Consider the following 57,671-nt stretch of genomic DNA (forward strand, 5'->3'; position numbering starts at 1 on the left):
TATTTAAGACCGCCTGTTCGATAGTCGATGTGAGCGTCATTGTCATTATCCAATATACCCTGATTAAAATGACATGACACTCAGAATCATCGTAAAATCTATCATATAGTTGAATTCAAATAATTTCGATACAAGGAAGCCGAGTGCAAGTGATACATTAGTATGCTTAGCGAGGATGACGATGTAGCGGATTTATATGGACTTGACTATAGCAAACAAACCTCTTAGAGAGTGCTCTATCGAGGTAATACCGACACTTTACATAGGAAGTTAGCGTCATGATGCGTATTGGATTATTTTTATTAACCAACTTAGCAGTGATTGTGGTATTTAGCATTGTGTTCGGTATATTGTCGAGGTTTTTTGGGATTGGTAGTGTGCATACAGCAGGTGGGCTGAACTATGTCAGCCTTGCCATTATGTGTGGTATCTACGGTATGGTTGGCTCGATGGTGTCACTATTTCTGTCAAAGTGGATGGCCAAAAGATCAACGGGTACGGTGGTGATAGAATCTCCACGCAACGCTACTGAGCAATGGCTGGTCGATACGGTAGCCAAACAAGCACGGGCGGTAAATATCGGCATGCCTGAGGTTGGTATTTTTAATAATTCGCAGCCAAACGCCTTTGCGACTGGTTGGAATAAGAATAAAGCGCTAGTGGCAGTATCGTCTGGCCTACTACAGAATATGAATCAAGATGAAGTCGAGGCGGTATTGGCGCATGAGATTGGTCATGTGGCCAATGGCGATATGATCACGCTTGCTCTCATTCAAGGCGTGGTGAATGCTTTTGTGATGTTCTTTGCACGTATTATCGGCAGTTTCGTTGACCGTACTGTGTTCAAAAACACCAGTGGTCGCCCAGGTATTGGTTATTTCATTACCAGTATTGTGATGGACATTTTGCTTGGGTTTTTGGCATCTGCCATCGTCATGTGGTTCTCACGCTTACGTGAATTCCGTGCGGATCAAATGGGCGCAAAACTTGCCAGCCGTGAAAAAATGATCAGTGCGCTTGATGCCTTGCGTCCTTCTGCACAGCGTCCCGACCAAATGCCAGAGAGTATGAAAGCGTTTGCAATCTCGTCTGGGCAAACTCAAGGCTTTAGTATTGCAAACCTATTCCGCTCGCACCCAACGCTTGATGACCGTATTGCGGCATTGAGAGCGTATAATCCTAGTGAAGCGTAATAGAAAAATCTTCAAATACTGCAGACATGATCTTTAGATTGAACCGATTGTCTATAGATTATGCTGCAATGTGCGCTTATCTGACGCAGAAAGTGCACCCTACTAAATTACAATATAATAATGATTAGCTAGAATCATATTAAACAACTTCACATATTGGTTTGGTCAACACACAATCTGTTAGATATATTTTATAGATAACTACTTGAAATATTTTAGTAAAAAGATACATCTTTATCTGGGTCATCACATATTTTTTGTAAATTTATTCTTCCTATTGTTTTCCTGTCTGTGTAATAACTACCTGAAAGTTCATAACTTTTACCTTCCTCTGTTTCTATAACTCTTATGTCAAATAGTGTTGAACCATTATACGAAGACCAGCTCGGATTTTTAGGAGTTGAACGATATACGTAGTATAACTTTTTTTGGCCTTGTTCTATTGTTGGGGTTGTTTCTATAGTAATTGATTTTGTTGTTTCACCATGCATATCAATCTGGGTTGCTAATAGTGATTGACGAATCACAGCTTTAACTACGAGAGCTCTGTTATTCTCAAGGATCACTTCCCCTTCCCATGTTCCATTTAAATCAGGAAACATTGATTTATTAAAATAAGTAAGAAAAGCCCACAACTTTCTAGCAAAGAATGATTTTAATAAAATAATCATTATAAAAGTACTTACAATAGTGGATATAGTGATTACTAATGTCAATGGAACATCTGAAAGAAAATAGGTTCTTATTAAGAAATAAACCCCTATACTCATTACAGTAGTAGCCGAAACTACATATCTAAGAATAAGATCAAACCTTACAATTCTGAACAATTTTTTTGCTCCTCATAGGCCCAGCTTTGCATAATTGTGTAAACAATTTTTTCCATTAGACTTAGCTGACATCAATGCTATATAGGCTTCGCTAAGACTTGTGCCTATCCCAGCAGAAAAAGTCATATTATTGGGTGCTAGAATTTGTATTTCATGATATACAGCTTCCAAGCTAATATCTAACTCTGTGGATGCTACGACTCCATCAGCAGCACAAAATATGATATCAAAACCATAATTTTGGAGTTCAGTGGCTATCTTTTTCGTAAACTCATATAGTGATTGGCTTATATTGATAAGCTCTTGACGATTGTTGCTTAAATAGCAAGAAGTAATTTTTCTACCTATATCATCACCATCAATTGAAATATAATTCAAAATAAATCTCATCCGATAAATCACAAAGGTTAGCATGGATATATTGATAGCAGCATAACAATTTATATTTATATTTATATTTATATTTTATAGTTCAAATTAAGATATTATCATTAGTCTTGATAGTAAGAAACATCACCTCAACTAAGATACACAGCAGAATTGTATTCATGTTAAACGATAAAAAACTAGCCGAAAAAAGCCGACATAACTCAATTAAAGTCAGATAAGCCCTTTCGAACAGTTATTACGACTAACTAGATACCAAACCTCATTCATCATAATCGATGCTTGATGACTATATTAAAATGTAGTTTATCTATGATTTTAATCATGCATGAGGATTTGATTATTTGAAAATATGCCTTAGCTACTTCTCTTTTTTAGACGGAAAAAGCGATATCAAACCATCCCCTATTATTCCTCGCCAAGAAAAATAATCATGCCCTGCACCATATTCTTGATAATGCGCCTCATACCCTTTTGCTAATAACACATCACGCAGATGACGATTGGTTCCCAATATACCGTTGCTACTACTATTACCACGAGCCGTTTCAAACACGCCAGCACTCAAAAAGAAACGAACGGGCACTTTATCCATTTTTATGACTTCAGACGCTACAAAATGTTTATCAGTTTCACTCTGATCTTCTGGTTTCCACCAAAAAGAACCAGACATAGAGATAACATTGCCAAATATATCAGGATGACGTAGCGCAATGGTTGTTGCAGCCAATCCGCCATAGCTCGACCCTGCAATGATAGTTCTATCCTTCGGTATCGTTATTGGCAGTTGTTTATTAATTTGCGGTACCAGCTCATTAGCCAATACATCTGCAAATACAGGGTTGGCAGGTAATTCACGCGCACGAGCATCACCATCAGGATTACTGATAAATACCGCCGTCACAGGTGGAATCTCACCTGCTGCAATTAAATTATCTAATATCGTTGGCAATCCAACCGTATCGATATATGACTCGGCATCAAATATATACAGCAACACCGCATCGTCTCTATTATTCTGGCTGTCATCAATAGCAGGAGAATAGATAGTGATGTCTCGGGTATTATCTAATGTGCTACTGGTGAATTTAAAAGTAGAAAGCTCGCCTTTGGGGGTTTCTTTTTGCACATCTAGCCAAGGATTTTTTGGTGCATCTTTTAACGTAATAGTAGATTTGGTTGTGTATTTGTCGATTGCTGAATGAGGCCATGGATGATGGTTATAAGGATCTGCCTGAGCCACAGCTTTTATGGCAATTCTACGGGCACGCCCAGACAATGGTAGCTGAGGCACATTGGGCGCTATTTGATAAGACAGATGGGTATTTTTTGGCACAATAAAGCTTTTGTACCATGTATCAGAGTCCGCCAATCGTTGCAATGCATCATGATTATTGGACGGGCCACCCATTAGCTTGATATTACGATAGTCGCCTCGCGCCAAAAACGTCATCAAGGTGCCCGAAGGTATCTCTTCTATAAGCGGCGTACCTAATGCTTCTACATCTGCCCAAAAACTATCAGTACTCTCACCCTTTTGCAGTGATTCACGTAATGCAGATACTTTTGGGCTGAGTAACGTATCAGAACTTTCTAAATTACTTTGTAAATGATTTTCTAAAGAGCCTTCTAAATCCTGTTCCGCTAAACTGACACGTTGTTCGAGCACTATCTGATATGCACCTGCGCCCGACAGTCGCCATATCTCTGCGCAGTTTTCGGCCACTGAATAGAACTTTTGCTTGCCGCTTTCATGGTCAATCAAACGGCGCGATATTTCTCCTTTGGCATCGATAATATCCATCGTCATCGTATTATCACCACTGTCAACATATCCGGTCAGATAGTCACCCTTGTCACAGGGAACGTTGATGTCTAATGACTTATGCTGTGGCTTAGACTGTGACTGAGTGTATGGCTTGATATTATTCTCGCTGTTGGAATAACTTAGCTCACCTTTCATAGGACTTCCCACTTTTAACACTGCTGTCTCCGAACCAAATGCCGAAAATGATGTCGAATATATCAAACAAGTAAATCCTGCTATCGCCCATTTATTAGAGAAAAAACGTGTGTATGTCATTCATTGCTCCTTATTCTATTCATTGATAAACATCTAACCTCCACCGTTACAAGATGTTAGGGCGTGTCATCAATTCAAACGAGTGCCCTCTAAATGGGCTAAAAATAGCTAAATTTTGATCATCATTTTTAAAATGAAGACACACCCTAGCAAATGATACAAAGCTGAAATACTACCTTACTTTCCTTATAAATGATATTGAAAATCATTATCATTTAAATATTTGTAAATTGAATGCCTAATAATGGCTTAACATTCTCGTAAACCTTTGAACCTAAAATTCTGTAAAAACAAAAAAAGCCCCTCTGACTCAATAGTGAGTCAGAGGGGCTTTCGAACAGATATTACGACTAACTAGATATCAAACTCAAGTGCTCTATCGCCATTCTCGTCTTTGATACGAGTTGGCAAACCAATCTTATTCAACAGGTTGATAAGTGGCTTGGCATCAAGCTCTTCGACGTTGACCATCTTGCCTGCGTCCCATTCACCGGTAGCAATAAGCATGGCAGCCGCGACAGGTGGCACGCCCGCAGTATAAGAAATACCTTGGCTACCCATGGCTTCAAAGGCCTCTTTGTGATCAGAGACGTTGTAGATAAATACTTCGCTATCCACGCCATCTATCTTGCCTTTAACCTTGTCACCGATACAAGTCTTGCCTGTATATTCTGCTGCTAAAGAGCTTGGATCTGGTAGTACGGCTTTTACCACTTTTAGTGGAATGACTTCTTGCCCTTCAGCGGTCATAACAGGCTGCTCAGACAACAAGCCTAGGCTTTGAAGCACAGTAAAGACATTGATATAGTGCTCACCGAAACCCATCCAAAAGCGAATGTTTGGCACATTCAAGTTGGCTGATAATGAGTGAATCTCATCATGTCCGCTTAGATAGCTGTTTTGCATACCAACCACAGGCAGATCATCCGTACGCTTCACTTCAAACATTTTGTTTGACTGCCACTTACGATCTTGCCAAGAGTAAACCGTACCCGTAAATTCACGGAAATTAATCTCGGGATCAAAGTTAGTGGCGAAATATTTGCCATGGCTACCAGCATTGATATCGATAATATCGATGTCTGTGACCGAGCCTGCATCCATCATGTCATAGCCAAGACGCGCATAAGCGTTGACCATACCAGGATCGAATCCTGCACCTAAGATAGCGGTGATTTTATTGTCCGCACAGCGCTGCTTACGCTTCCACTCATAGTTGTTATACCATGGCGGCGTCTCACAGATCTTACGAGGATCTTCGTGAATAGCCGTATCAATATAAGCAACTTCCGTTTCGATACAAGCTTCTAGCACACTCATATTCAAAAAAGGTGAGCCAACGTTGATGACGATTTGGATGCCTGTGTCTTTTATCAGCTGTATTAGCGCAGGGATATCCATGGCATCGATTTGGTGCGTATGCAAAGTCGCTGGCTGCTTAAAGCTGCCTTTTTCTTGCACACTTTGGGCGATGGCATCACACTTATCTACCGTGCGCGACGCAATATGAATATTGCCAAGCACGTCATTATGCATCGCACATTTATGCGCAACCACTTGAGCGACACCGCCTGCTCCAATGATGAGCACGTCTTTTTTGTTGGTTGTAGCTTGTTGGTTTGTGTTCAATGAACAATCCTCCTTTGTGTCCCTGTCGATACCATTGATAGCGGCTATGCAAAACAGAAACGAGTGAATGATATGCGTGAATTAAAAAGGAAGACCGAGGAAAACCCACGCACCCGTCGGGCAAATGCCATTTTTTACCAATGGATATTTGCCCGAGGCGATTATAACAATTTTTTAATCTCTTTTTGGCAAAAATTCATGAATAAATATGAATCTTATTAACAATGTAAGCATAACGCTAGCCAACACTCAGTTCTGAAGGTTAAGACAAGCTCGCCTTATATTCCTGATAATCAAACTCACGCTGCACATCAATCGAGCCATCAAGACGACGAATGACGATAGCTGGCATGTTGACACCATTGAACCAATTTTTCTTAACCATGGTATAACCTGCGGCATTGCCAAAAGTAATCTGATCGCCTATCTGTAAATTACTTGGCAAATCGTACTCACCAAAAATATCCCCTGCCAAACAAGAACGACCATAAATGAGTGTACTGTTTATCTCACTTTCGAGAATAGGTTCTGACGTCTCAATCACTGAATGGCCAATAGGAGCGATATCCATTGCTGTATTATTGATGGCGGCAATGGGTGCTGACTCGCGGTAAATCAGTAGATCAAGCATGTGTGCCTCGATAGACGAATCAACCACGGCAAGATGCTTTTCATTGTGCATGGTGTCCAATACGGTCGTGACTAATGAGCCAGCACCATGAATGCTCGCTTCACCCGGTTCAAGATAGACTTGCACGCCATATTGTTCGCTAAATCCTTTTAGTCTTCCAGCGAGCTTTTCCAATGGATAATCAGGCGCGATAAAGTGGATACCACCGCCTAAGCTTACCCACTCTAATTGCGCCAGAAGATCGCCAAACCTGTTTTCAATATCTGCCAGACTCTCACTAAACGCTTCAAAGCTGTCATTTTCACAGTTGTTATGAATCATAACGCCAGTGATGTCACCAAGTACTGCGGTGATTTTATCTTTATCGTGCTCGCCTAGACGACTAAAAGGACGGGCCGGATCAGCGATAATAAACGATGAATTACTGGTTTTTGGATTTAAACGCAGGCCGACAGGAATGTCTTGTGCACGTGCCTGCTCGCCAAAAGCATTGAGCTGCGAGATAGAGTTAAAGATGATTTTATCCGCGTATTCTAATACCTCAGGCATCTCATCTGCACTATACGCCACGCTGTAGGCATGCGTTTCTTTTTTGTCTTTGCTACTCGCGTCATCATTATTGCCAAAAGTCTCATAGCCCAGTCTGACTTCATTGAGCGAGGATGAGGTAGTGCCATGCAAATAAGGCTGCATAATATCGAACACACCCCATGTGGCAAAGCATTTCAGTGCTAATAACGCCTTTGCACCGGACAGCTCGCATAACCGTGCAATGATTTGCATATTGGCAACGATGGCAGCTTCATCGAGTAAGTAGTACGGCGTTGGCACGTTGATAGTCTGGCTGGTAGATTTGTTAAAAGTTGGATTGGTAGACGATGTATTCATGATGGTGCACCCGATAGCATTTGATAACAGTAGCGAATAATATTTTTCGCTATAGTAGACTAAATTTATCATGATTAGAATAGTTTATGGCACTTTCAACCGACTACTCCACCTCGTCAAGTCAAGCCAACTCGGCCCAATTGGATCCAAAAAACATTGATTTGACCCATCTAAATCCTAATGCGCGGGCCGTATTGGACTTTTGGTTTGATACAAACAATGAGCAATATTGGTTTGCACAAAATGATAACTTTGATAGACAAATAAAAAATAAATTTGGCGATATCTGGCAAGCAGCCAAACAGGGTGAATGTGCGACTTGGCGACTTTCAGAGTCATCATTAGACAGCAACAGCTCAATCACTGCTTTGGCGGGACGCTTGGCAGAAATTATCGTATTGGATCAGTTTTCACGTAACTTATGCCGCGGGCAAGTCGGCGCTTTTTCTCAAGATGGTATGGCAGTCGCTTTAGCACAAGAAGCCAGTCAGCAACCGTATTTTGATACGCTACCAATGGCATGGCGTAAGTTCATTATCATGCCGTTTATGCACTCTGAATCGGCAGTTATTCACGAGCGTTATCTGCCATTGTTTGAACAATTGGATGATGCCTATACTTTAGACTTTGAACATCGCCATAAAAATATTATTGAGCAGTTTGGCCGCTACCCTCATCGCAATAATATGTTGGATCGTGAATCAACTTATGAAGAAGAAGTGTTCTTGCAGCAGCCTAATTCATCGTTCTAAGTATTTTAAATTATAAAAGCAAAAGCCACCTGCCTATAAATAAGTAGGTGGCTTTCCATATTTCAATGACAGTATATTTTATGCTTAGGCTATTTTATAGGGGCTTTTAAATACAGCTATAGTTGATTCAGTTTAAAAGAGAGACAAGGCAACCAAGTGTAGATGTATGTGTGATACTTCAAGCGAGGTCAACATTGTCACTCTTTTATAAAGAATTGAATATATTAACTTTCTAGCGCCTTTCTAACGGGTGCAAAGCTACGTCTATGCTCAGATAATACGCCATAAGTTTCAATCGCTTCCATATGGGCACGCGTTGGATAGCCTTTATGTTTGGCAATTCCGTATGCTGGATGCTGTGTATCAAGCACATACATGGCTTCATCACGGCTTACTTTTGCTAAGATACTACCCGCGGCAATACTAGTATGACGAGCGTCGCCCTTTACCCATGCTTGGCAATCGATATTAGCCTGTTCGACCCCACACTTAGTAAGCTTACCAAAGTCCAACTCTGGACAACGATTGCCATCGAACAACACCTCAACTTGTAACGGTTTAACAGCATCTGCCTCGATTTCATGAGCTATGGCAAATTGTTGAGCAACCGCCTCTAATAACGTTTCGGTACATAGGCGCATCCCTAGCATGGTCGCTTGCAAGATGTTGACCTGATCAATCACTGCTGCAGGTATATCAGCGATGACATAGCCTACTGCATATTGCTTCACCAACGGATAAAGAATGTCGCGTTTTTTTTCACTCAACTGCTTGGAGTCTGTCAATATAGACAGCGGCGTACCTGTGAGTGGCTGCTCCTCAATCAGTCCTGACCAAGCGGCAGGCAATATCGCAGCGGCAACATTGACGCTCCCGAGCAAAGGCCCACGCCCTGCTTCATCGATGCCAATTTGTAGCATTGGCTGTGTTAAATTTTGCTGTCTATCTACTGAATATTGAGTGAGAAACTCAGAGATATTGAGTCGCCCAGTCAAATGAATGGGGGCTGCCAATTGGATATATTGACCTTTAATATCAATGCTCTCAATACTCACTTTAATTGGTGTCATTGAGCTGTCGGTACTGTGCTGTTTACTCATAGCGTTGCTGTGTCTTTTTATCAAAATAGTGAAAATATAGCGTGCTTCAATCTGCGGTATTATGCTTATGCATTAGTCTTCATGGTCTTTTTGAATAAACCACTGCTCAATCACGCTATTGGCTGGGTCATGATTACTTTGCTGCTCTAATGACCGTTTAGTAGCGACGAGGTCTTTTAACTGCTCAGCATAAGCTCGCGGTTGCAGTAATCGCATGAGCGTACGGCAGATATTATCGCCACTTGCCTGCTCTTGAATCAACTCAGGGACGATAGCAGTACCCGCCAAGATATTAGGCAGCGCCACATACGGCACTTTTACCAAGCGTTTGGCTATCTGATAGGTGAGCTTATTTAATTGATAAACCACGACCATCGGGCGCTCTAATAGCATCGCCTCTAACGTTGCCGTACCAGACGCTAGCATGACGATGTCAGATGCAGCCATGGCCTGCTGACTGAACGTTGGCTGGCTGTCATCATATACCACGACTATCGCGGCGCGCAGCTGCTCTGAGCGTTGATCAATCACATCTTGCACGATATATTGATGATTCTGATCCACTGTTGGAATGATAAAACACAGCTTTGGATCTAATAGTATTAGCCTTTGAATACCGTCTAGCATCAACGGTAAAATAGCGGTTATCTCTCCGCGTCTAGAGCCTGGCATCACACAAATAAGCTGGCTGACGTCATCAAATCGCTCAATAAAGAACTGCTGCAAGCCATCATTGTGCCAAACCAATTCGCTGCGGCGCTGATTAATCGGTGTCTCTAGTAATGTCTGATCAATGGTGCGTAGTAGCGGATGACCGACACATATCGCTGGGTGATTATGGCGCTCGTAAACAGGTAGCTCAAAAGGAAATAAGCACAGCACCAAATTGGTCGCCGCTTTGATATTATGAATACGTGACTCGCGCCATGCCCAAATAGAAGGACTGACATACTGCACACAAAACACGCCTTTTGGCTTTAGCTTTTTAGAGACTCTGAGATTGAAATCAGGAGCATCAATACCGATGAACCAATCAATATTAGCGGCTTTGAATGCGCTCAACAGCTCACGACGGGCTTTGAGCAAATCAGGCAGTTGGCCCATCACCTCTACCAACCCCATGACTGCCAAACGCGACAAAGGAAAAATACTTTGTAGCCCTTGCGCTTCCATCATGCTGCCGCCCACACCTACCCAAACAATATCATCACGCAAATTGTTCATTTGTTGCATAAAATCCGCACCCAAACTGTCACCTGATACTTCACCTGCGACGATACCTATCACTAATGGCGTCGATTTTAACTCAGGTGTCTGCTCTGTGAGTTCAGTATGTTTATCAGGCGTAGAAAAATCTGTCATGACAAGCTCTCGATATTAAAAAACACAATGTTATAAAGAATAAAAAATAATTATTATGAAATAATGCTGGGGAAATCTACACTAAAATATGGTGATTAATGAGTATTCTCAGTGCTCACTATTTTAGCGTCCTCTCATTTATGTTGTCATCATACGTGACGATGATATAAATAGCTAAGTTAGCTGATAAAAGTAGCATGATATACCTATGAAAAATGACTTAAAATTTCGGTCACTATTTCATAATAGCTAGACGTATAAAGCATAAATCTTACCTCTATTACGCCCAATACAAGACTGATAATAAACAAGTATAACTAAGTTTTGTTTTTATCATTCCAGTTATGAGTCAATAAACTCGCCGACTACCCTTGTCAACTGCCCGTTTTGTCCGCATAATGATTATTCCTATAAATTAGCTAGACGATATAATCATGACGACACCAGCTACCCATAATGCAGATATTGATGACGTGAACATTGAACAATTCATCCCCCTAATCACTCCAAACGAGCTCAAAACTGAGCTACCTTTGTCAGAGAAAGCATATGACACGGTTTTGAAAGGCCGTAATACTATCCAAGACATCTTGGATGGCAAAGACAAACGCTTATTTGTGGTCATCGGCCCTTGCTCTATCCATGATATCAAAGCCGCTCACGAATATGCCGATCGCTTAGCCATATTGGCAAAAGAAATCGAAGACAGTATTTTTGTTGTGATGCGTGTCTATTTTGAAAAGCCGCGTACCACTGTCGGCTGGAAAGGTATGATCAATGACCCTGATATGAACGACAGCTTCGATATCGAAAAAGGTCTACGTACGGCCCGTAAGCTGCTGATTGATCTGAACGAAAAAGGCTTGCCTTGTGCGACTGAGGCATTAGATCCAAACACTCCGCAGTACATGCAGGATTTGATTAGCTGGTCAGCGATTGGCGCACGTACAACTGAGAGCCAAACTCACCGCGAGATGAGCTCTGGTTTGTCATGCCCAGTTGGTTTTAAAAATGGTACTGATGGCGGCATGACAGTCGCAGTGAATGCTATGCAAGCTGTAAAAGCCGGTCATAGCTTCTTAGGTCTATCATCAGATGGCAAAGTCTCTATCATCAAATCTAAAGGCAACCCTTATGCGCACGTAGTATTGCGTGGCGGTAATGGCAAGCCTAACTATGATCAAACGGCTGTCTCTGAAGTTGAAGATGCGCTGGCTGCAGGCAAAACCAGTAGCAAGATTATGATTGACTCAAGTCATGCCAACTCAGGTAAAGACCCATATCTACAGCCGATGGTCATCAAAAACGTCGCTGAACAAATTCAGAACGGCAACAAATCTATCATCGGTATGATGATTGAGAGTCACCTAAAAGGTGGCAATCAAAAACTGACTGCTGATTTGAGCCAGCTTGAATATGGCAAATCTATCACTGATGGTTGCTTAGATTGGGACAGTACCGTCGTTGCGCTACACAATTTACGTGACATGGTAAAAGACGTATTGCCTAACCGCTAACCGTCATTGGCTTATAGTCAATTGCTATAAGCCAGGCATAAAAAATCCCGTCCGACATAATAATGTCGGACGGGATTTTTTATGCTTTCAATTCAGTCACAAGGTCATTTAGCCTACTCGCTCGCTGCACCTAACACACTGTTTAAACTCTCAAGCACATGCTTAGATGAGACTTGCTGCTGCAACTCAAGCAACTGATCATGCGCCATCTGACGATGTGATTCGGCCAATGTATTCCAACGTGCCAGCACTTGCAGCAAACGCGAGGCCAAGACAGGATTGGCATCATCTAGCTTTTTGATCACACCTGTATAGAGACTCAACCCTTCTGCTGTCCACAACGCTGTTGGCTGTGACGTAAAGGCACTGATGACCGAACGTACGCGATTGGGCGTATTCCAATCAAAATCAGTATGAGCAATCAACGACTTGATAGCATCAGCCGTGACAGTATCAGCGGACGCTTGCACACTGAACCATAAATCAATGACCAAATCATTGCCGTTAAAGCGCTCATAAAAATCGGCTAAATAAGCATCAGCATTTGCTACCTGATGATTGACCATCACTTTTAGTGCACCGAAACGCTCGGTCATACAGCTGGCATTGTCATACTGCTGCTGCGCCCATACTGCTGCATCTTCAATTTTGGCCGTTAGTGCCATGTCTAACACCACATTACGTAGCGCACGAGTACCACGTGCCTCAGGGCTGTCTTCATAAGACTGCATCGGTAGCTGCTTATAAAGTGCTGCCCACTGATCCTTTAAGGAATCTGCTACCAGTTGGTACAAGCCTTCACGCTGTGATTTCACCAACGCTGGATCGTAATCTTTGTGAATAGCAGACGCTAACTCTTGTGCTGATGGAATATCGAGCAAACGTGCTGCCAACATAGCATCTTCAATTGCCAATTCAGGCAATGTCTGAGCCAATGCGCTTAGATAGACGTCAGGACTGCTCTTCAATCCTTGGCCTTGTAGCAGGATACGATTGACGAGCATCTGTGTTACTTGCCAGCGATTAAAACCATTGGTTTCATGCTTGAGTAAAAACGCCAAGTCTTCATCTTGATAATCATAATTAAGCTGTACTGGCGCACTGAAGTCACGCAGTAGTGACACGACTGGTTCACTAGACACATTCTCAAAGGTGAATGATTGTGTTGCTTGATCGAGCAATAATATACGTTCGGCGATGATATCGCCAGAGTCTTGATCAAACAGTGCCGTCGCTACCGGAATAGGTAATGGTTTTGGTGCATCAAAGCCACTGACACGGCGAGTTTGCTGACTCAAAGTAATGGTTATTGTTTGTGCTGCACTGTCATAGCTTTGATGGCCAGAGACCACTGGTGTGCCTGGCTGACGATACCAATCTATAAAGTTTTCAATCTTGCTATCAGTGATACTCAGCGCAGACAAGAAGTCCTCAACGGTCACAGCTTGCCCATCATAACGGCGGAAATACTCATCAGTGCCCTTGCGGAAATCATCAGGCCCTAACGTATTCGCAATCATACGGACAATTTCAGCGCCTTTTTCATAGACAGTCGTCGTATAAAAGTTATTGATCTCAACGAAACTCTCAGGACGCACAGGGTGTGCAAGCGGCCCTGCATCTTCTGCAAACTGATGCGCGCGCAATGTCGCGACATCGTCGATACGCTGTACAGCACGCGACTGCTGATCTGCTGAAAACGATTGATCACGGTAAACGGTAAAGCCTTCTTTTAGACACAGTTGGAACCAGTCACGACAGGTGATGCGATTGCCTGTCCAGTTATGAAAATACTCATGGGCGATGATGGCTTTGACACTGAAGCTACGTGAGTCAGTCGTTGTCTCTGGGCTAGACAATACACAGGCCGTATTAAAAATATTCAGGCCTTTGTTTTCCATTGCACCCATATTAAATTGGCTGACAGCCACGATCATATAACGATCTAAATCGTATGGCCGGCCATAATTGACCTCATCCCACTCCATAGCATCTTTTAGCGCTTGCATACCGACATCGCATTTATCGATATCGGCAGATTTGGCATATACCTCAAGCTTGACGTCTCGGCCTTCGCTCGTCGTATAAGAGTCTGTCAGTACGTCTAAGTCAGCGACGACACAGGCAAATAGATAGCTTGGTTTATTAGTCGGATCATGCCAGATCGCATAGTGGCGGTCTGGCGCATCGGCCAACTCACCAGACTCAACCAAATTACCATTGGCCAATAGCGTTGGGTAGCGCTTATCTGCCTCCAGACGCGTGGTAAATATCGCTAGCACATCGGGACGGTCTGGATAAAAGGTAATTTTTCGGAAGCCTTCAGGCTCACATTGGGTGACAAACATGGTATCGTCACCACTACCTGCCATATATAAGCCTTCAAGTGCAGTATTGGTCTGCGGGCAGATGCGAACTTGAATCTCTAAAACGACCTCATCAGGTGCATTCGATATTGTCAGTTTGTCAGCGTCTTGCTGATATTGCTCAGCAGTCAGTGTCTCGCCATTCATACTGATAGCAAGCAGCTCTAACGCTTCACCAAATAATACGATATCTCCTGCGGCTTGACGTACCATTTTTAGCGTACTGTCTACCTGCGCAAATCCTTCAAACAACTTGATATTCAAATCAACCGTTTCGACATCAAAGCTTGGTTTTTTATAGTCCTTCAAGTTAATTTTACTCGGTGATTGCGGTGGCACGTCTGGCATATCAGCATTGATGATTTGAGCATCAGTTTCAGCAGTAGACATATAAATTCCTATTATTTTTTATGATATAAATATACAAATGGTATGGGTACAAGAGATTGCTAGACTTATAACTAAATTGACCTGAACGGCCAAATTTCAAGTGCAGGTTTAAAGATTATAGCATCCAGAAGAAATGCAGATACACATGTGATATTTCAAGCGAGGTTAAGACAACTTGTGTTAATCAATCATTGGATAATGATGCTTAAAATGATTTAATAGATTCACTACTGATCACTATTCAATTAACGGCCTATTATATGACAAAGCATGCCTTCCGTCGTTCAGACATTACTTTACCATTACTTATAGATTACGTTGATGCCCTACTACCATCGTTAATGACGCAAGATGACACACCGGAAATGATTGAACAGGTCAACGACATCACTGAATTATTATGGGTAGTACAAGACAAAAATGCACGCACGGCATTAAAGACAGAGCTAAAAGAATATCTCAGTAATAAAGACAGCAATAATGAAATGGAACAGGCTGAAGCGCTACAGATAGTAACGCTGACAGAGCTTACGCAGCAGCAACTGCCTGAACGGTATGAGCTCGCCTGTTTTTGGTTGCCCGCATTATCATCCGAGCTCCTACAGCAATATATTCCACTACTGATGCGCTATCGTGATCTGTATGCTGCGCATCTACTCATCGCACTTGAGAGCAGCATAAGCTTGCAAGCTTATGGCTTTACATCATTTGATATTTTGAACGAGCAGTCTTTAGAGATTAGCTTAACTGATCAAAAAAACTCGCTCGTATCAATAGTAACCACCCTTTGGCAGTTTAATTTATATGACTACAAACAGCTACCGAATTGGCTTAATGCTGACTACTGGGCCAACCCTGAAAACTGGGGCAAGCATCGGTGGTAGTAAGCCTCATATCTATATGTAAATTCTAGAATTATTTACAGTAAAACTAATTACATAAAGTAACATTTAGTATATTATAGATAGCAATTGCCCAAGTATTATCCTAAGCAGTTTACAAAAACAATTTAATTAAAATTTTAGGAGCTCAGCATGTCAAATAACTTTTCTAAGATCGCCGTTCTAACCGTATTAGCAAGCGCAATCGCCATTACTACAGGTTGTGCTACCAAACGTACAAACTCTGAAGTTGTGGTTGCCCCACTAGGTATCCCAGGTGGTCAAGCTGGATATAATGGCTCTGTTTCTATGAACAACTCTAGCGCCGTTATGGCTGGTGCTGAGAACCTACAAGCCGTTGTATACTTCGGCTATGATAGCAGCGAAATCACCGCACAATCAGCCAGTGTTCTGAATCAACATGCAAGCTTGCTTAGCTCAAACCCATCAGCTGGTGTTGTTATCGCTGGTCACACTGATGAGCGCGGTAGCCGTGAATACAACATCGCATTAGGTGAGCGCCGTGCTCAAGCAGCGCGTGACTATCTTGCTGCCCAAGGTGTGTCTACAAATAATATCCGTGTCATCAGCTATGGCGAAGAACGCGCTGCTGCTGCTGGTAACACTGAAGCTGATTATGCACAAAACCGTCGTGCTGAGCTGTCTTACTAAGGGTCGCAAAGCCAATCAGAATCAGACAAGCTTAATTTGATTCATAAAAGCCCAGTGATATTGATATTGCTGGGCTTTTTACGTGTTATTAAGCCAATAAATACAACTCATACCAATCGATATAACTCATGATGCCAACCTTACATCTGACGCAGATTCAATTTACTCAGCTGCAGCCCATGACCTGGTGTGCTACCGCGCAGGTAAGTGAATCTCCATGCCTTACATATCGAGATTTGTGGGGACAATCACCGAGGCGACCAATTGATAACGCTTCGTACTCGTATACTGATGAATGGTACAAACGTAGTTGGCAATACCACATACCACCAGATAATTTATCAGTGCGTGATATCGCTTGTGCCCAACGTCAGCGACAGCGTCTAGGCGTACGCCTGTTATTACAGCAGTTACTGGATAAACTAGCGCTCAGCGATACGTTAGATGAATCCGCATTCCCGTATCGCCTTGTCAAAGGTGGGCACTACGTATGCTTCAGCCATACAGGTGGTAAAAACAAGACAGTCAATACACCTTTAAGTGGCACCGTTGCCGTGGTGATTAGCCCTCATCGTCCTATAGGTGTCGACGTAGAGGTCAATAATATTGCATGGCATGTGGCAAAGCGATTTTACTCAGACAGCGAGATTTCAATCTTGCAATCATTACCCGTGATTCAACGTGACACCATCGCTAAGTTGTTGTGGCAAATAAAAGAAAGCTTTATTAAAATTCATCAATACAAACTGGCTCAAGGTCTAGGAATAGATTATTCCTATCTTATTGATGACTTAATAGATACCAGTAGAGAGCCGTCAGCTTTAACCGTCATAACTGACCATAAGTCACCTTATCAGATTGCCGTTTTAACTATACAACAGACGGTCATTGTTTTTTAGATAAGTGACAATTATATTAATTTAGATAGCGATTATTGTTTTAAACAACGACTGCTACTTTATTTCAGACAAAAAAACGACCCATTTTAGGGTCGTTTTTTGTGCTTACTTTTCTTCTAATGACAGTATTTAAACTGTGATTAGATTAGAAACGGTAAGTTGCACCAACTTTAACAATTGGTAACCACTCTAACCAATCTTTATCTTCAAGCTCTTGCTCAGCTTTTTTAGCAACATCGCCTGCAGTAGTTGTTTGAGTATCACCATTTGAATCTGTATAGCTAACTTCACTGTCTGCATCAACAGCTCGAACAGTTGCGTCAGTTTTACCCATGTAAGCCGCGCCGATTTCACCAAATAGACCGAAGTTATTTGTGATGTTAGGACGGAAACCGATAGTACCATAAGGCGCTAGCTTGTTACGATGCTCGATAGTACCTTCAAGAGTACCAGTTTGAGCAGCATTATATTGCTGGCCGTCAACTTTAAAGAAACCACCATCTGCATTAGCAGTTACATCAATATCGTTGTCAGGTACGATGATACCAGCACCAACTGTGAACCAGTTACCAGTAGGACGTAATTGTACGCCTAGGTAAGGGTTGCTGAAGTCTGCGTCAACATCATAGTTAACATCGCCAGCATCGAAATCACCGCCGAATAGGTCAGCGACATCGCCACCTGCCCAACCAGCTTGCAATTCAGTGTTCTCGTTTAGTGACCAACCGATGTTAGCACCATAACCTAAAGTACCAGCTTCAGCACTTACAGATGCTGGGTTAATAGCGGTGTTGAATAGCGTTTTAGTGCCACCAACGACAGCGCCAGTAGTATTACGGACAGCACCAGCAGTTTTACCGATAACACCAGTGTTAGTAGGTTCTGCTTCATAAGCGACAGCAACTGGCTCAGCTTCATAAGCAACAGCAGCTGGCTCTGCTTCATATACCATTGCATCAGCTTCATCAACAACGATAACTGGTTCAGCAGCGAAAGCAGCAGTTGATGCCATGACAGCAGCAGAGATAGCCGTTAATTTAATAAATTTCATCAATATTCTCCTAAAGAATGTAATAACTCGCCCGTAAAAAAATGATAATTCAAATTTTGATATCAATCATTTTTGTTGAGGAGATTAAAACAATTTTGGCCTTAAAAGTCATCCCTATAGATGCGCTTTTTATTTGCCATTATGTAAAGATTGCATAGGTATTGTAATAATTACTACACCAATCCGTAAAACTTCGAGTTTCTGTTACACAACACTCTTACAGCTACTGAATAGCGTAAACATTGACATTGGACAGCTTAATGTTTATGTAAGGATATTACAAAATATGTCATTATGGTGAACGACCTTTCCACTAAACTCAGTGGCTGTTATATAGCTTATTACTACGGTTTGTTGTACTTTGTGAGTTGTTGTAGCCACTGTTGCTCTGAACAGGTTTTTAGACACATTCATTAATCATACAATTGTTTCTATATAGTATGAGTAGATAGCGTACCTAAGACTTGTCTAAGCTTGATATTGTGCTAAATTAGAAGTAGTTAAGAGTATGGCAATAGCCTGCATATTCTCAACCACCTGTCTGATTGATTAAAACATTATGATATTTCCTGCTGTATTATTTTTATTATTGAGCCATCCATATGCCTAAAGTATCGTCGATTACCCGTGTGTTAGAGATTATCGAAGCTGTGTCTTATGCTTCAAAGCCTCTCTCTCCACTTGAGCTGTCACAGGAATTAGACATTCCTAAACCAACCATGCATAGATTGATCCAGAATTTGGTTGATGAGGGTTTTGTGACCGTCGATATTGGAGGTGGCATCATTCCTGGCAAACGAGTACGCAACTTAAGTGTTGAGCTGTGGCAGCAGCGCCAGTTCTTTAATGAACGACAAATGGTTTTGCACAAATTAGTAGAAGAGGTAAAGGAAACGTGCGGGATTGCTATTCCCTATTATATGGACATGCTCTATACCAACCGTGCACAGACCGCTCTACCGCTACAGATTTATCTGCCCGTAGGTGCCAAGTCACCAATGTGGTGTACCGCTACCGGTAAGCTGTATTTGAGTCAGTTATCTGCTACCAGTCGCAACAAGATACTGCAAAGTCTGCCACTAGATAAGTTCACAAAAAACACCATCGCCGATATCGATGCGTTAAACAAAGAACTGGATCATATTGCTGAAATGGGTGTTGGTATCGACAATGAAGAGTTTATCTCTGAAATGGTAGCTGTGTCCGTCCCTATACTTGATAAAAAGTCGCGCTATCTAGCTTCACTATATATTCATGCGCCAACCGTACGTCTATCTTTGGATGAGCTATTGACACATGTGCCACGACTACAAGCAGCGGCACAAGATATTCAGTCGTTGGTATATGAGCTACAAAGCTAAAGCCGTGACCGTTAAATGACTATCATTAAATGGCTATAATCGAATAACTACAAAAAGGCCTGCGCTAATATCTTAGTGCAGGCCTTTTTATAGGGTTGAACACATCTCTTATAATGTATAGTCGGTGAACTACTAAACCGCTAAGGTGTTACCCTCCTTAGATGTACGACTTGTACAATCTGCAGTCGGTTGCCTTGTACCCATTTTAGAGTTCTTTAACTATATTAAACATACTATTTTGGAGCTAATACCATCCACAAAAATTAGAGAAGCAAGGAAAACGAGTGCAAGTACGACGCATTGTAGACTAAACAAGTTTGACACCGCTAATCGTACTTTTGGGGATTGGTGCTAAGAGAGTACCGAACTGTCATGACGCGCCATGATACTAGAAAAATCCCTATCGCCATTTTCGACTGTATGCGCTTCATATAACTCTGCAGCCTTAGCACCCATCGGCGTATCGACGTTTGTATTCTGAGCGGTTTGCAAGGCCAGATTTAGGTCTTTTTGCATCAGCTTACTCATAAAGCCACCTTGATAACCATTGCTCGATGGTACGTTCTCCATTACTTGCGGGTAAGGATTGTACACTTCTAATGTCCAGTTACGACCTGAGCTTTGTAGCATAATATCTGATAACACTTTGGGATCTAAGCCATTTTTGACACCCAAATTAATCGCCTCTGCTGTCCCAGCCATAAGAATACCTAACAGCATATTATTACAGATTTTTGCGACTTGTCCGGCACCATGCTCGCCAGCATGAAAGATGTTTTTGCCCATGACTACTAGTATTGGCTCTGCTTTTGCAAACGCATCAGCACTGCCACCCACGATGAAAGTCAAGCTGCCTGCAATAGCGCCGCCCGTACCACCGGAGACTGGCGCATCTAAGAACTCTATACCTAGCTTGCTTGCCGCCTCTGCCACGGTCCTTGCATCAGCCGCTGCGATAGTACTGCTGTCAATCACCAATGTGCCCTGTGGTAACTCTGCCAGTAGACCATTAGTTCCATCTTCACCCAAATAGACAGAGTGAACGTGCTTGCCAGCAGGCAGCATACTGATGACGACTTGTGCATTGCTTGCAGCAGCTTTAGGACTATCTGCCACCCTAGCACCTACTTGCTGTAGACGCTGGGTCGCATCCTCAGACAAATCATAGACAGACAATGCATAACCTGCTTTTAACAAGTTCTCCGCCATTGGCGCGCCCATATTACCAAGTCCGATAAAAGCAATGTTTGGCTTCGCACTGCCACTATCAGCAGTATTTACATCCTGTGTATTCATCTCATCATTCCTTGATGGTTATATAGTCAGCATGGCGCACGCTTGTGTTTTGTGTACGTCATGCCATTATGTCATTCAGTGTGGTATGTCTAGTTCGAATAGCACTCAAATGGGTAGTTTAAATTGTTAGCGCACAAACTGGTTGCCTGCTGCTTCATTACCCAACCAATCATCTAAAGGGTGCTCACCTGTCACATAAGGGTTCACAAAATGCTGTTGGATATATGCCTGCCCCTCTGCATTGAGACAATCAGCTAATGAACGCGACCACTGCGGATTTCTATCTTTATCAATCAATAGCGCGCGCACCCCTTCTTTAAAGTCAGGATTGGCCGCACAATGTACAGCGACGTTGGTTTCTAAATATAAAACTTGCTCTAAAGATAAATCAGTGACTTTGTGATAAAGCGCATAGGTCAAAGCGACAGTAACGGGACAACCATGTCGATAAGTGGCGACTGCTCGCTGCGCCCAACTGTCTGCTGCAAAGTCTAAAGGTAACGTTGCTAATGCCTCATCACTTTGCAATATGGCATCTATATCTCCTAAGCCACCACTATTCATCAACTGCTGAATAGGTTGCCAATATTTTGCTAAATTGCTGGCAGGCAACTCCGAGACTGATTGCGCGGCGAGTGCACGGCTAACGATACTATGCGCACTATTGTTATCGCATTTATCCATACTATTAACGGCTGGTTGCCAATCACTCTGTTTTAAACTTTGTATGACGGCATCATAATCACTACTAGCGACGGCATACTCTGCTAAATTGGCCAATAGCGCATCACTACCATTGCACATTGCACCGGTTAACCCTAAAAACAGACCTGTTTTAGCAGGCATATTCTGCAAAAACCAACTGCCAGAGGCATCAGGGAATAGCCCAATAGTCACTTCTGGCATCGCAAAGCGAGTACGTTCAGTGACCAAACGATGGCTACAACCTGCCATCAAACCCATACCACCACCCATGATGATACCGTCGCCCCAAAGGATTAATGGCTTGGCATAAAAATGCATCTGCCGATAGAGGCTGTATTCATGACTGAAGAATTCTGTTGCATAAGGATTCGGTAACGGTGCACTGGTTGACATACTGTCATACAGTTTACGAATATCACCACCAGCACAAAAAGCCTTATCACCTGCTCCTCTTAATACAAGCGCTACTATTTGGGCATCATTTGCCCAAACATCTAGCTGCTGTGCTAATAATTTGCACATATCAACACTCAGCGCATTGAGAGATTTTGGTGTATTGAGTGTCATGACGCCAATCAGATGACCACAATCTGTCGGTTCAGTATTGAATAATACCGACGCTTCTTGCTCTGTGCTTTCTGTGACTTTTTGATTATTATTCGTTGCTGTTATAGCTGCTGTCATAAAAGGTACCTGCAAAAGTTAAAATGAGTAAAACGACTATTAGGACATCTTACCTACAGCCTATTTATTTTGCCAATTCGGTTTGCGCTTCTCTAAGAAAGCTTGCACGCCTTCACGCTGATCGTTGGTATCGAACAACTTAACAAACGCTTCGCGCTCATGGATAAGGTTTTGTGCAGGCGGAGTATCTCTGGCGGCTTGTATAAGCACTTTAGAATAACTGACGGCAACAGGAGACTGTTTAGCCACTTTTTGCGCTAATGCTTGCGCCACTTTTAGTCCTTCTCCTTTGGCAGTAACTTCTTCAACGAGGCCAATACGTAACGCTGTCTCTGCATCAACGCGCTCACCGCATAAAATCATACGTTTTGCCCAGCCTTCGCCAACGAGCCAAGGCAGATTCTGTGTGCCACCCGCACATGGCAGTAATCCCACACCAGTCTCCGGCAATGCCATTTGTGAATGCGCTTCTGCGATACGAATATCACAAGCAAGCGCACACTCAAGTCCGCCGCCCATCGCATAGCCGTTGATGACAGCAATACTGACACCACGATATGCTGATAGCGCCTCAAACGCTTCGCCAAAAGCAATTGCCATGCTGATTGCACGACCTTTATCACTATCTGAAAAATTGTTTAAATCAGCACCCGCTGAAAAGAACTTCTCGCCATCACCATGAATAATCAAAGCATAAATATCATCATTGGCATTGAGGTCAGTCACTAGCTGTTTGAGTGCTGGCAGACTGTCCATCGTCCACGTATGGGCTGGTGGGTTGTTCAATGTCACGGTAGCAGCATGACCGTCAATCGACAGTTTGAGATTGGTATAATCCGTCATAAATAATCCTTTATTTTATCTGAATCGGGTATGGTTAAATGGTTAGCCATTAGGGCGTGTCATCAATTAGATGGAGAATATGCCCTAATACAATTAACGCAATTGATCCAACGCATCGTCCTGTAATAACTGACGCGAGACAATTACTCGCATAATCTCATTGGTGCCTTCCAAAATCTGATGCACACGCAAATCTCGTACATGACGCTCAAGTGGATACTCATTTAGATAGCCATAACCACCGTGTAGCTGTAAGGCTTCATTGGCGACATCGAAGCACAGGTCAGTAGAGAGACGCTTTGCCATTGCGCAGTAGGTAGACGCTTGGACATCATTGTTATCGACTTTGCTCGCTGCTAGATAAAGCATTTGTCGCGCGCTAATGGTCTGGGTCAGCATATCCGCAAGTTTAAACTGTACCGATTGTAAATTAGCAATCTGGCTACCGAATTGGCTACGCTCTTGCACATAGTTGGTCGCCGTCTCTAATGCTGACTGCGCTGTACCAACCGCACAGATACCAATGTTGATACGACCACCATCTAAACCTTTCATCGCAATACGAAAGCCTTGACCTTCCTCACCGATTAAATTCTCTACTGGAACTTTCACATCTTTAAAGCTTATCGTGCGGGTTGGCTGTGCTTTCCAGCCCATTTTATGCTCGTTTTTACCATATTCGATACCAGCACTATTAGCATCTACCACAAAAGCCGAAATGCCCTTTGCGCCTGCGCTGCCTGTACGTGCCATGACGACTAACACATCGGTAGACCCTGCGCCTGAAATGAATGTTTTCTCTCCAGTTAGTACATAATGCTCGCCTTGCTTATCCGCTTTGGTACGCAGAGAAGCCGCATCGGAACCAGCATTGGGTTCCGTTAGGCAATAACTACCCAACCACTCTCCACTCACCATATTGGGTAAATATTTCTGACACAAAGCATCGCTACCATATTCACCTATCATCCAAGCAGTCATGTTATGAATACTCATATAAGCAGCAACGGCAGTATCACCCCATGCAAGCTCTTCGAACACCATGGCAGAGTCTAAGCGTGGTAATCCCAAACCATCATATTCTGGATTGGTATACAATCCTAAAAACCCAAGCTCGCCTGATTTTCTGATGACATCAACTGGGAAATGCGACGTGCGATCCCACTCTGCTGCGTGTGGCTTTAGCTCTTTTTGGGCAAACTGCCGAGCGGTTTGGCGGAAGGCAATTTGGTCTTCGGTCAATGAAAAATCCATGAGGTCATCCTTGTGCGTGCATCGCAAATATGGTGTAGAGAACTTTATAAATCGTCAGTCTAATATTGTTCATATAGTCTTGGCTATACAGTATAGCAGCGGTATAACGACAATCATAAAGTCAGGCTTTGCTAATCATAATTGCTAATCATAATTACTAAGCAGAACCACCGCTATACCGCAAACATATCGAACAAACGATTAAATTGAAATGGTGGTATTGACGCCGCGGCTCGCCTCATCATCAAACCAACGCGCAGTAACAGTTTTGGTTTGAGTATAAAACTGCACGGCTTGCTTACCATACGGACCAAGATCACCAAGCTTACTAGCACGTGAGCCTGAGAATGAGAACATTGGTAGTGGCACAGGAATCGGTAAGTTAATGCCAATTTGACCGACTTGAATGTCTTGTTGGAATTTATGTGCAGCAGCACCTGACTGAGTAAATATCGCCGTGCCATTACCATGTGGATTGGCATTGAGCATCTCAATCGCTTCATCAAGGTCGGCTGCACGCATGATGCACAGTACTGGCCCAAAGATTTCCTGCTGATAAATCTGCATGTCGCTTGTGACGTTATCAAAGATAGTCGGGCCGACGAAGTTGCCTTTCTCATATCCTTCAACAGTAATTCCGCGACCATCCAGAATCAGACTCGCACCTTCTTCTACCCCAGTACCAATCAAATGCTCGACACGGGCTTTTGCAGCAGGAGAAATCAGTGGGCCTAGATCTTTATCATGCTTACCTGCTGATACAACTAGTTTTTCTGCTTTGGCTTTAATGTCATCAATCCACTCACCTGCAGTACCGACCAACACCACCACTGACAGTGCCATACAACGCTGACCGGCAGCACCAAATGCTGCGCCTGCTAGCTGGTTAAGCGTTTGTTCTTTATTAGCATCCGGTAAGATAACACCGTGATTTTTTGCACCCATCATGCACTGGGCACGCTTACCAGATTGACTGGCACGCTCATAGACGTGTTTGCCAACAGCGGTAGAACCGACGAAAGAAACGGCTTTGATATCAGGATGGTCACAAATAGCATCGACGGTAGCTTTTCCGCCATGTACGACGTTTAGCACGCCTTCAGGTACGCCCGCTTCAATCGCTAGTTCAACCAAACGCATGGTGACCATCGGGTCTTGCTCAGACGGCTTAAGAATAAAGGTGTTACCCGTAGCAATTGCCATTGGGAACATCCATAGTGGAATCATTGCTGGGAAGTTGAACGGTGTGATACCTGCACAAACCCCTAGCGGCTGCCAGATACTATAGGTATCAACGCCTGATGCGACGTTTTCAACGAAGTCACCAATCTGTAAGTTTGCAATACCTGCTGCATGCTCGACCACTTCTAAACCACGGAATACGTCACCGCGAGCATCTGCAATCGTTTTGCCTTGTTCAGCGGTCAAAATCCCTGCTAGCTCGTCCATATGCTCGCGTATCAATGCTTGATACTTTAAGAAGATACGGGCACGTGTGGTGATGGGTGTTTTGCGCCACGTTTGAAAGGCGGTCTGGGCAGCGGCAACTGCTTGGTTAATTTCATCGTCAGTCGTTTGTGGAACTTTTGCGATAACTTCTTGTGTGGCAGGATCGGTGATATCAATCCATTCGCTGGTATTAGAATCGACGAATTGACCATTGATGAGCTGCTGAACGTGGTGCATAAGATATCCTTATCTTTTTTGCAAAACCACCATGTGACGGTATAGCAAATTCTCTATAAATTGGCTACGGTGTCAGCCTCGCTTAGTCTACTATTTGTAGTACTTTCACTCGGCTTCCTTGTATCCAAACTATATTGAATAGACCATATTTTGTATTGATCAAAAATTAAATATTCATCAATAGTTACCAAACATGATAATTTTAAAATGATTTATTATGTATCGTTATTGACTATAACAATAAATCAATTTTAGGGTCAAGCGCTTTATTAAACTTTTATGTTAGGTTATATCCACCAGTAAATATTATGGAAATTTAAAACTAAAAAAGCCCATGATGATTCATGAGCTTTTTACAAAATCGAGTGTCGTTATTGGTCAGCAATCAATAAAGTCACATTCCGCATTGATTAATAATCTTTCATAGACTGTTTGATCGCATCAATCGCGGGTGGATTATCGAGTGTCGACATATCCCCTGTTTCCTTCCCTTCTGCTAATGCACGAATGGCACGGCGTAATATTTTTCCAGAGCGGGTCTTTGGCAACGCTTGCGGGAAATAAATGGCCGCGGGCCTTGCAATACCGCCAAGGGATTTGACCACGGCACCGATGATTTGCTGCTCAATACGGAACCGATTTTCAGTCGTTGCCACCTGCTCATGATCTCTCAGCACACAGAATGCAATAGGCAACTCCCCTTTTAACTGATCTTGAATACCTACAACCGCACACTCTGCCATCTCTGGATGCATGCTGATCGCCTCTTCAATCTCTTGCGTACCAATACGATGACCAGCGACATTAATCACATCGTCTGTGCGTCCTAAGATATAGAAATACCCATCCTCATCAGTTACGGCATAGTCAGACGTTGAGTATTGTTGTCCATCAAACAAGCCGAAATAGCTACTGATAAAGCGCTCGTCGTTACGCCATACGGTAGTGAGACAGCCTGGTGGTAATGGGGCACTAATCGCTAGCAATCCTTTTTCGCCCGCAGCACAAGGCTCGCCTGTTTCTTCATTGATAACTTGCGCATCATAGCCATACATTGGATAACCAGGCGATCCTTGCTTATGCGGTTTATGATTGAACTTTGGCGTATTACTTAGAATAGGCCAACCAGATTCTGTCTGCCAATAATGATCTAAAATAGGGACACCCAGATGCTTAGTTAGCCAATTGGCTGTGGATTCATCGAGCGGCTCACCTGCCAAAAAGAACGACTTAACGCTTGAGACATCGTAGCGTGTCATCCAAGCTTCATCTTGTTTTTTGAGCATGCGCACACCCGTCGGTGCGGTGAATAAGATATTGACCTTATTGGCCTCGACAATCCGCCACCAAATACCTGGATTTGGGCGATGTGGTAATCCTTCATACATGACACTGGTCATGCCAGCTAATAGTGGCGCATAGATCGTATAAGAGTGTCCAACGGCCCAGCCAATATCAGATATCGCCCAAAACGTTTCACCTGCCTTACCGTCATAAATATAATCCATCGATGTTGTCAGCGCTACGGCATGACCGCCCGTATCGCGTTGCACGCCTTTTGGCGTACCCGTCGTTCCTGAAGTATAGAGAAGATACGATGGCGTATTGGACTCAAGCCAAACAGGCTCAACAATCGCGTTGGCTTCACAACTAACACGGCGCTCAGTCGCATAGTCCACATCGATCTCTTGTGGTACAAATGGCAATACGCCTCGGTTGACGACCAACACATGCTCCGGCTTTGTCGTTGCTTGCTCAACCCCTTGATTGACGAGGCTTTTATAGTTAATGACCTTACCACCGCGCAAACCTGCATCCACCGTGATGACCATTTTAGCTTCGGCATCATCCATACGGATCGCCAAGTTATGTGCAGCAAACCCACCAAACACGACCGAATGCACCGCACCGATACGAGCACAAGCCAACATGGCATAAGCCGCTTCCAGAATCATCGGCATATAAATAATGACTCGATCACCCTTGCCGATACCATGACGTTGCAATACATCCGCAAAATAATTGACTTCTTTATACAAGTCATTGTACGTCAAACGGCGCTTGGTATAGTCTGTATAAAACTCGACGTTGTTACCTAGGTCTTTAAACGAATCAACGACGGCAGGGAATGTCTCGATCAATTCTTGGTTAATCTCTGATGACAACCAAATGAATGCGTCCTGCTCTGCACGCTCTTCGAGGTGACGATCCACACAGTTATAACAAAGATTGGTCTCACCGCCGACGAACCACTTAGCGAATGGCAGATTACTGTTATCGAGAATTTGCTCAGGCTCTTTATGCCAGTAGATACGCTTGGCTTGCTCAGCCCAAAACTGCTCACGATTATTGATAGAATCATGATAGATATCAGCAAAGTTCTGAGTGGTATCGGATGGCTCTTGAGAGTTTTGAATGGAGACGTGATTGCTGCTTTGATTGATGCTTTGGTTGGTGGCTTGCTCGCTCATAATGGCTGTCCTTAGCGTAAACGATGAGTAATAAGATACTGCTTTATAATATAATACCATTCACAAAAATTAGCGTAGCAAGAAAAACGAGTACAAGTACTACCTATCGTAGACTAAACAAGTTTGACACCGCTAATCGCAGTTTTTGGAATTGGTATAAGCTCTTATTGTATATTCTCACAATACAATATTGGCTATCCTTGCCAAAACTAAAAAAACCGATACATTATGTATCGGTTTAAAATGTAGCAGAGCTAATGATAAAGGTCAACTACATAAAATTATACTTCAGTCTGATCCGCATACATCTTACGCATGACTTTTTTATCATGTTTACCGACAGAGGTTTTTGGCAGGTCATCCACAAACTTAAACTGACTAGGCACACCATACTTCGGAATCATACCTCGCTCTACAGCTTTTTCAGCAATGGCTTTGATATCATCCACATTCGTGTCTTGAGCATCAGGTTTTAGAACTATCAAAGCCAATGGACGCTCACCCCACTGTTTGTCACGAACACCAATGACTGATACATCCGCCACGGCTGGATGCAGTGATAAAATGGTCTCAATCTCTAATGATGATATCCATTCACCACCTGATTTGATCACATCTTTTAGGCGATCGGTAATGCCAATACAACCATCAGGGCGTATGTAAGCGATATCTTGGGTATGCATGTAGCCATTTTCCCATAGCTCCTTACCCGCATCCTCATTTTTCAAGTAACTTTGGGTCAGCCAAGGTGCCCGCAATACCAACTCGCCTGTATTTTCTTTACCGGTACCAACCGATTTATTGTCTGTACCCCACACTTGAGCATCCACCATCAGCACAGGCTTACCAGTCATACAACGGCGCGCGATATCTTCATCATCAGACATCTCAGGCTCATTAAGACTAAATTCGGTCAAGCTAATAAGCGGTGCAGTCTCTGACATACCGTAGCCGGTATAAACTTCGATACCTTGGCTCATGGCTACTTTTGCCAAGCCTTCTGTCAATCGTGAACCACCAATGATCATTTTTAGGCCGTTAAAGCTCGCACCACGATCCTGTGCTTCTTTGAGCACCATTTGTAAAATCGTTGGTACGCAGTGGGTGATACTGACTTTTTCATTAATAATCAAATTGAGCAAGCTGTCAGGGGCATAGCGGCCTGGATAGACTTGTTTTAGACCTACCATCGTTGCGGTAAAAGGAAAGCCCCACGCATGGACATGGAACATCGGCGTCATAGGCATATAAACATCACCATAGCTGACGCCCTGCTTATCAGGCAGCATACCTAAAGTCGCGGCTTCCGCCAAACTGTGCAATACCAATTGACGATGGCTAAAGAATACGCCCTTTGGATCGCCCGTTGTTCCTGACGTATAGAAAGTCGTCGCAATGGTATTTTCATCAAAGTCAGGAAAATCAAACTCGCTATTGGCGGCTTCTAATAATGTCTCATACTCACCTTTTACACGATTTTGGCTACCACCAAAAACGCCTTCATACGACACGCCATCATCATCAAGCCAAATAATATGCTCGATACTGGAGTTTTCAAACTGGTAGTCTTTGACCAATGGCGCAAACTCAGAGTTCAGCATCAGTACTTTAGGCTTGGCATGATTGATGGTGTAAAGGATTTTGTCTGGTGACAGGCGGATGTTAACGGTTTGCAAAATATACTCTGACATTGGTACCGCAAAGTACGACTCCAGATAACGATGACTGTCCCAATCCATCACCGCCACCACATCACCAGCGTCAAGCTTTAAATCAGCTAAAACGTTGGCTAAGCGATTGATACGGCTAAACAGCTCTTTATAAGTGAAGCGTTTTTTATCTGCATAAACAATTTCTTGATCTAGCGACACTGTCTTGGCACGGTTTAATAGTTGCTTTACCAATAGTGGATAATCGTAAGCGGACGGTGCACTATTATAGATATTTGACATAAAATTGACTTCCTTGTTGATCAGAGATAAAGCGTTAACGATTCTCGTTGTTAAAAACTTCTAACAAATTATATTTTTATGAGCAGCCATTACTGTTGCTCCATTTTTACTAATAGTATTTAAAAAATGCCATCATCGATAGTAAGAAAAAACCCATACCATGTAAAGTATACACGCATAAACACTATGACACTGAGCGTTCGTTTATTCTGGTTTCACGCCTTATCACGTTATGTTAGCGAGCCTATAGATTAGTAGCCCTTAGATTAGTAGACTTTAGATTAGCAGCACTTAGATTAGTAGACTTTAGATTAGCAGCACTTAGGTTATTAGCCTTTATATTAAGCGGCACGTGATTTGGTCTTTACCATACCAAAACTGGCAACGAGCAATGCTAAAACCTGTACAAATACTAGCAACCATACTGTCAGTGACCACTGCCCACGCGCATAGACGATGCCGCACAGCCATGCCCCTAATGTCCCACCCGTATAATAGCCCAGATAATACAGACCCGATGCGAGTGAGCGGCCTTTCTTCACATTGACCGCGATATAGCTAATAGTAGCCGCTTGGGTAACGAACACACCTGAGGACATAATAGCAAGCCCTACCACCACGCCCCATAATGGCGTCACAAGTGTCAACAACACGCCTATCATAGAGATAAAAATAGCAACTCGAACGGTACGTGCTGACCCGAATCGACGTAACAGGTTGGTCGATAAGGGTGTAATGACAACCCCTATCAGATAGACCGCAAAAATATTGGCCAACGCACCTGTACTCAGCTCATAAGGCGTATTGGCCAGATGTAGATTAATAAAGGTAAAACAGCCCACTAGCGAGAACAACACACATGCCCCAAGCAGACAGGCAGTCACGACATAACGGTTCGTCAAATGCTCTCCAAGCGTCTGTATCGCTGCTCGAAAGTTGGGATTGGCCACGAATTGTTGTGATGACGGTAGCATTTTTCCGACCCACATCGCGCCGACTAGCGTCATCGCTGCCATCACATAATACCCAGCACGCCAGCCAATGAGCTCGTGTAAATGCCCGAGCAAAAACCGACCAAGGAACCCGCCTAATACACAGCCTGACACATAGAATGACATCAGGTCCGTCACTGCTCGCCCTTCAAACTCCTCACCGATATAAGCAATCGTCACGACTGTAATACCTGGCACTGACAAGCCCTGCATGAATCGCCAGAGCCCTAGCCAACCAATACTCGGACTCTGCGCGATTAACGCCGTAGGTATCGCCAAAAACAACAGCGCCCCAACGATAAATGGCTTACGCCCCACTGCATCAGAGAGCATACCCAAAAATGGCGACATAATCGCAATCGCCATTATCGTCGCGCCAACGATCATACCTGCTTGCACTTCGGTCGCCGAAAAGTCCACCATCAGCACAGGTAGCACGGCTTGAATAGAGTACACTTGCAAAAAAGCAAACATACCAATCAAACCAATCGTGAGCTTTAATACCCATGATGGTGAATTGGTTTGAGGAGATGGCAATGGGGCATTATTTTGAGTCTGATTGACAGTATTGTTCACAAGGATGCTGACTATATTAGGCGTCATGTGGCTGACGTGAGTGATAGAATTAAAATAGAGTCAATTCATTATAAACAGGTTACAGCGTCAACTTAGCTTGATGTATGAAAACTACCTCTGCGCTCGGTTGCCTTGTACCACTATTAAATTGAATTAACCATATAAACGTCAGCAATGATAATTGCTTTAGGTTTGTAACGACAAGCACATTATGGTATCACAGCCAATCACGCGTGCTGATATCAAAACCTAATACAAACAAAAAACGCCATTAATAACAACGTTAGGGCATGTCCTCAATTCAAACGACATTCATCTAACTGGGCTAAAAATGTCTAAATTTTGCCAAACATCGTCAAATAGTTAGTCAATATCCCGATATTATCTACACTATTTTTCTCGTTTGACGGCAATTTATCTCATTTTTATCTCCATTTTTGAAATCAGGACACACCCTAATCAAAGTTTCACCTTTGTAACAGACTTTGAGTGAGCAAATTGCCATAATCATAAAGCGCTATATAAAGTAGCTGTATAACAATAATCTTATAAATTTAAAAATTAATCATTTAAGGAAGTATATCGATGAGCGATAAAATTCATGATTTAGGGTCGGGTTTTTGGAACATACGCGGATCATTTCGCATTGGTGGTGTACTAAATATCGGTACGCAATGCTCACTAATAAAGCTAGCATCAGGACGCTTTATCTTTTTGGACAGTTATGCCTTAACAGGTGACGTTCGAGACGAAGTGATGGCATTGACCAATAATGGGGAAAATGTCGAGGCTGTACTGAACGTACACCCATTCCACACGGTACATTGTGCACAGATGGCAAAAGACTTCCCAAAAGCAACTTTTTACGGCAGTAGCCGACATCATAAAAAAATATCAGAAGTACAATGGGCAGATGACTTGGTCGAGAGTGATGCGGTCGCTGAACGCTATCCTGAGCTTGAGTTCTCTATGTCAGAAGGCGTCTACTATATCTCGCCTAATGAGATGATTCATGCCGGTTCATTATTGGCCTACCATCCTGCCAGCAAAAGCTTGCACGTCGATGATACCTTTATGAGTCCGCCAACTAAATTATTAGAGGCGATATTGCCTGAGCTGATACTGCATCCTACGACTAAAAAAGCATTGAAAAACGAACCCAGTGCTGGCAAGGAATATTGTGACTGGGCCACCAATCTCGCCCATGAATGGCGTGACACTCAGAACTTTTGCGCGGCGCATTCATATTTGGTCCAATTCAAAGAAAGCCAGTTTGAAAAGGCACTATTAAAAGCGATTAATAAGGCACGTCCTAAGTTAGAAAATGCTTAGCTTCTCACAGTTAAAAGTTGAAAAACAGGCTAGGTAGGTCATCGTTCCAATCGAAAACTACCCAAATGGACTAGAACGAATTTATTCCTCAAAGAAGAAGCTACCATTTTGGTGGCTTTTTTAGGATATTACTTCTGACTTAAAGTCACTCTTTGCTAAGTAGACATAAATCTGTTATAAAATCCTACTTTCAGATAACACATAATAATCTTAATACAAGAAAATAAACTTTAAGCTTTATATAATTGCGGCGTACAATTTTTACGCCGTATTTATTTGATTTTTAAGGTACTGTAACTTTATTCAGGACTATAATATGAATCGTCATTATTTAGCATTTGCTACCATAGCAGTAAGCACCCTCGGTTTTTCTGCCTGTACCTCTCACCATCAAGTTTCAAAAGAACAGCTGACTAACACTAATGCGACCGTAATGGCATCGCAAGATAGTCATAGTGTTCATCATCCTAAGTGGTCATACGAAGGTAGTACAGGTACTGAATATTGGGGTGACATCGAAGGTGCTAGTACCTGTAAAACTGGGAAACAGCAGTCGCCTATCAATATTACAAAAGTGACTGCCAGTAGCGCAGCCACACCCGTCATGGATTATGCTAAATCTACTGACATTCGAATTCATGACAATGGCCATACTGTTGTTTATACACCGACGACCGAAAATAACGCTATTATATTAGACAATGAACGCTATCTATTGAAGCAGTTTCATTACCATACGCCAAGCGAACATCAATTTGGTAGTCAAAATTATCCAGGCGAGATTCATTTTGTTCACGCTAATAGCGAAGGCAATCTTGCGGTAGTAGGTGTCATGCTTAAAATTGGTGAGGCCAATAACATGCTGCGCGTGTTGCTAAACGGGACTGAAATCACCACCCAAAATGATGACGAATTTACGGCTAATGATGTTGATTTATCCACCTTAGCACCTGTCATGGCTACTTTCTATCATTATAGCGGCTCGCTAACAACACCGCCTTGTTCAGAAAGAGTCCAATGGTATGTCAGTAAGCAACCTTTAATATTGACTAGCGATCAGTTTGAGATTATGTCTGATTTATACGAAGGTAATAACCGCCCTATTCAGCCACAAGGCTCGCGTAAGGTAGAACAGCTTAGCAACTAAACTAACCATCATTAATATAATTAGATCAATATAAAAAAATATACCGTTAGGGCCTGTCATCATTACCTATAAATAGGCTAATTGATGATACGCCCTAGATAATTATCCACACCATTACCAAAACCATTATCTAAACAACAAATCTTTCAGCTCGTCTTCATTATTAATAATATCTGCCAATGTATAATGCTCAAGGACGGTAATAAAAGCCCTTAATGCTTCAGAGAATACACTTTTGAGTTGGCATACTGGCGTAATCACGCAGCCTATCGGTTTATCTGTCTTTTCTTCGATGAAGGTAACTGGCAAATCTTTTGATTGAGAGCCTTTATCCTTACTCACTGGTACGGCAAAGCACTCTACCAAATCAAAATCAGGCTCTATTTGTTTAATCAATACACCCAAATTAATCTCTTTAGGTGTACGTGCCAGTCGTATGCCTCCATTTTTGCCACGCACACTTTCTATATATCCTAACTGACCCAGCTGATGAATAACTTTGGTCAAATGACTTTTGGAAATGTCATAGCTATTGGCAATGTCACTGATATTAGCGAGCGTGTGCGGCTCCGGTTTGACCGCCAGATAAATCAATGAGCGCAGTGCATAATCACTATAATTGGTCAATCGCATTTACGAACACTCCCATTCTAATTCTCATTATTAATCATTTAACCACTAGCTGCTTAACCACTATCTACTTAACCAAACAGGCCATCCGGTCTAGGGCGTGCCAGCATCGGTACGTAGCTGATGCAAAATAACATAAAGCAGGCAATCCATGCACCTTGAGCAATCATAATCCATAATAAGTAATGGCTCATATCTACCAAAGGCAATAGCACGCGACTGGCAAACACCAAAACCATCAAACCATACATCAAAGTTGTCGTTTTAGGTGGATTATGAATACTGCGGCCAGTATGCCCAAGCGATACCCGTGTCATCATCGCTACCGTCATCATGCCAATACCCGAAATCGCGAGCCCATGTACCGCCAAACTATGAGAGAAACCTAACCACGGTTGCAATGCGTACAGCATAAAACTCAAACACATGCCTAAAAACGCAATATACAATGACCAAAGCAACGGCTTTTGCCAAATGCCACGATGATACCAACCTACTAGACGAATGATGTTAACGATTGCCACACCGAGCGCCGTTATAGTCAGTAAATATGGATGAGGATAAAACAGATCAACGATAAAAAAGGCTAAAAATAATAATAAGCTTGCGATATCTTGTACTTTACTATTATACAAGGTAACGGTTTCCGCAACGCCTTTAGCGTTAGTCGTACTAAGACCTCGCTCAATAAAGAATGGTACCACGCGGCGACCAATGGTCAATACTAAGCCAATGATTAAATAAAATCCCAGATACATGCCTGTCTTCATGATGCTCATGTCTGCATTGATAATGCCCCAATAGCACAGTCCATTGCCTAACATTAATAATGCCAACTTAGCTAAGATGCCCATCTGCTTATATTGCTTGACTTGCCATACTGCTCGGAAAATAGCAAAGGCCATCGATGCGATAAACAAAAAATCACACACTGCGGCGACGTACAACAACAATGCGCTATTGCCCGCCACCACTATGCCCATGCCAAAAGCGATCCAACTAAGACGTGCTAACAACCAACAGGCAAAGATACCTAACAGTTTGTAGCCGTGCGGCATCATCACCCCTGTCCAAGTCTTGACCGCTGTCAGCAAAAACCCTGCAACCACTGCCAATGCATAACCATAAATCATCTCATGGCCGTGCCAATACAAGGGATTTAATACCTGCGCGTCTATATCTGTATGCCCAGTGAACACAAAGGCCCATAACACCATCGTGACTACCGCGAATAATGTAGCAGCACTAAAAAACAGACGGAAACTCAAATTAAGAATTGGGTGTGGCGAGCTTGGCGGCTTACTGGGTAGGTTAATAGATTGCATAGTGATCTTCTTAGAGGAATATAAATATAATCGACTTTAAAGATTCATATTAAATGAATGTTATAAGTTATACAACATTTTTAAACATTAAAGATGTTTGTTGAGGTAAGTTATAGACGTAAAAAACATAGAATGTGAGAACTATAGATAATTAATTGTACCAAAAAAGATATCTCATAAATTTAATATAAGCCATCTTTCTGAGCAATTGATAGATATGCTAGCTTTAAATTCTCATCTGCTGGTTTAAATGTCTGAGTCGAGTTGGCACTTACTTTTATAGTTGCAGAGATAATGCCACCGATAGTTACTACAGGGACTGTAGAACCAGTAAAAGCTGTCGCGACCACATCCATTATTACACCCTCAACTATTTTGTCACGATAAAGATTGAACACAGCTGATAAATCGTGTTTCTTAAATAGTTTAAAGCGTTCAAGCGTAACTCTATCTAGATCTTCTATAGATTTTGTAAGTTTATATACAGCTTTTTTTGACGCTAAACTTTGATCAGGAGATAGTAACGCTTGCTCATAAACTTCATCTAAGTATTCATGAAGTGCGATAAATTCATTTTTTCTACGTTCTTTGAAATCTAAGATATCATAAACATTAACTTCTCCTGTGGGAACAGGAAGGCAAGAAGCTAGATCAATACGCAGAGTATTCCTTTCTTCGCTATAGTTCTCTAAAAGAAGACATTCCTCTCCAAACTGTTGAATAACCCAATCTACACCTTTATTTTCTTTGACTAATGCTTCGGCAACTTTACTTTGGCAAGAAAGCATCGCATCTGTATCAATTAATCCAGACAGTTGAACTGAGGGACGCTTTATAGCTCCAGCCAATATAAATGCTTCTTCCTGAGGTATACCTATATATACGGCATTATTAGCTGGAATGACTACCTCATCCCAGTAAAGAACGTAATAACGCAGCTCGTCTATATTGAGGCTTCTTTCCATCTGAAATCCTCTTGGCAACCTATTTATAATGCCTGGCGCAGCTATTATTCCTCTTTTCACGTACTTGTCCTTTCAAAATTTGTGTCAATTTTTATAGTTTAGCGACTTCTTGCATAGAAAGTCTAATGTAAGTAATAGAATTTATTCGGATTTCCATCATTACTATGGGCTGTTCCTATTATTAACGTAAAGTAATACCTATAACTGTATCGCCGCAACCATAAGCGAGATCAGAACTATTATCGTGACGTATTTTCTAACGTTAAAATAATGATGTGTGATAACTTTAGCTTGATAAAGAGCATAGTCAATGACTAACAAACTGCCAAAACTAATAATTAGCAACCAGGTAAAACCTGTCGCTGACAGCATCAAAAAACCTAGCCATAGACTCAATGCGATTACATTACTCAGTATAGGCAACTTCACTGCCCATGTATCTTTCTCAGCCAACCCAAGGTGATTGCCCCAGTGCGCCCCTGCCATAAATGAGGCAATCACCAAACCATAAGTACTTAATATATCAGCCGTTGACCCAAAATACGGCAGGCTATCGATATTCATAGTAATCATAATGGCACAGGTAATGAACGGAATAGTGCCTGCAAAGGTTAAGTAGGGACTCGGTTTTTTCATAATATTATAGCCATATGATTCAAGTTGTGTCAGTTTTAGCGATTTAATGCATATCATCTAAAGCTATTTTTAATAGTTTATAAGCCACTCTAGCTTTTTTGATCACCTTGCCATTTATGAATAAAGCTACCACTCGGATCATATTGCTGAGTTTGTTTGGCCAAATTAAACTGTCGGCAGCCTCTTGGATCAGCACCCACTCCCGCCAGATACTGCCAATTACCCCAATTGCTAGCAACATCATAATCGATAAGGTACTGCTCAAAATGAGTCGCACCATAACGCCAGTCCAAACCCAACTCATGGATGAAACAACTGGCAACTATTTGTCTGCCACGATTGGACATATAGCCCGTTTGCTTTAGCTGATTCATGCAGGCATTGACGATAGGATACGGCGTAGTACCCTCTTTCCACTGCTCCAGACGTTCTTTATCAAACCCTGTCGTTGGTGACTGTTGGGCAATACCTTTGTACCAAAACAGCTTCTGCTGATGGGTCATGGCATACCAATAAAAATACTCACGCCACAGTAGCTCAAACCATATCCAGTAAGTAGATTCATTGGCCACTACCTCACGCTCATAATGACGCAAGCGGTTCAGCAGCACGTTGACCGAGAGTGTGCCATTCGCGAGCCACGCCGAAAACTTAGTAGAATGTGTCCAGTCATCTAGCGCATTGCGCGTGGTTTTATACGTACTAGGCGAATCAGAATTGAAATAGTCATTCAAATGGCTAATAGCATTAACTTCTCCCCCTTTAAACTCAGAGGGCAGTTTCACATCAAGATAATGTTTGTTGAAGAATAACGAATGGCTATCTGCTATACCATTTATCAAAGTATCTGACATGGGTGGTAGAGATTTTGGCGCTGGACTAATAACTACGTCTATTTCAGCATTTAATAAATCATGATCTGATTCGACTTGTTTACGAAACTGCGTGAAGCTTTTGGGTAATGCTTCCATCGGTAAAGACGCAAACAACGTATTGATTACTTGCTCATGCCAGCGTACCTGTGGGTACTTACGTTTCAAGATACTGTAGGCTTGGTTTTGGTTATAATCTGCCGTTTTACTGACACATATATCAGTGACATGCTGCTGCTCGATAAGCTGACATAGTTGCGTAAAGGTATCCAATGTGGCCGATGATGTATGCGGCGTTAGATGCAATAATCTATTGCCAAGACGCTGTAGCGATTCATCCAAATCAGACAGACTCTCAGATAAGAACTGCTGACGAGCATCTCCTATTCGATCGAAGTCGTAAGCTTGATCTTTATTTGTCTGACCGATGCCATCTGCTAAAGCATCCGCATAAATAAGTAACAGCTGCCTATGGTTGTCTTGGGCCAGCATTGCTGCTTTTGCCAATGTTGCATTATCATCTATACGCAAATCATTATAAAATAGTACCAACACTGCTTTTTTATCTGTTGGCTTCTTTGTTAAACTATCTAATTGCGGATTTGACATGTTTTCGACTCCCTAATTGTACTCATACACTTATTAGCTCAGTCTGAACTATAATATTTTAGAATATGATATACGGTACAAGGTATGTTAGATACCTCACTTAAATGTTTGTTATAGTCAAATCCATATAAATCCGCTACATCGTTGACCTCGCCAGCTATATTAACGTATCAATATCACTGTAGATTGATGATACTTATCTGCGTTATTCTAACCATAAGCCTGACTGCCTACATGATTTATTCCTAGGAGAATAATATGACTGAAGAAAACGCACCAGAAGAAAAACGTAAGCTCATCAACAAGTTTTTGATGAGACTAACGAAAGATCAACCACAGATGTATTACGCCACGACATCCGAAATCTCTCGCAGCATACATACCATGATAAAAGAGCATACCAATCGCCTATCTGTAGAAGAGCAAGCACTTGTCAGACGCATCACGATTGAAGAGATTGAAGCCCTACTTGGTTTTCATCATAAACAGAAAATTTAAATAAACGCGTGGTGTCTCAAGAACATAAACATTAATACCTGCTAATTTGAGACAGTACATCCATAAAAAAGACCGCTATATAAGCGGTCTTTTTTATGGTTAAAATATCAGTTTACAACATTTAAAAGTTAAGCTCTCAAAATGGATACTCGCGTGGCTGATGCTGTACAGATATCCAATGCAATCTAGTGAACTCTTCTAGTACCCACTCGCCATTGAAGCGACCGATACCTGAGTTTTTCTCACCACCGAACGGCGCATTACTGTCATCATTCACTGAGATATCGTTGATATGCGTCATACCAGCTTTGATACCGCGGGCGAAACGCAAGCCTTTGGCTAAATCTTGCGTAAATACTGCACTTGATAGGCCATACATAGAATCGTTAGCAATTGACAACGCATCATCTTCATCTTTGGCGCGGATGATACCGACCAGCGGGCCAAATACTTCGTTGCGTGACAAATCCATCTCACGTGTGACGTCGGTGAAAATATGTGGTGGCACTACTTGACCGTCTATCTCACCACTTAAAATCATTTTTGCGCCTTCTTCTTGCGCCTTAGCGATTTTGTCTTTTAATGACTTGACTTGTTTTTCGTTGATAATTGGACCGACTGCTGTTTCCATTTTATCAGGGTCGCCGACTTGCAAGGTTTTGACATGCTCAAGGAAACGCGTCACGAAGTCATCATATAGTGCGTCTTCGACAATAATGCGGTTGATCGCAATACAGATCTGACCTTGGTGCAGGAACTTACCGAAGGCAGCTGCTTTTACTGCTTGATCGATATCAGCATCTTTTAATACGACAAATGGGCTATTACCACCCAATTCAAGGGCAACTTTTTTGATATAATCGCCGCCATTGGCCAGCTCGCCGATGTGCTTACCGACTGAGGTTGACCCAGTGAATGATACTAGGCTTGGCGTTTTGTGTTCAACAATCGCATCACCTATCTCGCTACCTGAGCCAACGACTACGTTAAGCAGACCTTTTGGCAGACCTGCTTCTTCAAATACTTTTGCAAGTAGCAAACCACCTGTCACAGGCGTGTCGCTAGCAGGTTTGAGTACCACTGCGTTACCAAGTGCTAAGGCTGGCGCGATAGAACGCTGGGTCAAATGCAATGGAAAGTTCCATGGGCTGATGACTGCAACAACACCAATTGGCTCACGGTAAATGAAGTTTTCTTTATCAGGGGTATTAGACGGACGAATCTCACCGTGCACACGATTAGGGAAAGTCGCAGCTTCCAAAGTAATTGCCCGTGCCGTACTAAGTTCTACAGTCGCTTTAATGCGCGTACTACCTGACTCTTTAATTAACCAGTCGATAATCTCTTCTTGACGCTGGTCCAATATATTGACGACGTTGTACAGTACAGCAGCACGTGCCGCTGGTGTTTGCTTGGCCCACTCTTGCTGTGCCTGACTAGCAGCTTCATAGGCTTCATTGAGCTGCGCTTCCGTTGCTTGTTGAATTTTTACAAGCTCGTCGCCGTTGTATGGGTTTGTATTGGTATTGACGCTATCGTCTTTACCTTTTTGCCATTCACCTGCAATATATTGCAAATGAAAGTCACTGTAAGCACTGGTGTTGGTATTATTCGCTGACATAATGATCCTTATTTTTACTTAGTTATGTTTGAAATTTGGTTTTAAAGATAGTTTTAAAATTATTATCGAAATATCGAATGAGAAACTTACTTATAAAAGCTTATTTATAAAAAATCGCTTATAAATAGCTTCTTGTAAACAGCATCTTGCAAGAAGTGCCTCTAAACTCATTGTTAAACGATATATCAGTCTAACGATTTGACTGACAAACGTCCTAATGACTAGCGAGCCTAAAACGCACCTTGATAGACGACTGGTCTAATGCTACCATAGCTATTAATAAAACAAGACTACTTTACCCGTAAATATTGTTGATGAAACGTAACGCACATAAATAAATACTATTAGAATACGTCCTCAATATGACGCTTAAATGAATATTAATCACTCTATTGCTATGAAGTTCCAAGGAGAACATCACCTCTATGTCTACTATTACAAATGCACCACCCGTACCTATTGCTACATCAGATACTAGAGCTCACTTGCTCGAAACTGGCTATCAACTCATCGCCAAAAAAGGCTTTACTGCCGTTGGTCTTAAGCAAATACTAGACACAGCAGGTGTACCTAAAGGCTCTTTTTACCATTACTTTGCGTCCAAAGAAGCGTTTGGTGAAGCGATTATCCATCATTACTTTAGCCTATATAAGACACGCCTAGACATCATCGGCGCGCAAAATGTTAGTGCACAGCAAAAGCTATATAACTACTTTCAAAACTGGTACGACACTCAGCAAAACGGCTGCGATCATGAGAAATGCTTGGTGGTTAAGCTCAGTGCTGAAGTAGCGGATATGTCAGAGCCTATGCGCATCGCGTTAAATGCAGGCTACCAACAAACCGTCAACTGGCTTGGTGATCAAATAAAAGCCGGCTGGATAGACGGCTCTGTACCACAGCCTGAAAACATCGCTGCTGAGAGCATCGCAAAACGTTGGTACTTTGCATGGCTTGGTGCCAGCTTAATTGCCAAAATTAGCCAAACCAATACCCCACTCGCAGAAGTTTGGCAGATGACGACGTCACAACTGGGACGCTAATGCTCTAGACGCGTATTCTCCATTCTTAAATAATTATTGCTGCATTAAAATCCTATGTTAGATAAATCATTGGTGTCTTAAAAAGCACACCAATGATAATCGCCAGTAATGAATCATTCTTAGTCTCTTGTCATTCTGGTTTCTTGACTGCCTCAAGCTATCAAGGGTCTAAGAACGATTCACGTTCTAATACACAATCCTCATAACTCTTAAACTCCTACTTAATAATCAAGTTATGAGAGACTTTTGTAAAAAACACTAGACGACTGGTCTAATTGATGTACAATGCACGCAAATGTAAGAAACGAACTCGCCAATAAATAAATTTGCAGCTCGCACACCCAATCAATATTTAACAAAGTTTAGGAATATTATGAACAACTTCCAATATTACAACCCAGTACGTATCGTTTTCGGTGAAGGTCAAATCGAGCAACTATCAGATCTAGTCCCTATTGATGCCCGCGTTCTCATTACTTATGGTGGTGGTTCAGCACAGCGTACGGGTACATTAGACGAAGTAAAAAACGCCTTGTCAGCGAACGGTAATCGTACCGTACTCGAATTCGGTGGCATTGAAGCCAATCCAGAATTTACCACGCTATTAAAAGCAGCAGACATGGTCAATGAGCACAACATCGACTTCTTATTAGCCGTTGGCGGTGGTTCAGTGATCGATGGCAGCAAATTTGTTGCATTGGTATCATCACTGACTGAAGAAGATGGCACTGTGTCACGTGAACAAGCGTGGGATGCATTGACTAGCTATTGCAGAGACATCGATTCTGCGGTTGATTTGGGTGCGGTACTGACCATTCCAGCAACTGGTTCTGAGATGAACTCGGGCGGCGTTATCAACTATAGTGAACGTCAAGCAAAACTACCGTTTGGTAATGCACTTGCCTTCCCTAAATTCTCAATACTAGATCCTATCAAAACGCTTACATTGCCTGAACGTCAGGTTATGAATGGTGTGGCTGATGCTTTCGTTCATGTGATGGAACAGTATCTAACCTATCCTGTGAATGCTAAAGTCCAAGACGCTTTTGCTGAAAGCCTGCTCAAAATCCTTATCGATGAAGGCTTGGTTGTTAAGCAAGATCCAGACAATTTAGAAACCCGCAAAAACATCATGTGGACGGCGACAATGGCATTGAATGGTCTGATCGGTACTGGTGTACCACAAGACTGGACGACTCATATGGTTGGTCATGAGCTGACATCGCTACACGCGATCGATCATGCACGTACCTTAACTATCTTATTGCCATCAGTGATGCGTGAGCTAAAAGAAAGCAAAAAAGAAAAATTGCTCCAGTATGCACGTAACGTATGGAACATTACCGATACTGACCTAGATGACGACGCCATCATTGAAACTGCCATTGTCTATACTGAAAACTTCTTCCGCGAACTTGACTTGCCAGTTAGCCTAGAAGACGTTGACTTGACGGAATCAGCGATTGATCCAATTATCAAGCAGCTTGAAGCGCATGGTATGGTCAAACTTGGTGAGCACGGCACAAACGATTTAGACGTATCACGTCGTATCCTACAACGTGCTGTTACTAGCAAAGCGTCTTAATAAGCGCTATAGCAAGAACTGTCAGAATAATTATAAGAAAAATCACAACAGTAATAATAAGTACATATAGTTATGCTATTTATAGTAGCTACTCAGCAATGGGTAGTTACTACATTCAACATCAGATTCAACATCACATCAAAGATAAAAAGCTTTGAACAAAGAATTTTGTACAAGAAAAACCTTTCATCGAAAGATGTAAAGAGTGTAAATATAGACACTTAAAATCAATAATTAAAAAGGATAATAATATGAGCTTTGATAATACTCAAAACCAACAACAAAATCGTCAAATCAAACTGGCAAGTCGTCCTCATGGCACGCCAACCAGCGACAACTTTGAGCTTGCTACTAGCGATATCCCTACCCCTAACGACAAGCAAATGCTCCTACGTACCGTTTACCTATCACTTGACCCTTACATGCGTGGCCGCATGAGTGATGCAAAAAGCTACACCGACCCACTACAAATTGGTGACGTCATGACGGGCGGCACAGTGGCACAAGTGGTCGAGTCTAATGTCGATGGCTTTGCTGAAGGTGACTTGGTTGTATCAGGTTCTGGCTGGCAGGACTATAGCGTCAGTGATGGCGAGGGTGTCCTAAAACTAGATAAAGACATGCCACATCCTTCTTATGGTCTTGGTGTACTTGGTATGCCTGGTTTTACTGGCTACATGGGCTTAACTGATATCGGTAAGCCACAAAAAGGCGAAACCTTAGTAGTAGCCGCAGCAACTGGTCCTGTCGGTGCAACAGTCGGACAAGTGGGTAAAAAGCTTGGTGTACGCGCAGTTGGCGTGGCAGGTGGTGCTGAGAAATGTGCTTATGCTGTTAATGAATTGGGTTTTGATGTTTGTATCGATCATCATGCCGAAGACTTCGCCGAACAACTAAGCAATGCATGTCCAGATGGTATCGACATCTATTACGAAAACGTTGGCGGTAAAGTGTTCGATGCGGTATTACCTCTCTTAAACGCGCATGCCCGTATCCCAGTATGTGGTCTAGTATCACAATATAACGCCACTGACTTACCTGACGGCAAAGACCGTTTGGGTATGCTAATGGGTCAAGTATTGGCCAACCGTCTGACGGTTAAAGGCTTCATTATCTTTGAAGAGTATGGCGATCATTACCCTGAATTCTTAAAAACCATGGGTCAATGGGTTGAGTCAGGCGATATCAAAACTAAAGAGCACCAAGCAGATGGCTTAGCACAAGCACCGCAAGCGTTCTTTGACATGTTAGAAGGCAAGAACTTTGGTAAAACAGTCGTTAAGGTTGCTGACGTTAAATAGTTTATAGTGACTCATAATCGCTATAACTACTTAACAACATAAATACTGACTTTAACAACTGACTATTAAGTCTCAAACATAGATACTGTTAGCAGTCATCATTTGCTATTACAATTTTAAGATGGCTGCTACTTATCTGATAACAGAATTTTTATCTATCCACACTAATTTTTAAAACTAATGAATAATAAATAAGGATAACTATGAATATTTTAATGGTACTAACCTCACATGACCGTCTAGGTGACACTGGTAAAAAAACAGGTTTTTGGCTAGAAGAATTCGCAGCACCTTACTATGCATTTATTGATGCAGGTGTGAATGTCACGCTAGCCTCTCCTGCTGGCGGCCAGCCACCACTCGATCCTAGTAGTGACAATGAAGACACGCAAACCAAAGACACATTGCGTTTCAAAGATGACACTGATGCTCAAGAGCACCTTGCTACTACTAAAAAGCTCGCTGACATGAAAGCAGAAGACTTTGATTCAGTATTCTATCCTGGTGGTCATGGCCCATTGTGGGATTTGGCAGTGGATGAAAACTCTATCAATCTGATTGAGACTTTCGTTAAGCAAGACAAGCCTGTTGCGTTTGTTTGTCACTCTCCAGCAGCGCTCAAAAATGTGAAAATTGATGGCGAATACTTGGTTAAAGGCAAAAAAGTGACTGGCTTTACCAACTCAGAAGAAGATGCTGTTGGTCTTACCGATGTCGTGCCATTCTTAGTAGAAGATGCAATGATCGCTAATGGTGGTCATTATGAGAAAGCAGCTGATTGGGAATCATTTGTGGTAGAAGATGGTCTATTAATCACAGGTCAAAACCCAGCCTCTTCAGAAGAAGCTGCTAAACGCTTACTCGCTAAGCTTAAAGGTTAATACTATGATTCGTTTGCATCATCTTAACCAATCACGTTCATTGCGTATTTTATGGCTCCTAGAAGAATTAGGCGAACCTTATGAGATCGTGAGTCATCAACGTGATGCTAAGACGCATTTGGCGCCTGATAGCTTAAAAGCGGTACACCCTCTTGGTAAGTCACCGGTCATCGAAATGGATGGTCAGACATACTCAGAGTCTGGTGCTATTACTGAGCTATTGATCGAACGCTTTGCGCCAGATCGCTTGCGCCCTGCCCCTGACAGTAGTGACTACGGTCATTACTTGCAGTGGATTGACTTTGCTGAAAGCTCTCTTATGTTGCCACTTATGCTTGAATTGTTTACCAAAAAAGCAGGCATCGAGGATAACGAGTTTTTGAACGGTTATATCGAGATAGAAAAGACCAGATTGTTTAAGTATCTAGATACGTCGGTCGAAGGTAAGTCGTTCATCGTGGGTGACCAACTCAGCGGTGCAGATTTCATGCTATCGTTCGACTTAATCATTCTTGCTCAACGTCAGAAACTAGACGATTATCCGCATATTAAGCAATATGCAGAGCAGTTGGCGAGCCTTGATAGCTATCAACGTGCCATGCGCCTTGAAGCTGAACATGACGAATCAAAACAAGCCTAAACGCACGTCATAGCAAGTGCTCAATAAAAAATATGATAAAATAGCTCAAGTCTATCTTGGGCTATTTTTGTTGTTTGTTACTATCTATCAAGTGTATTCTATTGTACGACTATACCGTTGGCAGGCTCTATTAATTCAAGCCTATAGAATCAACCGTCCACCTTCAAAGACAGTCATTCATCCATGAGTACTGAGTATCAATTTAAGCCCCACGAACAACCAATGATGGTCGGCTCACCAGCCAATCCTGACCATCCCGCATGCCGCAAGTTTTTTTACCTGATCATTGGTATTATTATTGGGGTAACAGCCGGTTTTCAAAACGGCTTGCTAGTAGTCAACTTGACCCAAATCCAAGGCGATCTCAGCCTAACTCCTATGGAAGGCGGGTGGATATCGGTTGCCTACAATATGACTAATGCTTGCATCACCGTATTGTTATACAAGATTCGTCAGCAATTTGGCATGTCATTGTTCAGTAAAATCACCCTGTGTTTTTTGCTACTAGCAACCAGCATGCAATGGTTTGTAAGCAGTGGTTTGGTGACGGCTGCTGATGGCTTATGGCTTGACCCTTATTACTTAGAGATTATAGCGCGTGGGTTGAGTGGTATGGTGGCCAGTGGCATGACCATATTAGGGTTATTCTATTGTTTGCAAGGTATGCCAACCGTCAAACGTACTAGTGGTCTAATATTGGGGTTTGGCTTGGTGCAGTTTGGTATTCCATTATCACGAATCATCTCGCCCTACCTCACCATCGATGGTCAGCTTGAAAGCTTATTTCTATTTCAATTTGGTTTGGCGCTGATTTGTTTTGGACTGATTAACTTGCTAGAGCTACCACCAGGTAATACAGAAAAAGTATTTGAAAAATTGGATTTTTTAAGCTTTGGTTTTTTTGCCAGTGGTTTGGCTGCATTGTCTGTCGTTTTAGTACAAGGTAGGGTTCTATGGTGGACGACACCTTGGCTCATCTATCCACTAACTATTGCCATCGTTGGGATTAGCATCGCATTATGGATTGAAACCCATCGCAAAAACCCGATGCTACAAGTGCGCTGGATGCGTAGCCGCAATATTATTGCCTTTATGATTACAGGCGCTGTCATGCGAATTTTGCTATCTGAGCAAAGTGTCGGCGCTGCAGGATTACTTGCCAACTTAGGCTATGGTAACGATCAGCTAGTTACTTTTTATGCTGTCATATTATCAGCTAGTGTATTGGCTTTGGTGATTAGTATTTTTAGCACCAATCCGATAGATTTACGCCGACCCGTTATTTTTGCAGTGGCATTGATTGCCGTAGGTTCTTGGATGGACACGAGTGTGTCTATTAATTCAGCACCCTATATGTTTTATATCAGCCAATTTTTGATTGCATTTGCCGCCGTGTATTTTATGGGGCCGCTGGTTTTTGAAGGGTTTTTGCGTGCTATTACTAGTGGTCCTGCCTATATTATTAGTTTTTCCGTTATTTTTGGCATTTCACAAACGGTTGGCGGATTGGCAGGTGCAGCTGCTATTCAAGCATTCACAACGGTTCGTACGCAGGTACATTATGCAGATATGGTCAGCTCACTCAATTTTGGTGATCCTGAGCTAGTGGGACAGATAGCTGCTGCACGCAGTACTATATCTACACAAATGACGGACGCTACTCAAACCAATACGGCTGCCGTGTTGCAAGTACTTCAAGGTATTCAGCGCCAAGCCACTGTTTCTGCTTATGGTGATTTGTTTTTCATCATGGCCCTTCTATCGACTGGTGCTACCGTTATTTTACTGCTCAATTATTTTTACTATCGTTATCATAAACGTAACCCATTGGCTAAAGAGCTGGCCGTTATCGCTAAAATGCGTGAGCGAAAATAAGATATTTTTCAATATCGCTAAAATATAAACAACACGTTTTTGTACCCATATCAAATTATCTATTATATTGATCCAACCCTTTAGGAGTGCGTCATGAGCCAAGAAAAATCCAATGACCCTGACCAAAAAACTCAGACGCCAGCCGACAGCCTGTCTTCTAACAACCTATCTTCTAATAACCTGCCTTCTAATACCGGTGAGACAGCAATTGCTGAAGACAACGAGACCCAAGTTGCAGAAAAGGTAATGGAGAGTGACGCTGATAATGAAACACCCATGCCACCAACCGAACCTATTCCTTCCGCTTCAGGATGGAACCCTAAGAAAAAAACATTTTTTAATATAGGGCTTTTTATTGTCCTCATCATAATTGGTGTATTTCTGATTCTTTATGCTTGGAAACTGCCGCCTTTTACCCCAACGGTGCAGCAAACCAATAATGCCTTTGTAAAAGGCCAAACAACCATTATCAGCTCACAAGTATCTGGCTACGTGACCGATGTCGCCGTAGAGGATTTTGCTACTGTGAAAGCCGGTGACCTACTAGTAAAGATAGACGATCGCACTTTTCAGCAGCAGCTTGAACAAGCACAGGCCAATATCGAAGTGGCATTAACCAACCGATCCAGTAATGCGCAAGACACCCAGTCCAGCCAAGCTCAGATAGAAGCGCGTGAAGCCGATTTGTACAGCGCGAAAGTCAGTGTTGATAGTGCACGCGAAGATGTCAAACGCTATCAAGGACTGGATGCTATTGGTGCAGTCTCAAAAGCGGAGGTGGCACATACCAAAGCAGAACTTGCCCAAGCACAGGCAGGCGTACAACAGGCTGAAGCCAATCTACAAGCTGCAAAGCAGGCCAGTGAAAAAACCAGTGGTAGCCGCTCGTCACTGGATGCCAATATTCAAAGTGCAGAAGCTGCCACAAAACAGGCACAAATTAATTTGGACAATACCATTATCACCTCCCCTGAATCAGGGCAGTTGAGCCAAGTCAGTGTGAAATCAGGACAATACGTTAGTGCTGGTACACAGCTCATGTATATCGTACCAAAAGGCGTGTGGATTATCGCCAATTTTAAAGAAACCCAAATTGCAAATATGACGATAGGTGAAGCTGCAACTATTCGAGTTGACGCCCTTGGTGGTACTGAATTCACGGGACGTATCAATAATATCTCGCCTGCAACGGGCAGTGAATTTAGTGCCGCAGCGGCAAATCCAACCACTGGTAACTATATCAAAATCGCTCAGCGTATTCCGGTACGTATTGATTTAGATGAAAATCAACCAGAACTGGCCAAACTGCGCCCTGGTATGTCCGTTTCTGTCGACGTGGATACTGAAGTAAAATAAATTCCCGCATTTACTATTTGGCACCTACTATTCGACACTTGCTATAAGTGCAAAAAAGCCCCGCTAGCAAATTGTTTATAACAACTGCTAACGGGGCTTTTTATTATCGCAACATCAGTTATGGTAATAAGCGTTTGGTATTCCAACTATCGCCATTTTCTTGAGTATATACAATGCGGTCATGCATACGATTGGCACGGCCTTGCCAAAACTCAATCTCATTGACCGTAATCTCATAACCACCCCAAAATACTGGCGTTGGCACTTGAGTGTCTTCTGGATAATCCGCTTGTAGCTGCTCGAAACTTTGTTCCATTGCTTTACGATCAGCAACTTCACCACTTTGTGGTTGGCTCACCCATGCGCCAACTTGACTATCATGTGGACGCTTTTGGAAATATGCTGCAGATTTTTGAGCATCTATCTTAGCAATGCTGCCGCTGATACGGATTTGTCGTTCAAGCTCATGCCAAAAAAACAGCACCTCAGCATTTGGATTTTCAGCAATATCTTGCCCTTTAGCGCTTTCATAATTGGTATAAAAGACAATACCAGTATCTGTAATCTCACGCATGAGAACAATACGTACGCTAGGCTTGTTGTCAGCACCGCAAGTAGCCAAACTCATCGCATACGGCTCTTGCACTTTCTGCTCTATCGCTTCATTCATCCAAGCATTTAGTAACTCAAATGGTGATGTAGGTACTGACTGTTGATCAAGTGCGCCCTTTTCATATGACAGACGTTGATCGGTAAAATCCATGCTCATGGTCATTCCTTATTTTAATGTTGTTGCCTTATTATATGAACTGATCTTAGCCTAATACTGCTTTAATATGATCAGCCAAGTCATTCGCTAGCACATCACATTCTATTTCATCATCTGATTCAACCATTACTCGAATCATAGGCTCAGTTCCTGACTGACGAATCAACAGACGGCCTCTACCTTCTAAAGTAGCCTGTGCTTTATCAAAAGCGGCAACCAATTCCTCATGCTCAAAAGGATCTTGCATTTGCGACAGACGCACATTAACCAATTTTTGTGGCAGCACTTCAAACCCCTCGACGAGATCACTGAGCGCGCGACCACGTGCTTGCATCACAGCCAGTACTTGTAAGCCTGCAATGATAGCGTCGCCAGTACGACTCTTATCCAAGCACAAAATGTGGCCAGATGGCTCACCACCCAATATCCAGCCATTCGCCTCAAGCTCATGCATCACATAGCGATCGCCCACTTTTGCACGCGTAAATGCAATGCCATCTGCTTGCAGTGCTAACTCTAGACCCATATTGCTCATTAGCGTACCAACCACGCCTTTGGCCTTAGTCTGACCTTGGGTAGCAAGCACATATAAAATGCCATCGCCGTCAACCAGATTACCAGCCTCATCGACCATCACAATACGATCACCATCGCCGTCTAATGCGATACCAACATCTGCCTCATGCTCAACTACTGCTTTTTGTAAACCTTCAGGATGGGTAGAACCACAATCAGCATTGATATTGAGGCCATCCGGTGTATTGTTGATAGCAATCACGTTAGCACCCAATTCACGCATGACTCTTGGTGCCACACTATATCCTGCACCATTGGCACAATCTACAACGACTGTCAGATGGCTCAGATCATACTGATAAGGAAAGCTACCTTTACAGAATTCAATATAGCGGCCTTTGGCGTCGTTGATTCGATTGTTTTTACCCATTTGAGCCGGATCAAGAATAGGCATGATCAAATCATTGTTATTATCACTGGCACTGCCACCAATACTCATAATAACTTTTAGCTTATCGTTGATAGCATTTTGCATCTCATCGGTCAGCTTTTTGCCATCCCCTGAAAACAGTTTGATACCGTTGTCATAATAAGGATTGTGTGATGCCGAAATCACCACACCCGCATCAGCATTGAAACTACGGGTTAAATGAGCAATAGCTGGCGTTGGCAATGGGCCAAGCATATGAACATCGACACCAGCGGCGTTAAATCCTGCTTGCAAGGCACCTTCAATGACGTAACCTGACAGACGAGTATCTTTACCGATGACTACACTAGGTCTGCGCGCAGGATTGTCATTGTTCTCTATCAATACCTGTCCCGTGACATAACCCAGTTTTAAGATAAAATCAGGCGTAATCGGTAACTCACCAAACTTCCCACGGATACCATCGGTGCCAAAATAGCTCATTATGCATGCTCTCCATATCTAAAAATTAAAGGCCCAACGTATACGCAGGCGATACTACTATTATAATAATCTGTTCATGTATTTTACAAAAAAAACAGCCAACAATAACAAGGTATTGTTGGCCGTTTTTATCTCAAAGTCAAGGCAGCTCTGCAAACCAGCTTTCACTAACGTAACACAGAGCTGTCAAAAACTATCTAACTTACTCGATAGTTTGGTGCTTCTTTAGTGATTTGAACATCATGAACGTGCGACTCTTTCATACCTGCCGACGTCACTTTAATAAACTGTGGATTGGTACGCATGTCTTCGATAGTTGCAGAGCCCGTGTAACCCATTGATGAGCGCAAACCGCCAACCAACTGATTGACGATACCAGCGACTGGGCCTTTATAAGGAACACGGCCTTCGATACCTTCTGGTACCAGTTTTTCTACGCCATCTTTAGCATCTTGGAAGTAACGGTCTGATGAGCCATTTGATCCTGACATCGCGCCAAGGCTACCCATACCGCGGTAAGCTTTGTAGTAACGACCTTGGAACAATTCAACTTCACCTGGCGCTTCTTCTGTACCAGCCATCAACGAGCCTACCATGATGCACGAGGCACCAGCGGCAATGGCTTTTGCCATATCACCTGAATAGCGAATACCACCATCAGCAATCAGTGGAATGCTGTCTTTTAATGCACTAGCGACGTTATCAATCGCTGAGATTTGTGGCACACCGATACCTGCGATGATACGCGTGGTACAGATAGAACCGGGACCAATACCTACTTTTACGGCATCGGCGCCTGCATCACGCAATGCAAGTGCAGCATCGCCTGTGGCAATATTGCCACCGATGACTTGTACATTTGGATAGTGCTTTTTGATCCAAGCCACTTTATCAATCACGCCTTTTGAGTGACCATGTGCAGTATCAACAACGATGATATCAACGTCTGCTGCCACCAATGCTTCAACACGCGCTTGGGTATCTGCACCAGTACCAACAGCAGCGCCAACACGAAGACGGCCTTGCTCATCTTTACAAGCATTTGGGTTGTTTTCAGCTTTTGCAAAATCATTAACGGTGATAAGACCTTTTAGACGGAAATCATCATCAATAACGATCACTTTTTCGATACGGTGTTCGTGTAGCAAGCGTTTGATATTTTCGTTGCTCTCACCTTCATGTACCGTGACTAGCTGACTTTTTGGTGTCATGATTTGGCTAACGGGTAGTGACAGATTGGTTTCAAAACGCCAGTCACGATGCGTAACAATACCAACAACTTTATCTGTACCTTTCTCTACGACAGGTACACCTGAAATATTATTGTCTTGAGTCAATCGTAGTAATTCACCGATGGTCATTTCTGGATGTACAGTGATAGGATCAACAACTGTACCCGCTTCAAACTTTTTGACGCGGCGTACTTGTGTGGCTTGCTTGGCGATATCCATGCTCTTGTGCAGGATACCCATGCCACCAAGCTGTGCCATAGTGATGGCCATTTCAGACTCAGTGACCGTATCCATAGCCGCAGAGATTAGCGGTAGATTTAGCGTAATGTTTTTGGTCAAACGGGTAGAAAGATCGGCAGTTTTTGGCAAGACTTCAGAATAGGCTGGCAACAATAAAACGTCATCAAAGGTTAAGGCTTCATCGACAATTCGCAACATACAGACCCCTAGTGGTGGTTATTTTGATGGGTGGGATTTTAGCAATAAACCAGCGAAACAAAACGCTCGAAAACTGCAAGTGATTGATGAATCATAAGTTTGCACAAATATAGTGCAGCCTTACGCTTAATCACTCATTTATCCCTTAAAAATAACGCCACATTATAACAAATAATCAGACAAATCGCATGCTATATTTGTCAGATTGTTTTATAGGCTTTATCACACAGTAAGCTAATACTTTTACAGCAACACATACCCATAAAAAAGCCAGATAATCTAGTATCTGGCTTCTCATAAAATCTCGATTCAAACTAGGATAAAAATGATAGTTTTTTAAAAAGTAGTATTTAAGCCAATTTGTAGGCCTTGACTGTCATAGTTACTACCAAACGTTCCATTATAACCACCGTATACAGCAACTTGGCTAGAGGCATTAGATCTAATAACATGATCAACGCCAACACTCACATCTACCAAGTCTTCATCCATACCTTTCACTGTGTAAGGTGCTAAACCATTTTGGTCTATGAAGCCGCTCTTAATAGCAAGATCATCGCCAGATGCATTTGTGTATTTAACACTACCTGTTAGACGAGTATTGCTAGTAGGGAATTGATATTCACCACGGGCACCGATAGAAGCTAGAAGGATATCAGAATCTTGATCTCCAACTTCTAGATTCCAAATACCTGCGCTATTTTCAGTAAATCCGTCAACTGAAACATCATAGTATTCAATTGATGCCGTAGGACCTACTTTAAATCCGCCCATGTCTTTCAAGTAATCAACATTTAATGCTGCGAAAACCTGTGAGCCGTCGGTATTTGCAGTTGCGGTGGACTGATCCGGCGCTTCCCGTGACGAGTCATATGATAAATCTTGATAGCCGACTGAGGCTTGCACTAAGCCGCCTGCACCAAAACGAGTTCGTGTAAAGGCTGTTACTGAGTAACCATCAGCATCTATCTTGCCTTGATTCTGATACGCTTCTGCCTCTGAATCTGTATAACCTACTGCCAAGCCTAGCGAGGAATTAGTACCGTTTAGACGCTTCTCTATACCTGCAGAAAGTGAATAAACATCAATATCATAACCTAGAGAGTTACTCACTGGATCATATGATGAACGTGAGCCACTTTGCGAAGCAAAACCATACAGACCATCCTGCATTAACCAACTATCATTATTTGAATTAGCATCCTGATTATTATTCATGCTATCCCAAGGTACAGATCTAGTAACGGCTCTTAACTGATCACGCGCTGCCTCGAAGCCAATATTAGTGAATGCTGCTGCGTAACCAAAGCCGATGCTATTTAGGAACTTCGATTTTTCAGTTGCGCTCATCTCTTCAATACCAGAGATGGCATCTTGATAAGCTTCGTTATTACCTAGAAGGTTTAGATAAGGAACTTCGGCCAACGTATCCACATAAATTGCATTTCGCAACTGATAATCAGATGTTGCACTCGCCACGATAGGTGCAAACTTTGGAGCAATGCGCACTGTCACTTCACCACCGTCAATAGTACCGACCGTCATCGTGTAATTCAGGTTAGCATTACGTAGATCTTCGACTGGTTCAACTTCAAATAAACCATTCGCTGTTGCCGCAGCCACGATAGTCTCAGGTACTAAGCTGCCTGACTCATAACCAAGGTCCTCTACACTAACGCCTAATGAAGTTGCTAAATCAGTAAGTCTGGCGGCAATATTGTCTTCAGTATCTAGTGTGCCGTATGTCCAGCCACCTTTAGAAGGATTATTCCACGCGATTAGTGCACCCTCATCATCGGGATCTTCATTATCGTCCCAGAATATACCGTCTGGTACCATAGTGTTGTCTAGATAGCCAGTACCGAAAAGTGCATTGTATTCATCGTTGGAGAGGCCTTCGAACGTTAACGTATTTCCTGACTTTGTAACAAGATTAAACTTTGTTTTTTCAGGAGAAAAAAATCCAATTTCACCTTCTTGACCACCGCCACCAAATAAACCATCGGTCAATCCAGCACCTAAACCAATATCTGTGACATCGAGGTTAAATAAAGCAGTGTTATCAGGATCCAACTCATCCATTAGATTACCATCTTTATCCAATAGCTCAATATTGAAACCAGTAATACGCGCACCTGTAAAATTAGACATTTTTCCAAACGTGAAATAATCCACTGATGAAGTATCGATAGGTTCATCTGTTTCTGTATTTATATATTCTTTTGTTGAAGTACGAAAATGCGTATCAAATGGATCCATTCCCGTTAGATAGTTTTTGATACGTTTGCCAGACCCAGATATTGAATCACAAAGCGCTTCATTACTCGCCATCAGACAATTGGTAACGATACCGCGTGAGTCAAGATCTGAGAAGCTAGTGGTAAATCTATCATAAGGTTCAACAATAACCGGATTTTCATTCGTATACTCATCGCCCCTAGTCGCGGTAAAGGTTATCGCCTTAATACCTGGCTCTACAACATTTTCTTTTTCATCGACATAAACAAAGCCACCACCCGACGTTCCAATAAAAGCATCAGTATCGAAAGTATCTGCATGTGTAATAGTCAATGGAACTACCAATGCCACCGGTGCAACCGACACTAACAAATATTTTTTAATCTTCATTTTGTACTCCCCAACCTATATGTTATTTGACTAGCTATTACTATCAATAAAAACATGTGATAAAAAAATACAAACAACTTTTATCATCATTTCATTCGAGCTACAAAATTCCATTTATTATGACTTTTGTAGGTTTGATACGGCTTAATGTTGGTGCTGTTAAAATTCTATTTAATCAATATACAAATTTATATATTCAATAATAATATAGCAACATCCGTCGGGGTTTGCAAACAAAAAACATTCAAAGAATCAACAAGATATAGTATCCACATCTCTTGGATAAATATCCTTAATGATATTAAGGGTTTAGAGGTAAACTCCTGCATTTAATTTTTTATCAATAGTAATTGTTACAATAGAGCATAGCGTTTACTTCTAATGCTAAGCTAATATTCCTGTCTAGTA

General features: G+C 42.4%; 45 protein-coding genes. 17 read left to right on the forward strand and 28 right to left on the reverse strand.

The window, feature by feature from the left end; all coding sequences use genetic code 11:
• Positions 1–278: 278 nt before the first annotated feature.
• A complete protein-coding gene (gene htpX, locus IPZ60_RS04635; protein WP_194196681.1) occupies positions 279–1,193 on the forward strand; it encodes a protease HtpX in 915 nt (304 codons plus the stop codon).
• A gap of 215 nt (positions 1,194–1,408) precedes the next feature.
• Here htpX and IPZ60_RS04640 read toward each other — a convergent pair whose 3' ends face one another.
• The 5 genes from IPZ60_RS04640 to IPZ60_RS04660 all read right to left on the reverse strand — a co-directional run bounded on the left by IPZ60_RS04640 (position 1,409) and on the right by IPZ60_RS04660 (position 7,641).
• A complete protein-coding gene (locus tag IPZ60_RS04640) occupies positions 1,409–1,963 on the reverse strand; it encodes a hypothetical protein (RefSeq protein ID WP_227669242.1) in 555 nt (184 codons plus the stop codon).
• Positions 1,964–2,035: 72 nt separating this feature from the next.
• Positions 2,036–2,401, reverse strand: coding sequence for a mCpol domain-containing protein (locus tag IPZ60_RS04645; protein WP_194196683.1), 366 nt, complete (start codon positions 2,399–2,401; stop codon positions 2,036–2,038).
• Positions 2,402–2,771: 370 nt separating this feature from the next.
• A complete protein-coding gene (locus IPZ60_RS04650) occupies positions 2,772–4,493 on the reverse strand; it encodes an alpha/beta hydrolase-fold protein (RefSeq protein WP_194196684.1) in 1,722 nt (573 codons plus the stop codon).
• Between the two features lie 354 nt (positions 4,494–4,847).
• A complete protein-coding gene (locus IPZ60_RS04655) occupies positions 4,848–6,122 on the reverse strand; it encodes a saccharopine dehydrogenase family protein (RefSeq protein WP_194196685.1) in 1,275 nt (424 codons plus the stop codon).
• A 262-nt stretch (positions 6,123–6,384) separates the two neighbouring features.
• On the reverse strand, positions 6,385–7,641 hold the full coding sequence (locus tag IPZ60_RS04660) for a carboxynorspermidine decarboxylase (protein ID WP_194196686.1): 1,257 nt from the start codon (positions 7,639–7,641) through the stop codon (positions 6,385–6,387).
• An 86-nt stretch (positions 7,642–7,727) separates the two neighbouring features.
• On the opposite strand from IPZ60_RS04660, the gene IPZ60_RS04665 reads away from it, so the two are divergent.
• Complete coding sequence (locus IPZ60_RS04665; protein WP_194196687.1) at positions 7,728–8,393, forward strand: DUF924 family protein; 666 nt, start codon at positions 7,728–7,730, stop codon at positions 8,391–8,393.
• A gap of 224 nt (positions 8,394–8,617) precedes the next feature.
• On the opposite strand, the gene IPZ60_RS04670 is transcribed toward IPZ60_RS04665, so the two are convergent.
• Together IPZ60_RS04670 and lpxB are read right to left on the reverse strand one after the other, a co-directional pair.
• Complete coding sequence (locus tag IPZ60_RS04670) at positions 8,618–9,493, reverse strand: ribonuclease HII (protein WP_194196688.1); 876 nt, start codon at positions 9,491–9,493, stop codon at positions 8,618–8,620.
• Positions 9,494–9,565: 72 nt separating this feature from the next.
• Positions 9,566–10,855, reverse strand: coding sequence for a lipid-A-disaccharide synthase (gene lpxB, locus IPZ60_RS04675; RefSeq protein WP_194196689.1), 1,290 nt, complete (start codon positions 10,853–10,855; stop codon positions 9,566–9,568).
• Between the two features lie 434 nt (positions 10,856–11,289).
• Here lpxB and IPZ60_RS04680 point away from each other — a divergent pair, with 434 nt between their 5' ends.
• The gene (locus tag IPZ60_RS04680; RefSeq protein WP_194196690.1) at positions 11,290–12,372 is read left to right on the forward strand and encodes a 3-deoxy-7-phosphoheptulonate synthase; all 1,083 of its coding nucleotides are present in this window, start codon (positions 11,290–11,292) and stop codon (positions 12,370–12,372) included.
• A 113-nt stretch (positions 12,373–12,485) separates the two neighbouring features.
• On the opposite strand, the gene pepN is transcribed toward IPZ60_RS04680, so the two are convergent.
• Entirely contained in the window at positions 12,486–15,128 is a 2,643-nt protein-coding gene (pepN, locus tag IPZ60_RS04685; protein WP_194196691.1) for an aminopeptidase N, read from the reverse strand.
• Positions 15,129–15,388: 260 nt separating this feature from the next.
• On the opposite strand from pepN, the gene IPZ60_RS04690 reads away from it, so the two are divergent.
• From IPZ60_RS04690 to IPZ60_RS04700, 3 genes are all read left to right on the forward strand, one after another.
• Positions 15,389–16,012 carry a DUF6231 family protein gene (locus IPZ60_RS04690; protein WP_194196692.1) on the forward strand — a complete coding sequence of 208 codons (624 nt, stop codon included), beginning with the start codon at positions 15,389–15,391 and terminating at the stop codon, positions 16,010–16,012.
• A 150-nt stretch (positions 16,013–16,162) separates the two neighbouring features.
• The gene (pal, locus tag IPZ60_RS04695; protein WP_194196693.1) at positions 16,163–16,681 is read left to right on the forward strand and encodes a peptidoglycan-associated lipoprotein Pal; all 519 of its coding nucleotides are present in this window, start codon (positions 16,163–16,165) and stop codon (positions 16,679–16,681) included.
• A gap of 128 nt (positions 16,682–16,809) precedes the next feature.
• A complete protein-coding gene (locus IPZ60_RS04700; protein WP_227669222.1) occupies positions 16,810–17,580 on the forward strand; it encodes a 4'-phosphopantetheinyl transferase superfamily protein in 771 nt (256 codons plus the stop codon).
• A gap of 145 nt (positions 17,581–17,725) precedes the next feature.
• Here IPZ60_RS04700 and IPZ60_RS04705 read toward each other — a convergent pair whose 3' ends face one another.
• Entirely contained in the window at positions 17,726–18,631 is a 906-nt protein-coding gene (locus IPZ60_RS04705; protein ID WP_194196694.1) for a hypothetical protein, read from the reverse strand.
• 602 nt (positions 18,632–19,233) lie between these two features.
• Between IPZ60_RS04705 and IPZ60_RS04710 the strand changes: the two genes are divergently transcribed.
• A complete protein-coding gene (locus IPZ60_RS04710) occupies positions 19,234–19,992 on the forward strand; it encodes an IclR family transcriptional regulator (protein WP_194196695.1) in 759 nt (252 codons plus the stop codon).
• A 351-nt stretch (positions 19,993–20,343) separates the two neighbouring features.
• Here the strand turns inward: IPZ60_RS04710 and mmsB are convergent, their stop codons facing one another.
• The 9 genes from mmsB to IPZ60_RS04755 all read right to left on the reverse strand — a co-directional run bounded on the left by mmsB (position 20,344) and on the right by IPZ60_RS04755 (position 32,478).
• A complete protein-coding gene (gene mmsB / locus IPZ60_RS04715) occupies positions 20,344–21,288 on the reverse strand; it encodes a 3-hydroxyisobutyrate dehydrogenase (RefSeq protein WP_194196696.1) in 945 nt (314 codons plus the stop codon).
• A 126-nt stretch (positions 21,289–21,414) separates the two neighbouring features.
• A complete protein-coding gene (locus IPZ60_RS04720) occupies positions 21,415–22,677 on the reverse strand; it encodes an enoyl-CoA hydratase/isomerase family protein (protein ID WP_194196697.1) in 1,263 nt (420 codons plus the stop codon).
• Positions 22,678–22,737: 60 nt separating this feature from the next.
• Positions 22,738–23,520, reverse strand: coding sequence for an enoyl-CoA hydratase (locus tag IPZ60_RS04725; RefSeq protein ID WP_194196698.1), 783 nt, complete (start codon positions 23,518–23,520; stop codon positions 22,738–22,740).
• A gap of 93 nt (positions 23,521–23,613) precedes the next feature.
• Positions 23,614–24,774, reverse strand: a complete 1,161-nt coding sequence (locus IPZ60_RS04730) for an acyl-CoA dehydrogenase family protein (protein ID WP_194196699.1) — start codon at positions 24,772–24,774, stop codon at positions 23,614–23,616.
• 201 nt (positions 24,775–24,975) lie between these two features.
• A complete protein-coding gene (locus IPZ60_RS04735; protein ID WP_194196700.1) occupies positions 24,976–26,460 on the reverse strand; it encodes a CoA-acylating methylmalonate-semialdehyde dehydrogenase in 1,485 nt (494 codons plus the stop codon).
• Positions 26,461–26,870: 410 nt separating this feature from the next.
• Positions 26,871–28,931: a propionate--CoA ligase gene (locus tag IPZ60_RS04740; protein ID WP_227669223.1), complete on the reverse strand. Its 2,061-nt coding sequence runs from the start codon at positions 28,929–28,931 to the stop codon at positions 26,871–26,873.
• 281 nt (positions 28,932–29,212) lie between these two features.
• The gene (locus IPZ60_RS04745; RefSeq protein WP_194196701.1) at positions 29,213–30,883 is read right to left on the reverse strand and encodes a fatty acid--CoA ligase; all 1,671 of its coding nucleotides are present in this window, start codon (positions 30,881–30,883) and stop codon (positions 29,213–29,215) included.
• A 244-nt stretch (positions 30,884–31,127) separates the two neighbouring features.
• Positions 31,128–31,235 (reverse strand): pentapeptide repeat-containing protein, encoded by a 108-nt coding sequence (locus tag IPZ60_RS14350; protein WP_194196702.1) that lies wholly within the window; start codon positions 31,233–31,235, stop codon positions 31,128–31,130.
• Entirely contained in the window at positions 31,225–32,478 is a 1,254-nt protein-coding gene (locus IPZ60_RS04755; RefSeq protein ID WP_194196703.1) for an MFS transporter, read from the reverse strand. The genes IPZ60_RS14350 and IPZ60_RS04755 overlap by 11 nt, the downstream gene beginning before the upstream one ends.
• Positions 32,479–33,036: 558 nt before the next feature.
• Between IPZ60_RS04755 and IPZ60_RS04760 the strand changes: the two genes are divergently transcribed.
• Both IPZ60_RS04760 and IPZ60_RS04765 read left to right on the forward strand, forming a co-directional pair.
• Complete coding sequence (locus IPZ60_RS04760; protein WP_194196704.1) at positions 33,037–33,783, forward strand: hypothetical protein; 747 nt, start codon at positions 33,037–33,039, stop codon at positions 33,781–33,783.
• A 316-nt stretch (positions 33,784–34,099) separates the two neighbouring features.
• A complete protein-coding gene (locus tag IPZ60_RS04765) occupies positions 34,100–34,930 on the forward strand; it encodes a carbonic anhydrase (protein ID WP_194196705.1) in 831 nt (276 codons plus the stop codon).
• A 126-nt stretch (positions 34,931–35,056) separates the two neighbouring features.
• Here IPZ60_RS04765 and IPZ60_RS04770 read toward each other — a convergent pair whose 3' ends face one another.
• The 5 genes from IPZ60_RS04770 to IPZ60_RS04790 all read right to left on the reverse strand — a co-directional run bounded on the left by IPZ60_RS04770 (position 35,057) and on the right by IPZ60_RS04790 (position 39,967).
• Entirely contained in the window at positions 35,057–35,563 is a 507-nt protein-coding gene (locus IPZ60_RS04770; RefSeq protein WP_194196706.1) for an Rrf2 family transcriptional regulator, read from the reverse strand.
• Between the two features lie 68 nt (positions 35,564–35,631).
• On the reverse strand, positions 35,632–36,885 hold the full coding sequence (locus IPZ60_RS04775) for an NnrS family protein (protein ID WP_194196707.1): 1,254 nt from the start codon (positions 36,883–36,885) through the stop codon (positions 35,632–35,634).
• A 182-nt stretch (positions 36,886–37,067) separates the two neighbouring features.
• On the reverse strand, positions 37,068–37,910 hold the full coding sequence (locus IPZ60_RS04780; protein WP_194196708.1) for a DUF6236 family protein: 843 nt from the start codon (positions 37,908–37,910) through the stop codon (positions 37,068–37,070).
• 138 nt (positions 37,911–38,048) lie between these two features.
• Positions 38,049–38,486, reverse strand: a complete 438-nt coding sequence (locus IPZ60_RS04785) for a DUF3429 domain-containing protein (protein WP_194196709.1) — start codon at positions 38,484–38,486, stop codon at positions 38,049–38,051.
• An 89-nt stretch (positions 38,487–38,575) separates the two neighbouring features.
• Positions 38,576–39,967, reverse strand: coding sequence for a DASH family cryptochrome (locus IPZ60_RS04790; RefSeq protein WP_194196710.1), 1,392 nt, complete (start codon positions 39,965–39,967; stop codon positions 38,576–38,578).
• Between the two features lie 258 nt (positions 39,968–40,225).
• On the opposite strand from IPZ60_RS04790, the gene IPZ60_RS04795 reads away from it, so the two are divergent.
• Positions 40,226–40,465, forward strand: a complete 240-nt coding sequence (locus tag IPZ60_RS04795) for a hypothetical protein (RefSeq protein ID WP_110923741.1) — start codon at positions 40,226–40,228, stop codon at positions 40,463–40,465.
• Between the two features lie 136 nt (positions 40,466–40,601).
• Here IPZ60_RS04795 and IPZ60_RS04800 read toward each other — a convergent pair whose 3' ends face one another.
• Complete coding sequence (locus tag IPZ60_RS04800) at positions 40,602–42,086, reverse strand: aldehyde dehydrogenase family protein (protein ID WP_194196711.1); 1,485 nt, start codon at positions 42,084–42,086, stop codon at positions 40,602–40,604.
• Positions 42,087–42,511: 425 nt separating this feature from the next.
• On the opposite strand from IPZ60_RS04800, the gene IPZ60_RS04805 reads away from it, so the two are divergent.
• From IPZ60_RS04805 to IPZ60_RS04835, 7 genes are all read left to right on the forward strand, one after another.
• Positions 42,512–43,129, forward strand: a complete 618-nt coding sequence (locus IPZ60_RS04805) for a TetR/AcrR family transcriptional regulator (RefSeq protein WP_194196712.1) — start codon at positions 42,512–42,514, stop codon at positions 43,127–43,129.
• A 373-nt stretch (positions 43,130–43,502) separates the two neighbouring features.
• The gene (locus IPZ60_RS04810) at positions 43,503–44,714 is read left to right on the forward strand and encodes an iron-containing alcohol dehydrogenase (protein WP_194196713.1); all 1,212 of its coding nucleotides are present in this window, start codon (positions 43,503–43,505) and stop codon (positions 44,712–44,714) included.
• A gap of 251 nt (positions 44,715–44,965) precedes the next feature.
• Positions 44,966–46,015 carry an NADP-dependent oxidoreductase gene (locus tag IPZ60_RS04815; protein WP_194196714.1) on the forward strand — a complete coding sequence of 350 codons (1,050 nt, stop codon included), beginning with the start codon at positions 44,966–44,968 and terminating at the stop codon, positions 46,013–46,015.
• 203 nt (positions 46,016–46,218) lie between these two features.
• A complete protein-coding gene (locus IPZ60_RS04820; protein WP_110923736.1) occupies positions 46,219–46,896 on the forward strand; it encodes a type 1 glutamine amidotransferase domain-containing protein in 678 nt (225 codons plus the stop codon).
• Between the two features lie 4 nt (positions 46,897–46,900).
• The gene (locus tag IPZ60_RS04825; protein ID WP_194196715.1) at positions 46,901–47,536 is read left to right on the forward strand and encodes a glutathione S-transferase family protein; all 636 of its coding nucleotides are present in this window, start codon (positions 46,901–46,903) and stop codon (positions 47,534–47,536) included.
• Positions 47,537–47,719: 183 nt separating this feature from the next.
• Positions 47,720–49,411, forward strand: a complete 1,692-nt coding sequence (locus IPZ60_RS04830; protein ID WP_194196716.1) for an MFS transporter — start codon at positions 47,720–47,722, stop codon at positions 49,409–49,411.
• A 93-nt stretch (positions 49,412–49,504) separates the two neighbouring features.
• Positions 49,505–50,767: an HlyD family secretion protein gene (locus IPZ60_RS04835; protein ID WP_194196717.1), complete on the forward strand. Its 1,263-nt coding sequence runs from the start codon at positions 49,505–49,507 to the stop codon at positions 50,765–50,767.
• A 118-nt stretch (positions 50,768–50,885) separates the two neighbouring features.
• On the opposite strand, the gene pdxH is transcribed toward IPZ60_RS04835, so the two are convergent.
• The 4 genes from pdxH to IPZ60_RS04855 all read right to left on the reverse strand — a co-directional run bounded on the left by pdxH (position 50,886) and on the right by IPZ60_RS04855 (position 57,263).
• Positions 50,886–51,530, reverse strand: a complete 645-nt coding sequence (gene pdxH, locus IPZ60_RS04840; RefSeq protein ID WP_194196833.1) for a pyridoxamine 5'-phosphate oxidase — start codon at positions 51,528–51,530, stop codon at positions 50,886–50,888.
• A 52-nt stretch (positions 51,531–51,582) separates the two neighbouring features.
• Complete coding sequence (gene glmM, locus IPZ60_RS04845) at positions 51,583–52,965, reverse strand: phosphoglucosamine mutase (protein WP_194196718.1); 1,383 nt, start codon at positions 52,963–52,965, stop codon at positions 51,583–51,585.
• A gap of 197 nt (positions 52,966–53,162) precedes the next feature.
• Positions 53,163–54,635 carry an IMP dehydrogenase gene (guaB, locus tag IPZ60_RS04850; protein WP_194196719.1) on the reverse strand — a complete coding sequence of 491 codons (1,473 nt, stop codon included), beginning with the start codon at positions 54,633–54,635 and terminating at the stop codon, positions 53,163–53,165.
• Positions 54,636–54,971: 336 nt separating this feature from the next.
• Positions 54,972–57,263, reverse strand: coding sequence for a choice-of-anchor F family protein (locus IPZ60_RS04855; protein ID WP_194196720.1), 2,292 nt, complete (start codon positions 57,261–57,263; stop codon positions 54,972–54,974).
• Positions 57,264–57,671: the final 408 nt, after the last annotated feature.

Source organism: Psychrobacter sp. NG25, from assembly GCF_015234355.1.
Classification (GTDB): Bacteria; Pseudomonadota; Gammaproteobacteria; order Pseudomonadales; family Moraxellaceae; genus Psychrobacter.

Bases quoted from the DNA above. Each gene is read 5' to 3' on its own strand.
- htpX (WP_194196681.1), top strand. From the start codon at position 279: ATGATGCGTATTGGATTATTTTTATTAACCAACTTAGCAGTGATTGTG.
- IPZ60_RS04640 (WP_227669242.1), bottom strand. From the start codon at position 1,963: ATGAGTATAGGGGTTTATTTCTTAATAAGAACCTATTTTCTTTCAGAT.
- IPZ60_RS04650 (WP_194196684.1), bottom strand. From the start codon at position 4,493: ATGACATACACACGTTTTTTCTCTAATAAATGGGCGATAGCAGGATTT.
- IPZ60_RS04660 (WP_194196686.1), bottom strand. From the start codon at position 7,641: ATGAATACATCGTCTACCAATCCAACTTTTAACAAATCTACCAGCCAG.
- IPZ60_RS04665 (WP_194196687.1), top strand. From the start codon at position 7,728: ATGGCACTTTCAACCGACTACTCCACCTCGTCAAGTCAAGCCAACTCG.
- IPZ60_RS04670 (WP_194196688.1), bottom strand. From the start codon at position 9,493: ATGAGTAAACAGCACAGTACCGACAGCTCAATGACACCAATTAAAGTG.
- lpxB (WP_194196689.1), bottom strand. From the start codon at position 10,855: ATGACAGATTTTTCTACGCCTGATAAACATACTGAACTCACAGAGCAG.
- IPZ60_RS04680 (WP_194196690.1), top strand. From the start codon at position 11,290: ATGACGACACCAGCTACCCATAATGCAGATATTGATGACGTGAACATT.
- pepN (WP_194196691.1), bottom strand. From the start codon at position 15,128: ATGTCTACTGCTGAAACTGATGCTCAAATCATCAATGCTGATATGCCA.
- IPZ60_RS04690 (WP_194196692.1), top strand. From the start codon at position 15,389: ATGACAAAGCATGCCTTCCGTCGTTCAGACATTACTTTACCATTACTT.
- pal (WP_194196693.1), top strand. From the start codon at position 16,163: ATGTCAAATAACTTTTCTAAGATCGCCGTTCTAACCGTATTAGCAAGC.
- IPZ60_RS04700 (WP_227669222.1), top strand. From the start codon at position 16,810: ATGATGCCAACCTTACATCTGACGCAGATTCAATTTACTCAGCTGCAG.
- IPZ60_RS04705 (WP_194196694.1), bottom strand. From the start codon at position 18,631: ATGAAATTTATTAAATTAACGGCTATCTCTGCTGCTGTCATGGCATCA.
- IPZ60_RS04710 (WP_194196695.1), top strand. From the start codon at position 19,234: ATGCCTAAAGTATCGTCGATTACCCGTGTGTTAGAGATTATCGAAGCT.
- mmsB (WP_194196696.1), bottom strand. From the start codon at position 21,288: ATGAATACACAGGATGTAAATACTGCTGATAGTGGCAGTGCGAAGCCA.
- IPZ60_RS04720 (WP_194196697.1), bottom strand. From the start codon at position 22,677: ATGACAGCAGCTATAACAGCAACGAATAATAATCAAAAAGTCACAGAA.
- IPZ60_RS04725 (WP_194196698.1), bottom strand. From the start codon at position 23,520: ATGACGGATTATACCAATCTCAAACTGTCGATTGACGGTCATGCTGCT.
- IPZ60_RS04730 (WP_194196699.1), bottom strand. From the start codon at position 24,774: ATGGATTTTTCATTGACCGAAGACCAAATTGCCTTCCGCCAAACCGCT.
- IPZ60_RS04735 (WP_194196700.1), bottom strand. From the start codon at position 26,460: ATGCACCACGTTCAGCAGCTCATCAATGGTCAATTCGTCGATTCTAAT.
- IPZ60_RS04740 (WP_227669223.1), bottom strand. From the start codon at position 28,931: ATGAGCGAGCAAGCCACCAACCAAAGCATCAATCAAAGCAGCAATCAC.
- IPZ60_RS04745 (WP_194196701.1), bottom strand. From the start codon at position 30,883: ATGTCAAATATCTATAATAGTGCACCGTCCGCTTACGATTATCCACTA.
- IPZ60_RS04755 (WP_194196703.1), bottom strand. From the start codon at position 32,478: ATGACGCCTAATATAGTCAGCATCCTTGTGAACAATACTGTCAATCAG.
- IPZ60_RS04760 (WP_194196704.1), top strand. From the start codon at position 33,037: ATGAGCGATAAAATTCATGATTTAGGGTCGGGTTTTTGGAACATACGC.
- IPZ60_RS04765 (WP_194196705.1), top strand. From the start codon at position 34,100: ATGAATCGTCATTATTTAGCATTTGCTACCATAGCAGTAAGCACCCTC.
- IPZ60_RS04770 (WP_194196706.1), bottom strand. From the start codon at position 35,563: ATGCGATTGACCAATTATAGTGATTATGCACTGCGCTCATTGATTTAT.
- IPZ60_RS04775 (WP_194196707.1), bottom strand. From the start codon at position 36,885: ATGCAATCTATTAACCTACCCAGTAAGCCGCCAAGCTCGCCACACCCA.
- IPZ60_RS04785 (WP_194196709.1), bottom strand. From the start codon at position 38,486: ATGAAAAAACCGAGTCCCTACTTAACCTTTGCAGGCACTATTCCGTTC.
- IPZ60_RS04790 (WP_194196710.1), bottom strand. From the start codon at position 39,967: ATGTCAAATCCGCAATTAGATAGTTTAACAAAGAAGCCAACAGATAAA.
- IPZ60_RS04795 (WP_110923741.1), top strand. From the start codon at position 40,226: ATGACTGAAGAAAACGCACCAGAAGAAAAACGTAAGCTCATCAACAAG.
- IPZ60_RS04800 (WP_194196711.1), bottom strand. From the start codon at position 42,086: ATGTCAGCGAATAATACCAACACCAGTGCTTACAGTGACTTTCATTTG.
- IPZ60_RS04805 (WP_194196712.1), top strand. From the start codon at position 42,512: ATGTCTACTATTACAAATGCACCACCCGTACCTATTGCTACATCAGAT.
- IPZ60_RS04810 (WP_194196713.1), top strand. From the start codon at position 43,503: ATGAACAACTTCCAATATTACAACCCAGTACGTATCGTTTTCGGTGAA.
- IPZ60_RS04815 (WP_194196714.1), top strand. From the start codon at position 44,966: ATGAGCTTTGATAATACTCAAAACCAACAACAAAATCGTCAAATCAAA.
- IPZ60_RS04820 (WP_110923736.1), top strand. From the start codon at position 46,219: ATGAATATTTTAATGGTACTAACCTCACATGACCGTCTAGGTGACACT.
- IPZ60_RS04825 (WP_194196715.1), top strand. From the start codon at position 46,901: ATGATTCGTTTGCATCATCTTAACCAATCACGTTCATTGCGTATTTTA.
- IPZ60_RS04830 (WP_194196716.1), top strand. From the start codon at position 47,720: ATGAGTACTGAGTATCAATTTAAGCCCCACGAACAACCAATGATGGTC.
- IPZ60_RS04835 (WP_194196717.1), top strand. From the start codon at position 49,505: ATGAGCCAAGAAAAATCCAATGACCCTGACCAAAAAACTCAGACGCCA.
- pdxH (WP_194196833.1), bottom strand. From the start codon at position 51,530: ATGGATTTTACCGATCAACGTCTGTCATATGAAAAGGGCGCACTTGAT.
- glmM (WP_194196718.1), bottom strand. From the start codon at position 52,965: ATGAGCTATTTTGGCACCGATGGTATCCGTGGGAAGTTTGGTGAGTTA.
- guaB (WP_194196719.1), bottom strand. From the start codon at position 54,635: ATGTTGCGAATTGTCGATGAAGCCTTAACCTTTGATGACGTTTTATTG.
- IPZ60_RS04855 (WP_194196720.1), bottom strand. From the start codon at position 57,263: ATGAAGATTAAAAAATATTTGTTAGTGTCGGTTGCACCGGTGGCATTG.